General features: G+C 71.8%; 55 protein-coding genes (2 of these 55 running past the window's edge). 25 read left to right on the top strand and 30 right to left on the bottom strand.

Annotation, left to right across the window (positions count from 1 at the left end; all coding sequences use genetic code 11):
* The 3 genes from IEZ20_RS31110 to IEZ20_RS31120 form a co-directional block, all read right to left on the bottom strand.
* Nucleotides 1-849: the 5' portion of a cytochrome P450 gene (locus IEZ20_RS31110; protein ID WP_189304831.1), read on the bottom strand. Its footprint begins 420 nt before the window's first position; 849 of the gene's 1,269 nt are visible here — the first part of the coding sequence; it begins with the start codon at nucleotides 847-849; its stop codon lies beyond the left edge, outside the window.
* Between the two features lie 62 nt (nucleotides 850-911).
* A complete protein-coding gene (locus IEZ20_RS31115; RefSeq protein WP_189304833.1) occupies nucleotides 912-2,315 on the bottom strand; it encodes an NAD(P)/FAD-dependent oxidoreductase in 1,404 nt (467 codons plus the stop codon).
* Nucleotides 2,312-2,530, bottom strand: a complete 219-nt coding sequence (locus IEZ20_RS31120) for a ferredoxin (protein ID WP_189304836.1) — start codon at nucleotides 2,528-2,530, stop codon at nucleotides 2,312-2,314. The genes IEZ20_RS31115 and IEZ20_RS31120 overlap by 4 nt, the downstream gene beginning before the upstream one ends.
* Before the next feature lie 94 nt (nucleotides 2,531-2,624).
* On the opposite strand from IEZ20_RS31120, the gene IEZ20_RS31125 reads away from it, so the two are divergent.
* A complete protein-coding gene (locus IEZ20_RS31125) occupies nucleotides 2,625-2,984 on the top strand; it encodes a hypothetical protein (RefSeq protein WP_189304838.1) in 360 nt (119 codons plus the stop codon).
* 380 nt (nucleotides 2,985-3,364) lie between these two features.
* Here IEZ20_RS31125 and IEZ20_RS31130 read toward each other — a convergent pair whose 3' ends face one another.
* Nucleotides 3,365-4,024 carry a TetR/AcrR family transcriptional regulator gene (locus tag IEZ20_RS31130; RefSeq protein ID WP_229896354.1) on the bottom strand — a complete coding sequence of 220 codons (660 nt, stop codon included), beginning with the start codon at nucleotides 4,022-4,024 and terminating at the stop codon, nucleotides 3,365-3,367.
* Nucleotides 4,025-4,278: 254 nt separating this feature from the next.
* Between IEZ20_RS31130 and IEZ20_RS31135 the strand changes: the two genes are divergently transcribed.
* Both IEZ20_RS31135 and IEZ20_RS31140 read left to right on the top strand, forming a co-directional pair.
* Nucleotides 4,279-7,500, top strand: coding sequence for a bifunctional cytochrome P450/NADPH--P450 reductase (locus IEZ20_RS31135; RefSeq protein WP_189304842.1), 3,222 nt, complete (start codon nucleotides 4,279-4,281; stop codon nucleotides 7,498-7,500).
* 160 nt (nucleotides 7,501-7,660) lie between these two features.
* Nucleotides 7,661-8,707, top strand: a complete 1,047-nt coding sequence (locus IEZ20_RS31140) for a zinc-binding dehydrogenase (RefSeq protein WP_189304844.1) — start codon at nucleotides 7,661-7,663, stop codon at nucleotides 8,705-8,707.
* 174 nt (nucleotides 8,708-8,881) lie between these two features.
* Here the strand turns inward: IEZ20_RS31140 and IEZ20_RS31145 are convergent, their stop codons facing one another.
* Nucleotides 8,882-9,520: a TetR/AcrR family transcriptional regulator gene (locus tag IEZ20_RS31145; RefSeq protein ID WP_189304846.1), complete on the bottom strand. Its 639-nt coding sequence runs from the start codon at nucleotides 9,518-9,520 to the stop codon at nucleotides 8,882-8,884.
* Nucleotides 9,521-9,658: 138 nt separating this feature from the next.
* Here IEZ20_RS31145 and IEZ20_RS31150 point away from each other — a divergent pair, with 138 nt between their 5' ends.
* The 5 genes from IEZ20_RS31150 to IEZ20_RS31170 all read left to right on the top strand — a co-directional run bounded on the left by IEZ20_RS31150 (nucleotide 9,659) and on the right by IEZ20_RS31170 (nucleotide 16,198).
* Entirely contained in the window at nucleotides 9,659-10,804 is a 1,146-nt protein-coding gene (locus IEZ20_RS31150; RefSeq protein WP_189304848.1) for a VOC family protein, read from the top strand.
* Nucleotides 10,801-11,778: a fumarylacetoacetate hydrolase family protein gene (locus IEZ20_RS31155; RefSeq protein WP_189304850.1), complete on the top strand. Its 978-nt coding sequence runs from the start codon at nucleotides 10,801-10,803 to the stop codon at nucleotides 11,776-11,778. The genes IEZ20_RS31150 and IEZ20_RS31155 overlap by 4 nt, the downstream gene beginning before the upstream one ends.
* A gap of 23 nt (nucleotides 11,779-11,801) precedes the next feature.
* Nucleotides 11,802-13,376, top strand: coding sequence for a bifunctional 3-(3-hydroxy-phenyl)propionate/3-hydroxycinnamic acid hydroxylase MhpA (gene mhpA / locus IEZ20_RS31160; protein ID WP_373304002.1), 1,575 nt, complete (start codon nucleotides 11,802-11,804; stop codon nucleotides 13,374-13,376).
* A gap of 16 nt (nucleotides 13,377-13,392) precedes the next feature.
* On the top strand, nucleotides 13,393-15,426 hold the full coding sequence (locus IEZ20_RS31165; RefSeq protein WP_189304854.1) for an acetoacetate--CoA ligase: 2,034 nt from the start codon (nucleotides 13,393-13,395) through the stop codon (nucleotides 15,424-15,426).
* A gap of 70 nt (nucleotides 15,427-15,496) precedes the next feature.
* Nucleotides 15,497-16,198, top strand: a complete 702-nt coding sequence (locus IEZ20_RS31170; protein ID WP_189304856.1) for a hypothetical protein — start codon at nucleotides 15,497-15,499, stop codon at nucleotides 16,196-16,198.
* 46 nt (nucleotides 16,199-16,244) lie between these two features.
* On the opposite strand, the gene IEZ20_RS31175 is transcribed toward IEZ20_RS31170, so the two are convergent.
* The 4 genes from IEZ20_RS31175 to IEZ20_RS31190 all read right to left on the bottom strand — a co-directional run bounded on the left by IEZ20_RS31175 (nucleotide 16,245) and on the right by IEZ20_RS31190 (nucleotide 18,952).
* On the bottom strand, nucleotides 16,245-17,072 hold the full coding sequence (locus IEZ20_RS31175) for an alpha/beta fold hydrolase (RefSeq protein WP_189304858.1): 828 nt from the start codon (nucleotides 17,070-17,072) through the stop codon (nucleotides 16,245-16,247).
* A gap of 185 nt (nucleotides 17,073-17,257) precedes the next feature.
* Nucleotides 17,258-17,983, bottom strand: a complete 726-nt coding sequence (locus IEZ20_RS31180; RefSeq protein ID WP_189304860.1) for a peptidylprolyl isomerase — start codon at nucleotides 17,981-17,983, stop codon at nucleotides 17,258-17,260.
* 238 nt (nucleotides 17,984-18,221) lie between these two features.
* A complete protein-coding gene (locus IEZ20_RS31185; RefSeq protein ID WP_189304862.1) occupies nucleotides 18,222-18,470 on the bottom strand; it encodes a hypothetical protein in 249 nt (82 codons plus the stop codon).
* A gap of 95 nt (nucleotides 18,471-18,565) precedes the next feature.
* A complete protein-coding gene (locus tag IEZ20_RS31190) occupies nucleotides 18,566-18,952 on the bottom strand; it encodes a holo-ACP synthase (protein ID WP_229896366.1) in 387 nt (128 codons plus the stop codon).
* 462 nt (nucleotides 18,953-19,414) lie between these two features.
* Between IEZ20_RS31190 and IEZ20_RS31195 the strand changes: the two genes are divergently transcribed.
* On the top strand, nucleotides 19,415-21,196 hold the full coding sequence (locus IEZ20_RS31195) for an AfsR/SARP family transcriptional regulator (RefSeq protein ID WP_189304867.1): 1,782 nt from the start codon (nucleotides 19,415-19,417) through the stop codon (nucleotides 21,194-21,196).
* 58 nt (nucleotides 21,197-21,254) lie between these two features.
* Here IEZ20_RS31195 and asnB read toward each other — a convergent pair whose 3' ends face one another.
* Nucleotides 21,255-23,138, bottom strand: a complete 1,884-nt coding sequence (gene asnB / locus IEZ20_RS31200) for an asparagine synthase (glutamine-hydrolyzing) (RefSeq protein WP_189304869.1) — start codon at nucleotides 23,136-23,138, stop codon at nucleotides 21,255-21,257.
* 96 nt (nucleotides 23,139-23,234) lie between these two features.
* A complete protein-coding gene (locus IEZ20_RS31205) occupies nucleotides 23,235-23,657 on the bottom strand; it encodes a DUF6069 family protein (RefSeq protein WP_189304871.1) in 423 nt (140 codons plus the stop codon).
* Nucleotides 23,658-23,783: 126 nt separating this feature from the next.
* Here IEZ20_RS31205 and IEZ20_RS31210 point away from each other — a divergent pair, with 126 nt between their 5' ends.
* Together IEZ20_RS31210 and IEZ20_RS31215 are read left to right on the top strand one after the other, a co-directional pair.
* Nucleotides 23,784-24,287 (top strand): MarR family winged helix-turn-helix transcriptional regulator, encoded by a 504-nt coding sequence (locus IEZ20_RS31210; protein ID WP_229896355.1) that lies wholly within the window; start codon nucleotides 23,784-23,786, stop codon nucleotides 24,285-24,287.
* 102 nt (nucleotides 24,288-24,389) lie between these two features.
* Nucleotides 24,390-25,391, top strand: coding sequence for a beta-ketoacyl-ACP synthase 3 (locus IEZ20_RS31215; RefSeq protein WP_189304873.1), 1,002 nt, complete (start codon nucleotides 24,390-24,392; stop codon nucleotides 25,389-25,391).
* A 76-nt stretch (nucleotides 25,392-25,467) separates the two neighbouring features.
* On the opposite strand, the gene IEZ20_RS31220 is transcribed toward IEZ20_RS31215, so the two are convergent.
* The 5 genes from IEZ20_RS31220 to IEZ20_RS31240 form a co-directional block, all read right to left on the bottom strand.
* The gene (locus IEZ20_RS31220) at nucleotides 25,468-25,788 is read right to left on the bottom strand and encodes an antibiotic biosynthesis monooxygenase family protein (protein ID WP_189304876.1); all 321 of its coding nucleotides are present in this window, start codon (nucleotides 25,786-25,788) and stop codon (nucleotides 25,468-25,470) included.
* The gene (locus tag IEZ20_RS31225) at nucleotides 25,785-26,096 is read right to left on the bottom strand and encodes an antibiotic biosynthesis monooxygenase family protein (RefSeq protein WP_189304878.1); all 312 of its coding nucleotides are present in this window, start codon (nucleotides 26,094-26,096) and stop codon (nucleotides 25,785-25,787) included. The genes IEZ20_RS31220 and IEZ20_RS31225 overlap by 4 nt, the downstream gene beginning before the upstream one ends.
* Before the next feature lies 1 nt (nucleotide 26,097).
* Entirely contained in the window at nucleotides 26,098-26,847 is a 750-nt protein-coding gene (locus IEZ20_RS31230; protein WP_189304880.1) for an SDR family NAD(P)-dependent oxidoreductase, read from the bottom strand.
* A gap of 65 nt (nucleotides 26,848-26,912) precedes the next feature.
* On the bottom strand, nucleotides 26,913-27,962 hold the full coding sequence (locus IEZ20_RS31235; RefSeq protein ID WP_189305004.1) for a methyltransferase: 1,050 nt from the start codon (nucleotides 27,960-27,962) through the stop codon (nucleotides 26,913-26,915).
* Between the two features lie 76 nt (nucleotides 27,963-28,038).
* Nucleotides 28,039-28,485 (bottom strand): anthrone oxygenase family protein, encoded by a 447-nt coding sequence (locus tag IEZ20_RS31240; protein WP_229896356.1) that lies wholly within the window; start codon nucleotides 28,483-28,485, stop codon nucleotides 28,039-28,041.
* A 247-nt stretch (nucleotides 28,486-28,732) separates the two neighbouring features.
* On the opposite strand from IEZ20_RS31240, the gene IEZ20_RS31245 reads away from it, so the two are divergent.
* Both IEZ20_RS31245 and IEZ20_RS31250 read left to right on the top strand, forming a co-directional pair.
* Complete coding sequence (locus IEZ20_RS31245; RefSeq protein ID WP_229896357.1) at nucleotides 28,733-29,167, top strand: anthrone oxygenase family protein; 435 nt, start codon at nucleotides 28,733-28,735, stop codon at nucleotides 29,165-29,167.
* 16 nt (nucleotides 29,168-29,183) lie between these two features.
* On the top strand, nucleotides 29,184-29,924 hold the full coding sequence (locus tag IEZ20_RS31250; protein ID WP_189304886.1) for a SchA/CurD-like domain-containing protein: 741 nt from the start codon (nucleotides 29,184-29,186) through the stop codon (nucleotides 29,922-29,924).
* A 100-nt stretch (nucleotides 29,925-30,024) separates the two neighbouring features.
* Here the strand turns inward: IEZ20_RS31250 and IEZ20_RS31255 are convergent, their stop codons facing one another.
* The 11 genes from IEZ20_RS31255 to IEZ20_RS31305 form a co-directional block, all read right to left on the bottom strand.
* A complete protein-coding gene (locus tag IEZ20_RS31255; protein WP_189304888.1) occupies nucleotides 30,025-30,459 on the bottom strand; it encodes an SCP2 sterol-binding domain-containing protein in 435 nt (144 codons plus the stop codon).
* Nucleotides 30,456-30,800: an antibiotic biosynthesis monooxygenase family protein gene (locus IEZ20_RS31260; protein ID WP_189304890.1), complete on the bottom strand. Its 345-nt coding sequence runs from the start codon at nucleotides 30,798-30,800 to the stop codon at nucleotides 30,456-30,458. The genes IEZ20_RS31255 and IEZ20_RS31260 overlap by 4 nt, the downstream gene beginning before the upstream one ends.
* Nucleotides 30,797-31,267 (bottom strand): SRPBCC family protein, encoded by a 471-nt coding sequence (locus tag IEZ20_RS31265; RefSeq protein WP_189305005.1) that lies wholly within the window; start codon nucleotides 31,265-31,267, stop codon nucleotides 30,797-30,799. The genes IEZ20_RS31260 and IEZ20_RS31265 overlap by 4 nt, the downstream gene beginning before the upstream one ends.
* On the bottom strand, nucleotides 31,264-31,518 hold the full coding sequence (locus IEZ20_RS31270) for an acyl carrier protein (RefSeq protein ID WP_189304893.1): 255 nt from the start codon (nucleotides 31,516-31,518) through the stop codon (nucleotides 31,264-31,266). The genes IEZ20_RS31265 and IEZ20_RS31270 overlap by 4 nt, the downstream gene beginning before the upstream one ends.
* Nucleotides 31,519-31,572: 54 nt before the next feature.
* Nucleotides 31,573-32,784 (bottom strand): ketosynthase chain-length factor, encoded by a 1,212-nt coding sequence (locus IEZ20_RS31275; RefSeq protein ID WP_189304895.1) that lies wholly within the window; start codon nucleotides 32,782-32,784, stop codon nucleotides 31,573-31,575.
* Nucleotides 32,781-34,046 (bottom strand): beta-ketoacyl-[acyl-carrier-protein] synthase family protein, encoded by a 1,266-nt coding sequence (locus IEZ20_RS31280; RefSeq protein ID WP_189304898.1) that lies wholly within the window; start codon nucleotides 34,044-34,046, stop codon nucleotides 32,781-32,783. The genes IEZ20_RS31275 and IEZ20_RS31280 overlap by 4 nt, the downstream gene beginning before the upstream one ends.
* A complete protein-coding gene (locus tag IEZ20_RS31285) occupies nucleotides 34,043-34,468 on the bottom strand; it encodes a cupin domain-containing protein (protein ID WP_189304899.1) in 426 nt (141 codons plus the stop codon). The genes IEZ20_RS31280 and IEZ20_RS31285 overlap by 4 nt, the downstream gene beginning before the upstream one ends.
* 59 nt (nucleotides 34,469-34,527) lie before the next feature.
* On the bottom strand, nucleotides 34,528-34,848 hold the full coding sequence (locus IEZ20_RS31290; protein WP_189304901.1) for a TcmI family type II polyketide cyclase: 321 nt from the start codon (nucleotides 34,846-34,848) through the stop codon (nucleotides 34,528-34,530).
* Nucleotides 34,849-34,933: 85 nt separating this feature from the next.
* Nucleotides 34,934-36,445, bottom strand: a complete 1,512-nt coding sequence (locus IEZ20_RS31295; RefSeq protein ID WP_189304903.1) for a peptide MFS transporter — start codon at nucleotides 36,443-36,445, stop codon at nucleotides 34,934-34,936.
* Nucleotides 36,446-36,455: 10 nt separating this feature from the next.
* Nucleotides 36,456-37,196 (bottom strand): 3-oxoacyl-ACP reductase FabG, encoded by a 741-nt coding sequence (fabG, locus tag IEZ20_RS31300; protein ID WP_189304904.1) that lies wholly within the window; start codon nucleotides 37,194-37,196, stop codon nucleotides 36,456-36,458.
* Between the two features lie 26 nt (nucleotides 37,197-37,222).
* Nucleotides 37,223-38,326 carry an acyltransferase domain-containing protein gene (locus tag IEZ20_RS31305; RefSeq protein WP_189304906.1) on the bottom strand — a complete coding sequence of 368 codons (1,104 nt, stop codon included), beginning with the start codon at nucleotides 38,324-38,326 and terminating at the stop codon, nucleotides 37,223-37,225.
* Nucleotides 38,327-38,467: 141 nt separating this feature from the next.
* Between IEZ20_RS31305 and IEZ20_RS31310 the strand changes: the two genes are divergently transcribed.
* Both IEZ20_RS31310 and IEZ20_RS31315 read left to right on the top strand, forming a co-directional pair.
* Nucleotides 38,468-40,024 (top strand): acyl-CoA carboxylase subunit beta, encoded by a 1,557-nt coding sequence (locus IEZ20_RS31310; protein WP_373304003.1) that lies wholly within the window; start codon nucleotides 38,468-38,470, stop codon nucleotides 40,022-40,024.
* On the top strand, nucleotides 40,021-40,233 hold the full coding sequence (locus IEZ20_RS31315) for an acyl-CoA carboxylase epsilon subunit (RefSeq protein ID WP_189304910.1): 213 nt from the start codon (nucleotides 40,021-40,023) through the stop codon (nucleotides 40,231-40,233). Before IEZ20_RS31310 ends, IEZ20_RS31315 begins: the two co-directional genes overlap by 4 nt.
* A gap of 145 nt (nucleotides 40,234-40,378) precedes the next feature.
* Here the strand turns inward: IEZ20_RS31315 and IEZ20_RS31320 are convergent, their stop codons facing one another.
* From IEZ20_RS31320 to IEZ20_RS31330, 3 genes are all read right to left on the bottom strand, one after another.
* Entirely contained in the window at nucleotides 40,379-41,338 is a 960-nt protein-coding gene (locus tag IEZ20_RS31320; RefSeq protein ID WP_189304912.1) for an LLM class F420-dependent oxidoreductase, read from the bottom strand.
* 15 nt (nucleotides 41,339-41,353) lie between these two features.
* Entirely contained in the window at nucleotides 41,354-41,782 is a 429-nt protein-coding gene (locus tag IEZ20_RS31325; protein WP_189304914.1) for an SCP2 sterol-binding domain-containing protein, read from the bottom strand.
* 77 nt (nucleotides 41,783-41,859) lie between these two features.
* Nucleotides 41,860-43,509: an FAD-dependent oxidoreductase gene (locus tag IEZ20_RS31330; protein WP_189304917.1), complete on the bottom strand. Its 1,650-nt coding sequence runs from the start codon at nucleotides 43,507-43,509 to the stop codon at nucleotides 41,860-41,862.
* 193 nt (nucleotides 43,510-43,702) lie between these two features.
* Between IEZ20_RS31330 and IEZ20_RS31335 the strand changes: the two genes are divergently transcribed.
* From IEZ20_RS31335 to IEZ20_RS31380, 10 genes are all read left to right on the top strand, one after another.
* Nucleotides 43,703-44,896, top strand: coding sequence for an acyltransferase family protein (locus IEZ20_RS31335; RefSeq protein ID WP_189304919.1), 1,194 nt, complete (start codon nucleotides 43,703-43,705; stop codon nucleotides 44,894-44,896).
* A 97-nt stretch (nucleotides 44,897-44,993) separates the two neighbouring features.
* Complete coding sequence (locus IEZ20_RS31340) at nucleotides 44,994-46,601, top strand: MDR family MFS transporter (protein ID WP_189304921.1); 1,608 nt, start codon at nucleotides 44,994-44,996, stop codon at nucleotides 46,599-46,601.
* A 741-nt stretch (nucleotides 46,602-47,342) separates the two neighbouring features.
* On the top strand, nucleotides 47,343-48,317 hold the full coding sequence (locus tag IEZ20_RS31345; protein WP_229896358.1) for a ParB/RepB/Spo0J family partition protein: 975 nt from the start codon (nucleotides 47,343-47,345) through the stop codon (nucleotides 48,315-48,317).
* Nucleotides 48,318-48,409: 92 nt separating this feature from the next.
* Nucleotides 48,410-49,342 carry a phytanoyl-CoA dioxygenase family protein gene (locus IEZ20_RS31350; protein ID WP_189304927.1) on the top strand — a complete coding sequence of 311 codons (933 nt, stop codon included), beginning with the start codon at nucleotides 48,410-48,412 and terminating at the stop codon, nucleotides 49,340-49,342.
* 47 nt (nucleotides 49,343-49,389) lie between these two features.
* Nucleotides 49,390-49,863, top strand: coding sequence for a GNAT family N-acetyltransferase (locus IEZ20_RS31355; protein ID WP_189304929.1), 474 nt, complete (start codon nucleotides 49,390-49,392; stop codon nucleotides 49,861-49,863).
* Nucleotides 49,864-49,922: 59 nt separating this feature from the next.
* Nucleotides 49,923-50,849, top strand: coding sequence for a TauD/TfdA dioxygenase family protein (locus IEZ20_RS31360; protein ID WP_189304931.1), 927 nt, complete (start codon nucleotides 49,923-49,925; stop codon nucleotides 50,847-50,849).
* Between the two features lie 127 nt (nucleotides 50,850-50,976).
* Nucleotides 50,977-52,173 carry an acetylornithine deacetylase gene (argE, locus tag IEZ20_RS31365; protein WP_189304933.1) on the top strand — a complete coding sequence of 399 codons (1,197 nt, stop codon included), beginning with the start codon at nucleotides 50,977-50,979 and terminating at the stop codon, nucleotides 52,171-52,173.
* Nucleotides 52,174-52,268: 95 nt separating this feature from the next.
* Nucleotides 52,269-53,531: an MFS transporter gene (locus tag IEZ20_RS31370; RefSeq protein WP_229896359.1), complete on the top strand. Its 1,263-nt coding sequence runs from the start codon at nucleotides 52,269-52,271 to the stop codon at nucleotides 53,529-53,531.
* Nucleotides 53,532-53,641: 110 nt separating this feature from the next.
* Nucleotides 53,642-55,069 carry a hypothetical protein gene (locus tag IEZ20_RS31375; protein WP_189304935.1) on the top strand — a complete coding sequence of 476 codons (1,428 nt, stop codon included), beginning with the start codon at nucleotides 53,642-53,644 and terminating at the stop codon, nucleotides 55,067-55,069.
* A gap of 26 nt (nucleotides 55,070-55,095) precedes the next feature.
* Nucleotides 55,096-55,328, top strand: the beginning of a protein-coding gene (locus tag IEZ20_RS31380; RefSeq protein ID WP_189304937.1) for a hypothetical protein. It continues 1,003 nt past the right edge of the window; only the first 233 of its 1,236 coding nucleotides appear in the window; it begins with the start codon at nucleotides 55,096-55,098; its stop codon lies off the right edge, out of view.

Consider the following 55,328-nt stretch of genomic DNA (forward strand, 5'->3'; position numbering starts at 1 on the left):
CAGCTTCTCCAGCGCGTCGGGGTGGCGCAGCAGGGTGAGGACGCTGTGGGCGATGAGGTTGACCGTGGTCTCGTGTCCCGCGAAGATCAGGAGCAGGGCGTTGCTGGCGAGCACGTCCTTGGACATCCGTCCCTCCGGGCCGTTGTCGTTCGCCAACGCGGAGAGCATGCCCGGGCCGGGCTGCTGGGCGTACCGGTCGAGCAACTCGTCCGCGAACTGTGCGAACTCCTGCACGGCCTGCCGCCCTCCGGCCTGTCGGCTGCGGATCTCTTCCGAGGCTGCCTCGGGGCCGAAGTCCAGGGCGTCCAGAGCCGTCTCGACCCAGTGGTGGAAGCGTGGCTCGTCCTCCATCGGCACGCCCAGGACCTTGCAGATCACCGTCACCGGCAGGGGGTACGCGAAGTCGTCGACGGCGTCGATCCGGGTCCTGCCCCTCATGTCGTCCAGGAGGCCGCCGACGATGCGGCGGATATCGGGCTCCAGGTCCGAGATCAGGTGGGGCGCATGGGGCGGGCCGACGAAGTGCGGCATCATCATCCGGCGGTCCCGATCGTGCTCGGGCGGATCGCAGGTGATGATGTTCGGCGCGGTCAGCACCTCCCTGATCGGCTCGGCCGCCGGCTCCGCCGAGCCCTCCGCGCGAGCCGCGGCCGGGGCGGGGCACTTTCGTGGATCCGAACTGACCCGGGGGTCGTGCAGCAGCGTGACGATCTCCCGGTAGGTGCTGACGACATAGGTGCCGTCCGGCTGGCGCGCCACGGGGGTCTTGCGCAGTTCCTCGTAGAAGGGGTACGGGTTGGCGCGGTTGGCGTAGCGGAGGGCCTGTTGCCAGGGGGTTTCCTCGACCACGAGGCTCCCCTCCTTCCTCCTGTGGGTGCTGTCCGCTTGCACGCTCGTCCCGGCGGGCCGGGTCAGTGGCGCCGGGGCCGGAACTCGGCAGTCCGCTCGCTCGGGGCATGGCCGGTCAGGACGACGTCGGGAATCGCCGTCGGGACCCTCGGGTCCGGGAACTCCGCCGGCACCGGCTTGGTGTCGGCCGGCTGGTCCCAGCCCGACGGCGGAGGCGGGAACGGACCGGACCGCTCGATCAGCTTCCCGTAGTACTCCAGCCACTTGCCGTGATCGAAGGTCACGGCGGCGACGATGCGGCCCCGGTGACCGTAGGCGGCGGCGAAGCTCCGGTCCGCCACGGACCCTTGGGTGAAGACGATCTCGTCACCGAAGGGAGGCACGCCGACGGACTTGATGTTGACGCCGAACTGACCTGACCAGAAGCCGGGCAGCAGCAGGTGCGGGCGGTAGTTGGGCTCGAGGTTCACCATGTTGTGGGCGGCGACCTCGGCACCGAGAACAGCGTTGTCCCAGTGCTCCATCGCGAGGAACTGGTACTCGTACAGCACATGTGGCGCACGCGCCACGTCCCCTGCCACGAAGATGCTGTCGGTGACCACGCCGTTGATGTCGAAGGCACGGCCCCCGGCGTCACACCCGACGCCCCAGACACCCGCGGCCAGCCCGGAGCCCTCCAGCCATTCCACGTTGCGGATCGATCCGAGGGAGGCCACCACCACGTCGGCGTCGACGACCGTCCCGTCGGACAGGTGCGCACGCCGCACGTGCCCGCCGGAGTCCCCCTCCAGTGACGACACGCCCAGCCCGCAGCGCAGGTCCACGCCGTGATCGCGCTGCATCTGTGCGGCGATCTCCCCGATCACCCCGCCCAGCGCGCCGACCAACGGCGCCGGACCCCGCTCGACGACGGTCACCGGGATGTCGAGCTCCCGGCACACAGAGGCCACTTCCGAGCCGATGAAGCCGGCGCCGATGACCACGACCCGCGACGGCGACTCTGCCAGCTCCTTCTGCAACTCCGCGGCGTCGTCACGCGAGCGAATCGTGTGGACGCCCTCCAGTGCGGCCTCGGCCGGGTTCGGCCACTGCCGCGCGCGGGTGCCCGTGGCGATCAGCAACCGGTCGTACGGCACCTGCTCACCGTCGGCCAGACGCACCCGCTTGGTGATCCGGTCCAGCCCGACGGCGGCCACCCCGAGCCGCCAGTCCGCGTTCACTTCCCGCGTCCGCGGCAGCTTGGTGTGGTCGGCCGGCACCCAGCCCTTGAGGACCTGCTTGGACAGCGGCGGACGGTCGTAGGGCTCGTACGGCTCGTCCCCGATGATGGTCAGGGAACCGGTGAAGCCCTCCTCGCGCAGTGTCTCCGCCGCCCGGAGCCCGGCCAGGGAGGCACCCACGATGACGATCCGGGCGCCGGCCCGGAACTCGCGCACCAGCTCCGCGACCGTTGCCGGCAGGCTCATGACGCCTCGCCCCGCTCCGTGCCGTCCAGGCGGTCGATCATGATCGCCTGAACGGGACACGCCGCAGCCGCTCGCTCCACCTGCAGGCGCCGCGCGTCATCGGGGTTCGGCTCATAGGTGAGGGCCTCCTGGCCGCTCAACCGGAAGACTTCGTGCGCCAGGTACACGCACTGTGCGTATCCCTGGCAACGATTCAGGTCCACGACGATCCGCATGCACAGACTCCTTCGGGCAGGCGCGCTTCTCATGGGCAGGAGGCGCCCGCGACGTGCGGCCCCGTGATGGACCGCACGTCGTCGCGCTCCGTGGATGCCTCAATCAGTGGCCACCACCGCCACCGCCGCCGTGACCGCCACCGCCACCGCCACCGTGGCCTCCGCCACCGCCGCCGTGGTCTCCACCGCCACCGCCGTGGTCTCCACCGCCGCCGTGGTCTCCACCGCCGCCGTGGTCTCCACCGCCGCCGTAGCCGCCATGGTCTCCGCCATAGCCGTAGCCGTCGTCATCGTCATCGTCGCCCCACCAGCCGTGACCGCCGTGGTCGCTGCTGTAGGAGCTGTCGTTGCCGTGCTCCGTGGCGAAGGCGCTGCCGGCCGTGCCGATGGCCGCTGCACCGGTCAGCAGCAGGCCCGAAGCGGACAACGCGACGAGACGCCGAGTGCGCTGTGATCGCATGGGAATACCTTCCGTCTCCATCGTCTTCCGCGGGTCCCGTCAGGAGAGGCGCGAGGTGGATGGCCGTCGCCGGGCTCGACAAGCAGTGTGCGGCGCGGTCTTCATGTGTCACCGCAGTGAGAGGGAAGGAACGCCCTCCTCACCGGTCTCTCCAGGGCCCATCTGCGCGTGATTCGCTTGATCGGGTGCTGCGACCGGGAGGCCGGGAGCCTGTGAGCGAGAGGCACAGGGCGTGTCGTTCACTGCGGCCTTCGCTCATAAAGGCTAGTCCCGCTTGCGCTGCACGGCATGTCGAGCGAAGGGCGGCGGAAACGACCGGCGTTCCGAAGGCCGCTTTGGCCGGTGCCTGGGCGCAGTGCCTCGGAAGGCGTGGCTCACAGGCCGGCGTCCCGGCCGTCACGATCGCGGGTGAGCCGGCTTTCCAGACCCGTGATCAGCGTGTCCATCACGAGGCGGAACATGTGGTCCCGGTCAGGGCCTTCAGAGGCCAGGTCCGCAGAGTCGGGATCCACGTCCCCGTCACCGTCACCGTCTTCACGATCGTCGAAGCCGGGGGGCTTGAGGGTCGACCACTGGTGCAGCGAGCCGTTCAGCTCGGCGGCGAGGACACCGATGACGACGGCGACCATCAGCGCCGCGATCTCCGAGACCTCCGACCGCGCAAACCCGGCAGCGGCCACGATGGCGGTGAGCGCGGTCCAGAACGGGTCGTCGGGCTGGATGAAGTCCCGCTGGTGGCTGAACGAGTAGGCCATCAGTTCGGGGTGACGGTGCGCCAGGGTCCGGAAGTCCGTTGCGAGCAGGCGGATGCGCTCCTGCCAGGGGGCGTCCTCCAGCGTCACGGTGCGGAACCGGGCGCCGACCATTCTGGTGACGCCGCGCAGCACCGCTTCCTTGTTCGGCACGTGGTGGTACAGCGACATCGGGTTCGCGTCGAGCGCGGTGGCGAGCTTGCGCATGGTGAGCGCCTCGACACCGTCCGCGTCGATCAGCCGCAGGGCCGCGGCGTAGATCCCGGCCTCGGTGAGAGGCACGTCCCGCTTCCTCGTTCCCCGCGGGGGACGCCTCGCCTTCTTTTCCATACCCCGTACGGTACCAGTTCCGTACGGAGTATGGAAACAAACCGCAGGTCACAGCCCCACCGGGCTCCCGGGGTTGCGTGCCGCTTTCCATACCTCGTATGGTTTTGGATCCATACGGCGTATGGTTTCTGTACGGCGCCCGGTATCGGTCTGCGCAGCGCGCCCTTCCCGATCCCCTCCACCCCCTCCGCGCAGAGGAGCAAGACATGACCACGCACTCCGCCCACGACCTTCGCCCCATCCGGTCCCCGCGTGGGATCCCCCTGCTCGGCCACACGCCGCAGATCCCCGGCACCAACCCGGTGGAGTACTTCGGTGAGCTGTCCCAGCAGTTCCCCGAGGGCATCTACGGCATGGACATCGCCGGCATCGAGCAGGTCTTCGTCTACGACCCGGACCTGGTGGCCGAGGTATGCGACGAGACGCGGTTCTTCAAGCAGATCGACAAGACGCCGCTGCAGCACGTCCGGGACTTCACGGGGGCGGGCCTGTTCACGGCCCACCAGTACGAAGAGGAATGGGGCATGGCACACCGTGTCCTGCTGCCGGCGTTCAGCCAGCGGGCCATGAAGGCGTACTTCGGGCAGATGCTGGAGATCGCCCAGAACCTGGCGGGCAAGTGGGAGCGCAGGGAGGGGCAGTCGGTCAACATCACCGACGACTACACCCGCCTGACGCTCGACACCATCGCCCTGTCGGGGTTCGGCCACCGGTTCACGTCCTTCGACGAGGAGGAGCTGCACCCCTTCCTCAACGCGCTGCTGGAGGCACTGATCGAGTCGCTGCGACGCTCGCAGGAGCTGCCGATGACGACCAGGCTGCGCAAGGCGGACGACCGGAAGTACCGCGACAACATCCGGCTGATGCAGGACCTGGTCGAGAACGTGATCAAGGAGCGCCGCGAGGGGAAGGGCACCGGTGAGGAGGACCTGCTGGGTCTGATGCTTCAGGCCACCGACCCGGACACCGGCAAGCTACTGGCCGACGACAACGTCCGCGACCAGGTGCTGACGTTCCTGATCGCCGGTCACGAGACCACCAGCGGTCTGCTGTCGTTCGCCACGTACTCGCTGATGCGCAACCCGCACGTCCTGGCCCAGGCGTACGCCGAGGTGGACCGCCTGCTGCCCGGCGACACCGTCCCGGACTACGACACGATCATGCAGCTGGACGTCATCCCGCGGATCCTGGACGAAACCCTGCGCCTGTGGGCTCCGATCCCGGCGTTCGGCAAGGCCCCGCTGGAGGACACCGTCATCGGTGGCCGCTACCTCCTCAAGAAGGGCACGCGGGTCAACATCCTCGAGGGTCCCCTGCACACCCACCCCAAGGCGTGGGACCGTCCCGACGAGTTCGACATCGACCGGTGGCTGCCGGAGAACCGGGCCCAGCACCACCCGCATGCCTACAAGCCGTTCGGCAACGGTGTGCGTGCCTGCATCGGCCGGCAGTTCGCGCTCACCGAGGCCCGCCTGGCCCTGGCGCTGGTGCTGCAGAAGTTCAAGCTCTCGGACACCGGCGACTACAAGATGGACGTGCGGGAGGCGTTGACCCGCAAGCCCGGCAACTTCGAGCTGATCGTCCGTCGCCGTCAGGAGCACGAGCGGACCGTCTTCGGCGCCGCGGACCTGCGGACCGGCGACACGCAGGCGCAGGCAGCGGTCAGCGGTGTCGGTGTGAACCTGACCGTCGCCTACGGCTCCAGCCTGGGCTCCTGCGAGGACCTGGCCCGCACCATCGCCGACCGCGGCGAGCGCTCCGGCTTCGGCACCACCCTCATCAGCCTGGACGAGCTGGGCGACAACCCGCCCACCGAGGGCCTGCTCGTCGTCGTGGCCTCCAGCTACAACGGCAAGGCGCCCGACAACGCCCAGCGCTTCGACGACCTGCTGGCCGCCGGTCTGCCCGAGGGCTCGCTGGCGAACGTGCGGTTCGCGCTGCTGGGCGCCGGCAACACCCAGTGGGTGGCCACCTACCAGGCATTCCCCAAGCGGATCGAGGCGGGTCTGCTGGCGGCCGGCGCCACCCCCGTCGTCGAGCGCGGCACCGCGGACGCCGCCGGTGACTTCGACGGCATGGCCACGCGGTGGATGGACAACCTGTGGGCCACCCTGGCGGAGGAGTACGCCGCCGACACCTCCCGGGCGAGCGGGCCCCGCTACCGGGTACAGCTGCTCACCGAGTCCGACGTGCGTCCCGCGATCGTCTCCGAGCAGGCGTACCCGCTCACGGTGGTGGCCAACGAGGAGTTGGTGGCCGACGCGACCGGTCTGTGGGACTTCCGGATCGAGCCGCCGCGCCCGTCCGCGAAGTCCCTCACCTTCGAGCTGCCCGAGGGCGTCACCTACGACACCGGCAACCACCTGGCCGTCTTCGCCAAGAACGAACTCGCCCTGGTGGAGCGCGCCCTGAGGCGGCTCGGCGTCGACTACGACCAGGTGCTCCGGCTCGACCAGCCGGCCGGTGGCCGCACCCACCTGCCGGTCGGCACCCCGGTCACCGCCGGCATCCTGCTCACCGAGTTCCTGGAACTGCAGGACGTGGCCACCCGCTCCCAGATCCAGACGCTCGCCGAGTACACCGAGTGCCCGTGGACCCGGCCGCAGCTCCAGGCGTACACCGCCGAAACGGAGGAGGCCGAGGAGCGCTACCAGAAGGAGATCCTCGGCAAGCGCATCTCGGTGCTGGGCCTGCTGGAACGCTTCCCGGCCGTCGAACTGCCGCTGGCGGTCTTCCTGGAGATGACGGGCCCCATCCGTCCCCGCTTCTACTCCATCTCCTCCGCCCCGTCGGCCCACCCGCGCCATGTGCGCCTGACCGTCGGCCTGCTGGAGGGGCCGGCCCTGTCCGGCGACGGCCGGTACCGCGGCACCTGCTCCTCCTACATCGCGGGCCTGGAGCCCGGGGACGTCGTCTACGGCTACGTCCGCGTGCCCTCCCCGACGTTCGCCCCGCCCGCCGACCCCTCCACGCCGCTGATCCTCATCGGCCCCGGCACCGGCATCGCGCCGCTGCGCGGCTTCCTGGAGGAGCGGGCGGCACAGCACGCGAACGGCACCCAGGTGGGCGTGTCGCAGGTGTTCGTGGGCTGCCGCCACCCGGAGCACGACTACTTCTACCGCCAGGAGATGCAGGACTGGGAGCAGGCCGGGATCGCCCGGATCCACACCGCCTTCTCCGCGGTGACCGGCCACCCGGCCCGGTTCGTGCAGAACGCCCTCGCCCATGCCGCCGACACGGTGTGGCAGGCCATCGAGGACGGCGCGTACGTCTACGTCTGCGGTGACGGCCGCCGTATGGCCCCCGCCGTCCGCGAGGCACTCGCCGCCATCCACCGCCGGAAGACCGGCGGCGACGACGAGGCCGCCCAGCAGTGGCTCGCCCGGCTGGAGGCCGACGAGCGCTACCAGCAGGACGTCTTCGCCTGACCGTCGCACGCCGTCAAGGCGCGCCGACCCCCGACCGCCGGGAGGCGTGCGGACGTCCTGCCTCCCCCGCACGCCTCCCGGCCCCACCAGCCATCCAGACACCCCGTGGCACCCATGGCCCGGATCACCGGGCCGTGCCGCTCACAGAAAGCACCTCCTCATGGACACCATGCTCGCCGGACGCTTCCACCTGGACAGCAAGAAGTTCGCCGTGGAAGAGGTCCCGATCCCCGTACCCGGCCCGGGCGAGGTCCTCATCGAGGTCAAGGCCGCCGGCGTCTGCCTCTCCGACGTCCACCTCCTCGACGGCTCCCTCGTCCCGCTGTTCGCCACCTCCGACACGGTCACCGTCGGCCACGAGGTCTCCGGCGTGATCCACACGCTCGGCTCCGGCCTGAAGCGCGGCCTGGCCGTCGGCACCCGCGTCACCCTGGAGGCCGGCAAGACCTGCGGCACGTGCGCCGGATGCGTGCGCCACCGCCCCTGCACCCGGATGCTCACCGCCGGCATCGACTACGACGGCGGCTGGGCCGAGTACGTCATCGCCCGCGAGGACACCCTCATCCCCATCCCCGACAACCTCCCCTTCGACCAGGCCGCGATCATCCCCGACGCGGTCTCCACCCCCTACGCCGCCGTCGTCGCCACCGCGGGCGTCCGTGCCGCCCAGTCCGTCGGCGTCTGGGGCGTGGGCGGAGTCGGCGCGCACAACGTACGCCTCGCCCGCCTGGTCGGCGCCGCCCCGATCATCGCCGTCGACCCGCTGCCCGGCGCCCGCGAGCGCGCCCTCGCCTTCGGCGCGGACCACGCCCTGGACCCGGCCGCCCCGGACTTCGCCGACCAGGTCCGTGCGGCCACCGACGGTCGCGGCCTGGACTTCGCCTTCGACTGCGCCGGCGTACCCGCCGTCCGTGAGCAGGCCGCCTCCGTGCTCGGGCCCGGTGGTTCCCTCATCCTGGTGGGCATCACACCCAGGCCGCTCACCATCACCGAGGGGCTGACCTTCAACTACCTGCAGAAGCAGGTGCGCGGCCACTACGGCGGCTTCCCCGAGTCCGTCTCGGAGCTGGTGCGGCTGACCGCGGCCGGCCGCCTCGACCTCGCCCCGTCCATCACGGACCACATTCCGCTCGTCGAGGCCGCCGACGCCGTCCACCGACTGGAGAACAAGATCGGCGACCCGATCCGCCTCATCCTCGTCCCCTGACGCCGGTCCGCGGGACGACAAGCCACCCCGGGCAGGGGTGTGCGGGCGCCGGTGCGTGAGGGAGCACCGGCGCCCACGGCTTCCGGGCAACCGTGGAGAGAGGACCCGGACGCGAGTCTCGGCAGCATCGCTTGGCGGCATGGGGCCGCGCTTCAGGTGCGGAAGGTCCTCGGGTCATCGGGCGGGATCGGGCAGCGGGCGACGGGTGACCTCGTGGGCGTCGTCCGCGGCGAGGCCGAGCATGCGCAGGACCATCTCGGCCAGGTCGGAGGCGGCTTCGTCGCCGTCGAGGTCCGGGCGGTCCAGCCGGAGAGCCACCAGGGACAGCAGGGTGCCGCCCAGGGCGGACAGGGCCGTGGTCGGGTCGGTGCCGGTGAAGCGGCCCGAGGCGATGCCGCGCTGCAGATCACGAAGCGCTCGTGGGGACAGGCCGCGATCGGAGTGGATGTGGGCCAGGCCGCGGTCACGCAGGATCCGTGTGAGTTCGGGGTGTGAGTCCGCCATCCGTGCGGTGAGGCGGAAGCCCGCGGCGACGAGCTCGGCGGGGTCGTCGATCCCTTCCACGCGCTCGTCGATGACCTGGCCGAACTCCTCCAGCGCGTCCGTCACCGCGGCGTCGAACAGTTCCGCCTTGGACTCGAAGTGGTTGTAGAAGGAGCCGAAACCGACGTCCGCGCGCTCGGCGATGGCCTGGATGCTGGCGCTGGTGTCCCCGGTCTCCGCGAGGATCTGCCGCGCCGCACGGATGAGTGCCTGACGGGTCTCGGCGCGGCGCCGTTCGAAACGGTTGCGGGGCGGGGCTGACGTCGGCATACGACCGAGTGTAACAACTGGGCCGATGACACCCGCATGACTGATGATTTCCTCAATTCTTTGGCCCTCCTCTATTGACGATGAGCAACGGCAAAGTTGATGATTTCCTCATTACGGCAGTGTTGCTTGGAGGACACCATGTCCCACACCCCCGTCGACAGGGCCGCTCCGCAGACGCCGCACCAGGATCTCCACAGCGAGCTGGGCGCCCTGCGCGGTGAACACCCCGGACGAGCGAGAAACCCCGTCATCAAGGTGGCCGACCTGGCCTGGCTGGAGTTCGAGAAGCCGGACCTGGACCGGGCCGAGGTGTTCGCCCGGGACTTCGGGTTCGCGATCGCCGCCCGCACCGAGCGGGAGCTGTGGCTGCGCGGCACGTTCGCGGGCTCACCCTGCATGGTCATCCGCCGTGGGCGGGCGTCCCGTTTCGTCGGCCCGGCGTTCCGCGCGGCGGAGCGCGCCGATCTCGGCGGGCTCGCCCGTGCGACGGGCAGCGCCGTCCGGGACGCCGACGTACCCGGCGGTGGACAGGCGGTCACCCTGCTCGATCCCTCGGGCTTCCCGGTCCGGGTCGTGCACTGCGCCGAGCAGCTGCCCGCTCTTCCCGAGCAGCAGCCGCTGATCCTCAACACCGGTGCCGGAGGCCGCCGTACGAACGCCACCCAGCGCCCGCCCCGCGAGCCGTCGCGTATACAGCGGCTCGGGCACGTGGTGCTGGAGACACGGGTGTTCACGAGGGCTCTGGACTGGTACCTGGACACCCTCGGGATGATCGTCAGCGACTTCCTGTTCCTGGACGGGCAGCGCCGGCGCGGGCCGACCATGGCGTTCATCCGCTGCGACCAGGGCAGCGTCCCCGTGGACCACCACACCCTCGCCCTGCACCTGGGGCCCGGTACCGGGTACGTCCACTCGGCCTACCAAGTCACCGACCTTGACGCGATCGCGGTCGGCGGGGAGTACCTGGCCGAGCGCGGCTACCGGCGCAGCTGGGGCATCGGCCGGCACATCCAGGGCAGCCAGCTCTTCGACTACTGGCGCGACCCCGACCGCTTCATGCTGGAGCACTTCGCCGACGGCGACCTCTTCTCCTGCGACCTCGAACCCGGCTGGGCGCCGATGTCGGCGAGCGGCCTTGCCCAGTGGGGCCCGCCCGTCACCCGCGACTTCCTGGGCGCCGACCCCTCCCCCGCCAAGCTCCGCGAGGTCCTGTCGGCCCTGCGCGGCGACAACGAACTCGACCCCGCACGCCTGCTGGGCCTGATGAAAGCGATGAGCTCATGAGCACCAACGTCCTGCGCACCACCGAAGGCTGGTGGGTCGTCCTCCCCCAAGCTCCCGACTCCGCTCGAGCGGGGGGGACCCCCACCGAGCGCGCCGTCCGCATCGAGACCCAGGCGGTCACCACCGCCGAGCTGCTCGCCGACCGGGACGCGGTCCACGAGGCCGCCGCCTCCGGCGAGAGCGGCACATCCGTCGCCGACCTGGTGGCGCTGCCCCCGGTCACCACCCCCTGCCGGGTGGTCGCCCAGATGGTCAACTACCGCAGCCACGCCAGGGATTCGGGCTTCACCGGCGACATCCCGCCCACCTTCTTCCGCAAGGCGTCCGGCTCGGTCAGCGGCCCCCGTGACACGATCGTCCGCCCGGCGCATGTGAGGTTCCTCGACTACGAGGTCGAACTCGGCCTCGTCATGGGCGCGGCCCTGCCCGTGGGCACCGTCGTCGAGGAGCAGGACCTGCCCCGCTACGTCGCCGGCCTGGTCCTCACCAACGACGTCAGCGCCCGCGACGTACAGCTGACCAAGACCCAGTTCTACGAGAGCAAGTCCTACCCGACCTTCACGCCGACGGGCCCGTACCTGGCCCTGCTGGAGCCCGAGGACTTCGCCCACCTGCCGAACCTGCGGCTGCGGCTGAACGTCAACGGCGTACCGCGCCAGGACCGCACCCTCGCCGACATGATCGTACGGCCCGCGCAGGCGCTCACCCTGCTCGCCCGCTTCCAGGCCCTCGATCCGGGCGACCTGCTCCTGACCGGCACACCCGGCGGCACCGCCCTGAAGGCCCCGCCCAAGCCGGTCGAGAAGATCGCCGCCCTGCTGCCGCCCGCGCTGAAGTGGAAGGCGTTCTTCAACGGCCAGGCCAAAAACCCTCTCTACCTGCGCGACGGTGACCTCGTCACCGCCACGATCGCCACCCCCGACGGGCGCATCGACCTGGGCGAGCAGCGGACCGCTGTGGCGGACGCGACGTGAGCGCCCCAGCCAGGAGGCCGGTGGTGATCATCGGTGCGGGACCCGTCGGGGTCACGGCCGCGCTCCTGCTCGCCCGGCACGGAGTGCCCAGCCTGCTCCTCGAACGCCACCGGGACGTCTACCCCCTGCCGCGTGCCGTCGTCGTGGACGACGAGGTCCGCCGGATCCTGCAGAGCGCCGGTGTCCACGAGGAGTTCGCCGCCCTCGCCCGGCCGGCGCCCGGGTTGCGGCTGCTGGACGCCCGGCACCGCGTGATCGCCGAGTTCCCGCGGTCCCTGCACGGCCACCACGGCTTCCCGCAGACCAGCATGTTCGACCAGCCGGAGCTGGAACGGCTGCTGCGCGACGCCCTGGCCCGTCGCCCCGAGTGCGAGCTGCGGGGCGGAGTGGAGGTCGTGTCCGTCAGCCAGGACACCGACGGAACGGCTCCGGTCCGGGTCACCTTCCGCCGCGACGGCAGCGACGAGGACGAGCACGTGTGGGCCGATGCCGTCCTCGGCTGCGACGGCGCGGGCGGCATCACCCGCGGTGCCATCGGCGCCGGGTGGGAGGACCTGCACTTCGAGGAGAGCTGGCGGGTCATCGACGTGCGCACCAGCCTCCCGGTGCGCAGCTGGGAAGGCGCCGAGCAGATCTGCTGTCCCACCCGCCCGGCCACCTTCATGCGGGTGGGCGAGGACCGCTACCGCTGGGAGTTCCGGCTGGGCGAGGGCGAGCCTTCGGACGGCCCGGAAGGGCCGGAGCAGCTGCGCGAGCTGGTCGCGCCCTGGGTGGACCTGCCGTCCGCCGCCCAGGGGGGTGCCGACTTCGAGGTGATCCGGGAGGCGCGGTACACCTTCCGGGCCCGGCTCGCCGACCGGTGGCGCCGGGGACGTGTCTTCCTGCTGGGTGACGCGGCCCACCTCACCCCGCCCTTCATCGGGCAGGGCCTGTGCGCGGGTCTGCGCGACGCCCGCAACCTCACCTGGAAACTCGCCCGCGTCCTGCAGCAGGGTGCGGACGACCGACTCCTGGACACCTACCAGCAGGAGCGCAAGCCGCACGCCCGCCACATGATCCGTCTCGCGGTCGCCGTCGGCTGGGCCATGACCGGGGGACAGGACCGCGGTGCGGCCGTCCGCCGGGCCGTGGTGGGCGCGGCCTGCCGCATCCCCGGCGTGACCGCGGCGGTGAGCCGCGACCTCAGTCCCGCACTGACCGCCAATCCGCTGGTACGACGCCGCCCCCGGCTGACCGGCCGTTCACTGGCCGGCACCTTCTGCCCGCAACCCTGGGTGCTGCACGACGGCAGCCGCGAACGCCTCGACGACATCCTCGGCGACTCCTTCGCCGTCCTGACCGCCGTGCCGCCCACGGCACGGATGACGGGCGTGGCCACGGCCCTGGGCGCATCCGTGATCCGTGTCGACGACCTGGACGACGACGGCACCCTGGCCGCGTGGCTGGCACGCGGCCGGGCGGACGCCGCCCTGCTGCGGCCCGACCGTGTCGTACTGGACACCGTCCCCACCGGCGACGGCGGCTTCACCGACGCCGTCGCCTGGGCTCCCCTCCTGCACTCGGCCCGCCGCCCCGCCGAAGTCCGGCCCGCACTCTGACGAGGAACACCCCACCATGACCACCCCGCACGCCACGCCCTGCCCGGAGCCCTTCCTGCGGCCCGACCCCCGAGCGGCCGCCGGCAGCCGCATCGCGGACTTCGCCCGCTGGGCCGCCCGGCACCAGGGCGCCGAAGGAGTCCAGGACCCCACCGACTACCAGGCCCTGCACCACTGGTCCGTCACCGACCTGGAAGGGTTCTGGGCGGCGGTGTGGGAGTACTTCGACATCGACGCCGCCACCCCGTACGAGCGGGTGCTGGCCGAGGAGACCATGCCCGGCGCCCGCTGGTTCCCCGGCGCCACCCTCAACTACGCCCACCACGCCCTGCGCAACCTGCACCCGGACACACCCGCGATCACCGCACTGGACGAGACCGGAGCCGCCTACGAGATCACCGGCCGACAGCTGCGCGCCCTGGTCGCCTCCGTCGCGGCCACCCTGCGCGACCTGGGCGTGGGACCGGGCGACCGGGTGGTGGGCTACCTGCCCAACACCCCTCACGCCGTCATCGCCTTCCTCGCCACGGCCGGCCTGGGCGCGGTGTGGTCGGTGTGCGGCCAGGACTACGCGCCGGGGGCCGCAGCCGACCGCTTCGCCCAGCTCGAACCCACCGTGCTCGTCACCGCGGACGGCTACCTCTTCAACGGCGCCCGCCACGACCGCCGCGCCGCCTCCCTCGACCTGGCCGCCGCCCTGCCCACGCTCAAGGCCACGGTTCTCGTGGACCACCTGGGCCTTGCGTGGCCCGCGACCCGGGCCGCGGGACCGACGGTTCCCTGGGCGGACGCGGCCGGCCGCACCGAGTACCTCACCCCCGTCCCGGTGCCCTTCGACCACCCGCTGTGGATCGTTTTCTCCTCCGGCACCACGGGCCTGCCCAAGGGCATCGTCCACGGGCACGGAGGCGTCCTGCTGGAGCACCTGAAGATCCTCGGCCTGCACAGCGACCTGGGCGTCGGGGACCGACTGCTGTGGTACACCACCACCCACTGGATGATGTGGAACCTGGTCGTCTCCACCCTGCTGACCGGCGCCACCGCCTGCACCTACGACGGCAGTCCCGCGCCGGTCGCCCGTCCGGACATCCTCTGGGAGCTGGCGGCCCGCCACAAGGTCACCGTGTTCGGCACCAGCCCGCAGTACCTGCTGGCCATGGCCAAACTGGGCTTCGAACCCTCCGTGCACGACCTGTCGGCCCTCCGCAGCATCGGCTGCACCGGTTCCGCCGTGCCCGCCTCCGCATACCCCTGGGTCCGCGACCACGTCGGTGCGGGCGTCCAGCTGGCCTCCACCAGCGGCGGCACCGACGTCGTCTCCGGCTTCGCCGGCAGCGCCCCCACCACCCCGGTGTGGGCGGGTGAGCTGTCCGCCCCCAACCTCGGCGTGGCGCTCGCGGCGTACGACGGCACGGGACGGCCGGTCGTCGACCAGGTCGGCGAACTGGTCGTCACCCGGCCCATGCCGTCGATGCCGCTGCACTTCTGGAACGACCCCGACGGCAGCCGCTACCGCGACGCCTACTTCACCGCCTACCCGGGCGTGTGGCGGCACGGCGACTGGATCACGATCACGGGTCATGGCTCGGTGATCGTCCACGGCCGCTCCGACGCCACCCTGAACCGCAACGGGGTGCGCCTGGGCAGCGCCGACATCCACGACATCGTCGAACGCCTTCCCGAGATCGCCGAGGCCCTCGTCATCGGCGCGGAGGAACCCGACGGCGGCTACTGGATGCCGCTCTTCGTGGTCCTCGCCGACGGGGCCGGTCTGGACGAGTCCCTGTGCGAGAAGATCCGCGACGCGATCCGCACCGGCGCCTCACCCCGCCATGTCCCCGACGAGATCCTCGCCGTACCGGCCGTCCCGCACACGAAGACCGGCAAGAAGCTGGAGGTCCCGGTCAAGCGCCTCCTCCAGGGCGCCCCCGCCGACCAGGTCCTCAACCCCTCCGCGGTCGACGACCCCGGCCTGATCGCCTACTTCGCCCGCCTGGGAGCCGAACGCCGCCGGGCCCGTCGCCCGCACACCCCCGAGGGCGTCTCGTGACCCTCTCCGCCCCACTGGCCTCGCACTCGCCCTGTGAGCGAGCCCACGGCGGGGCTGGCAGACTGGATCCGTGGTTCCGCAGACGGTCGCGGCGGATCGGATCGCGTCCTCATCGCTGACCGGCGCCAGTGTGGTGTCAGTCTGCGCGCTGCTCTTCACCGTCGCGTCGTTCTGGTGGCTCAACGCACGGCAGGGACGCCTGCAGACGTGGGAACCTCATTCCTTCGCGGCCGTCGTCCACGGTTCCACGGCACGCCTACGACTGCCTCTCGTCCTGCACAACACCGGTCCCAAGCCGATCGTCGTGCAGGACCTCATCCTGACCTTCCCCGATGAGCCCGCCTCTCATCTGCCCCTCCTGTGGAGGTCCTCGCCGTCCCGGCTCCAGCCGGGGCCGGACGAGGAGGCGACGCTGCCCGCCGGATTCGTCGTACCCGGCAGAGAAGCGCAACAGCTCTTCATCGAGTTCGAGGCACCGTTTTCCGGAATCCTCCCGGAGGCCCGTGACTACAAGGCCCAGATACAGGTGCGGGTCGGCCATCGCACGGGGTGGCGCCCCCTGCTGACGTTCACCTTGAGGGCCGCCAACATCATCGATCCGGACCGCTACACCGTCTACAAGAACGCACCGGTCGAGCTGACCAAGGAGGACCGGAGGAGAGCGGACGCCGCGCTTCTCGAACTGCTGCAAGAGCACGGGGACGGCTCCCCTCCGGGCGGCGGGAGACAGGGGGACCCGCCCGATGACGGCGACGCCGGCACAAGCGGCTGATGCCCGAGTCCGGCGAGCGAGGCCTCGCGGCCGGCGGGGCCGGCTTCTACTTGCCGAGGAATTCCAGCAGGTCCCGGTTGAACCTCTCCTTGTCGCCCGGCACCATCGCGATGCCGTGGGAGCCGCCCTCGTACACCTTCAGCTCGGCGTCCGGGATGATCCGGGCGGACTTGCGGCCGGTGGCGTCGACGGGCACGACCTGGTCGTCGTCGCCGTGCACCACCAGGGTGGGGATGTCGAACTTCCTCAGGTCGTCGGTGAAGTCGGTGTGACCGAAGGCGTCCACGCACCGCACGCCGCCTTCGACGGTCTGCGCCATCGCCATGTACCAGAAGGCGTCCTTGTTGCCCTGGGTGACTTTGTTGCCGGGGCGGTTGGCGGAGAAGAAGCCCTCCGCGGTGTCCTTCCAGAACTGGGAGCGCTCGGTGAGGAGGCCGTCCTTGAGTGCGTCGAACACCTCGTCCGGGACGCCCTCGGGGTTCTCGTCGGACTTGGTCATCACCGGCGGGATGGCGGACAGCAGCACCGCCGAGCGCAGGCGCCCGGTGCCGTGCCGGCCGATGTAGCGTGCGAGCTCGCCGCCCCCCATGGAGTGCGCGACCAGGGTGACGTCTCGCAGGTCGAGGTGGGTGAGCAGGTCGTCGAGGTCGTCGGCGAAGGTGTCGAAGTCGTAGCCGTCCCAGACGGGCGTGGAGCGTCCGTGGCCGCGGCGGTCGTGCGCGATTCCGCGGTATCCGGCGTCGGCGACGGCCTTGAGCTGGTCCTGCCAGGCGTCGCCGTTGAGCGGCCAGCCGTGGATGAACACCACGGGACGTCCCCGGCCCCAGTCCTTGTAGAAGATCTCGACACCGTCGCGGGTGGTGCAGATGGGCATGAGGCCTCCGTTGGCGCGGCTCCGGCCGTACGTGGGCAGACCGGGCGGAAGAGAGAGGTGTTCCGGCACCCGCTTGCCAGCGGAACGCATGCCCGCACCGGGCGCAAGCGTCGGCCGCCGGATGGCCTACATGACGGTGTGGTGCCGGCCCGCAGCCGGCTCCCTGGTGACCGCACCGCAGTTCGTCAGGGCCGGCAGGACGGCCGGACGCCGAGCAGTTCAGTCCTCAGCACAGGCGTGCCGTCGACAGGCGCGGGGTCCTGCGCGGTCGGCTCGATACCGCCGGCAGCGATCTTGTCGAGCGTCTTCAGGCCGGCGGCACCGACCGTGCCGAACACCGTGTAGTCCGGTCGCAGCGCGGAGTCGCCGTAGACGACGAAGAACTGCGAACCGTTCGTGTCCGGGCCGGCGTTGGCCATCGCCAGCAGACCGCGCCCGTAAAGGCGACGGACACCGGTCGGATCGCTCGGTGCCGGCGGCAGGTCCACCGGCAGCTCGTCCTTGTACGCGTACCCCGGCCCGCCCTCGCCGGTGCCGGTCGGGTCGCCGCACTGCAGGACCTTCAGCGTCGGATACGCCGTCAGCCGATGGCACACCGTACGGTCGTAGAACCGGTGCCGCGCCAGGTGCACGAAGCTCTGGACCGTGCAGGGCGCCTTCGCCCGGTCCAGACGCAGCGGGAGGGGGCCCTGGCTGGTCCGGACGGCCATACCGACCGTGCCGTGACCGGGGGTGTGCCGCGGGTCGGGCGGCAGGGGAACCGGCCGCGCCGCCGGCTCGTCCGGGGTCCGGGTGTACTGGCACGGACCGTGCGTGGCTCGCGGCGGGGCATCGTCGGCGGAGGCGGTGGTGCTGCCCCCGGACACGACCAACGCTGCTGCCGCCACCGCGGTCATGAGAGCTCGGTTCATCCCGCACACCCTCCAGAAGATCGCCGGACTTCGGAACGGTCGCAGCCTAGAGTGCGGCCCGGCGGGCGAGAACCCGCCCGCAAGCCACATCCGCCCCGGCCTCCGGCCCGCTGCCCCGGGCCCCGCCCACGCAGGGCCCCCACCGAACGCGCGCTTTTGCGGCAGCGAAGGCTGCGGCTGTTGCTCGCCGGCGTCGGCCACACGGCCGGGGGAACCCGCCGAGGTCGCGCGAAGCGCCTCAGAAACGCTCGATGAGCTGGTTCCAGGCGTGGCGTTCGGCAGGGGTGAGGAGTGCGTCGGCGCCTGTGCGCGCCGCTTCCCGGCCGGGAGCGGGGAAGTCCGGCCCCGTCTCGCACGGGTGCCGTCCGGTGCCCAGCACCGCCGCGAGGTCGGCGGGCGGCATCGCGCCGTGGTAGGCGCCGAGGGCGAGCAGGCCGTCGACGGCGGTGGTCCAGATGCTGCGCAGCAGGCGGCGGACCCGGTGCATGGAGGGCCTCCGGTGGCAGGGGCGGTGGACGGGGAACAGTCGGGCGGATCCGGCGGGGCGTCGCTCCGCCGGGCGGCAGCGGCCGCGACCTGGGCCTATGCCGCGGCGACGACCATCGCGGAGGCCATGTCGCCGTCGTGGGTGAGCGAGACGTGCCACGCCCGCACACCCCGCTCGCGCGCGGCCCGCAGGACGGTGCCGCTGACGTGCACGACCGGCTCGCCGGCCGGGCCGGTGCGGATCTCGGCGTCGTGCCAGCGCAGTCCGCCCGGGCTGCCGAGGGCCTTGGCGATGGCCTCCTTGGCCGCGAAGCGTGCCACCAGGGACGCGGGAGGGCGCGGGGCTCCGCTCGGCAGGAGGCGTTCCGCGGAGGTGAACAGCCGCTCGCCGAGGGCCGGATGGCGTTCCAGGGCGCGGGTGAACCGGCTGACCACAGCGATGTCGATGCCGACCCCGACGACCCGCGGCGGGCGGCGGGGCACGGCGGGCGCAGCGGGAACCAGCCGGGCCAGGCACCGTCCGGCGAAGGGCAAGAACTCGCCAAGCAAACCTTTACGGACGGCGCCGCTGACAGGATCAGTTCGCATGGGGGGAGCATGCCTGCGCCGGCTCGACCCTCGCTCGAGAGACCGGATCGCCGGGAGAAGGCCGTCCCGCAAAGTTTCTACCGTATTTGGCATGTATATGCTAGAATCACATACTTGCTTTACCTTCATCTACACCTTTGAAGCTGCAACGGAGCCGCCCGGCGCCCAGACCATCGGCCGCGGAAAGAGGTGTGTGCCGGCCGCAGACATGTGCCTAGGTCGAGTTCAGCTCAAGCGTGCGTCGAGCTGGGCGCAGCACCCTCACGAACGCATTGCATCCAGCCTGCAAGTACGACACGGGGAGGGCTAGTGCTTCAGATAGAGCTGCTTGGAACTCTGCAGGTCAGAAACGGCGATGTGAACGTCACCCCCACCGCTCCGAAGGTCCGCCAGGTCCTCGCCCTGCTGGCACTTCGAGCCAACACCACCGTGCCCCCGCACCTGCTCATGGAAGAGCTCTGGGAGGAGCACCCCCCGTCCAGCGCGGCGACGACGCTGCAGACGTACATCTACCAGCTGCGCAAGCTCCCCGGTCTGTGCTCGCAGCGACAGGACGACACGGCCGGCACCGGCGCTCTGCTGACCACCCCCGGCGGCTATCGCCTGCTGCTGCCGTCCGAGTCGCTGGACGCACAGCGCTTCGGTGCACTCGCCACCCTCGGACGGCAGGCCATGGAGAGAGGAGAGGTCGCCGAAGCGGCCGACCTCCTCAAGCGGGCCCTCGCCGTCTGGCGGGGGCCCGCTCTGGATGACCTGTCCCCCGGCCCCGTCATCGGCATAGACGTGCTGCGGCTCCAGGAGCAGCGGTACGAGGCGCTCGAGGGACGGATCGACGCCGATCTGCAGATGGGCAGGCACCATCAGCTCATCAGCGAGCTGACCGCGCTCACGGCCGACAACCCGACCCGGGAGAGCCTGCACACCAAGCTCATGCTCTGCCTCTACCGCGCGGGTCGCCGTTCGGACGCGCTGGACGTCTTCCAGCGGATCAGGGAGACCCTCGTCCGGGAGCTGGGGCTCGAACCGTGCTCGGCACTGCAGCGGCTGCACCAGCGCGTGCTGGCCGGTGACGCGGCCCTCGACCTTCCCGGAGGGCGGATCCTGGTGTCCGGCGGCTCCCCCAGCACGCCTCCCGTCACCATGCCTCCGGCCCCGCGGCTGATCGGCAGGGAGGCCGAACTCCGGTGCGCCGAACGGCTGCTGTGCCAGAGCGGGCGGGCGGGGAACACCCCGGGCTGCGTCGCCGTGGCCGGGCCTCCCGGCGTGGGAGCGACGGCCTTCGCCGTCCACCTCGCCCACCGCCTCGGTGACGCGTTCCCCGACGGCAGGCTGTACACGTCGCTGAACGGTCCGGACGACGTCTCCTGCGTCCACGCGGCGCTCGCCGACCTGCTGGAGGCCGCCGGACTCGAGCGCGCCAAGCTGCCGTTCCGCGTCGACGACCAGGCCCGCCTGTTCAAGGAGTGGACCGCCGACCGCAAGGTGCTCGTCGTCGTGGACAACGTGGCGGCCGCCGCGCAGATCACCCCCCTGCTGCCCGCCGACAGCGGGTCCGCCCTGGTCGTGGTGGGCCATCGGCGGCTGCACGGCAACCAGTTGACCGGGCGGGTCCACCTGCGCCCGATCGACCGCCGGCACTCCCTGGAACTCCTGCGGGCCGCCCGCGCCGAGCACCCGCTCGGCGACGAGGCCGAGTTCGACGTCCTGCTGGACCTGCTCGGCGACCTGCCCGGGCCCCTGACCGACGCGGCGGGCCTGCTGATGCGCAGACCGCACTGGTCCGCCAAACAGCTGGCCGACTGGCTGTGCCGGGACCGGGGCCCGGTCATGCCGTGGCCGCACGCCTACCCCTTCCACCCGGTGAGCCGCCGCTGCGAGCAGCTGCTGCCCGAGCTCCGGGACGCGCTGGCCGTCATCGCGGGAGAGCCCGGGGAGAGCCTGACCGTCGAGCACGCGGCCATGGTGCTCGACAGGAACGCCGACGACACCGAGGAACTCCTTGAGGAACTCACGGAGTTCTTCCTCCTGGAGGTCGAGGTGGCCACCGACGCCTCCTCCACCCGGCCCTTCCAGTACCGGCTGCCGCCGCTGGTGCGGGCCGCGCTGCGCCCCGGGCTGGTGCGCACCCTGGCGGCCTGAGCACTGCCGCACGGTTCAGAGGGGGCCCTCTGAACCGTGCGGCGCGGCCGTCACGCGGTCACAGGTCGAGACCGTCGCCGAGTCCGCGCAGCCAGGTGTTGATCTGCAGCACCATCTCCACGTTCATGCGGTGCAGCCAGTCCTGGCCGGCGGCTTCGCCCTCCCGTACGACCCGGTGGCTCGCCTCCAGGTCCAGCAGGGCCCGGACCGGCGCCTCCCGGTCGGCCAGCACCTCGGCGAACTCCTGGTGCAGGGCCTTGGTGTAGGTCGCGTCCTGGCTGACCGGGAAGGGTGCCTTGGGGCGCTCCAGGACCCGCTCGGGCAGCAGGTCGCGGGCCGCCGCGCGCAGCAGGCTCTTCTCCCGTCCGTCGAAGGTCTTCATCTCCCACGGGATGTTGTACGCGTACTGCACGAGCCGGTGGTCGCAGAACGGGACCCGCACCTCCAGGCCGGAGATCATGCTGAGCCGGTCGTTGCGGTCCAGCAGCCGGGGCAGCCAGTGCGTGAGGTGCAGGTGGCACACCTCACGGGCACGACGGCTCTCGTCGCTCTCCCCCGGCAGCCGGGGGATCTCCGCCATGGCCTGCGCGTAGCGCTCCGCGTAGTAGCCGTGCATGTCCAGCCGGGCCTTGAACGCCGGGGACAGCAGGCCCTGGCCCAGTCCCTGCCGGGTGCCCGGGTGCCACTGCTCGAAGGCGACCCACGGGAACTGCTCCTCGTCGGCCAGTGAGGGGATGTGCACCCAGTTGTAGCCGCCGAATATCTCGTCGGCGCTCTCCCCGGTGAGCGCGACCGTGGAACGCCGCCGGGCCGCGGCGAAGGCCTGGAAGGTCGAGGTGTCCATGTCGCCGAAGGGGGCGGGCACGTCCTGGGCGCGCAGGACGGCGCGGCGGGCTTCGGGGGCGATGAGGTCCGCCGTGGTGAGCTCGATCTCCCTGTGGTCGGCGCCGATGTGCTCGGCGACGGCGCGGGCGTACGGCGCGTCCGGGGCGCTGCGGACCAGGTCGGGCTGGAAGTTGTCGCTGTAGCCGCCGTACGTCACCGTGGTGGTGCGCACCGGTGAGCCGCTGCCCGCCAGGACGCGGGCGGCGAGCGCCGCGACGGCGCTGGAGTCCAGTCCGCCGGAGAGCATCACGCTCAGCGGGACGTCGGAGACCAGTTCGCGCGCGACGCTGTCCTCCAGGAGTTCCCGCACCCGGCCGACGGTGGTGTCCAGGTCGTCCTCGTGCGGGCGGGCCTCCAGGCTCCAGTAGCGGCGCAGCGAGAGCCCGTCGGGCCCGTAGGTGAGGGTGTGTGCGGGCGGCAGGTCCGCGAGGTCGCGGTAGACGTTCTCGCCGGGCGCCCTGGCCATCGAGAACAGCACCCGCAGCCCGTCGAGGTCGACGGTGCCGCGCACGTCCGGGTGGGCCAGGACCGTCTTCGGTTCGGAGCCGAAGACGAGGCCGCCGGCGGTGCGGGCGTAGCACAGCGGCTTGATGCCGAAGCGGTCGCGGGCGAGGAGCAGCGTCCGGCTCCGGGCGTCCCAGACCGCGAACGCGAACATGCCGTGCAGGCGCTCGGCACAGCGTTCGCCCCACTCCAGGTAGCTGTGCAGCACCACTTCCGTGTCGCTGCGGGTGCGGAAGCGGTGGCCGCGGCCGGCCAGCTCCGTGCGCAGTTCCCGGAAGTTGTACACCTCGCCGGAGTAGGCGAGCGCGACCGTGTGCCGCTCCCGGGCCCCGCCGGAGTCCGTACCGTCACCGGGCTCGCCGGTCATCGGCTGACGGCCGCCGGTCAGGTCGATGATGGCCAGCCGGGTCTGGACGAGGGTGGTGTGCGCGTCCGCCCACACCCCCTGGTCGTCAGGCCCCCGGCAGGCCATCGTTCCCGCCAGGGTCTCGGCGAGTCCGGGCGCCCTGCCCGGCCGGCCGTCCGCGACGGTCCAGCCCGCGATGCCGCACATGGGAGTTCTCCCTCCGTGGCGTGTGAGGTCACTGCTCCCAAGCTCCCGCCCGGCACTCGAATCCGCTTGGAGCGGCGGTGGACCAGGGCCGGGCTCTCAGGACGTACGGGCGCCGAGGCGGAAGGCGGGGATCACCACCGCGCCCACGCCCAGGTGCAGCAGGACCAGGGAGACCCGGTTGCCCGCCGACAGGCCCTGGGCGAACAGCGGCGCGAAGAGCGACAGGACCAGCACGCCCACGGCCACACGGGTCCAGAGGGTGCGTGCCCGGGCGGAGCGCCGTTCGAGCAGGGCGAGCAGGCCCCAGCCCAGCAGGGCCACCACGCCGGCGGCGACGGCCGCCGTGGGAAGGGTGAGTTCGCTGGTCTCGCTGGAGCCCGGGCCGTCCGGGGTCCGCAGTTCGACGCCGAAGACGGAGTCGGCGAGGACCCACACGAGGATCGCGACGACGACCGCGGCGAGCGTCGCCAGGGCGCGCACCCGGACCGTGCCCCGGCCGGCCTCGGAAGATGTGGACATGGCAGTACTCCCCTGTTCGCCAGAGAGGATCCCAATAACATGTCGATGACAAACATATGCTATCAGCATTCAATTGACCTGCGCCAGGGGATGCCTCGTGGACTTATGTGCGGTTAGCCTTCAACCGTGACGAAAAACGACACCCTTCCCACCGGCACGCACATCGATCCGGCCGTACTCGACGCCGTCGAACGGGCGATGGTGCGCATCCGACGCCGGCAGTCCCGCGGCAGCCTGGCCCGCCCCACCGTCCAGGGCATGCCCCAGCCGGTGGAACTGCCGACGCTCTCCGTCATCGACGCCGTCGACGCGGGCGGCGGCGAGCACGGCGGGGACGTCACCGTGGGCGTCGTCGCCGACCGCCTCGCCATCGATCCCTCCCGGGCCAGCCGGATCGTCGCCGACGCGGTGAAGTCCGGTTACGTACGGCGGGTCGCCTCCCAGGAGGACGGCCGGCGCAGCTGCCTGGAGCTGACGGCGGCCGGCCGCGAGGCGGTCGAGGCCGCCCACCGCACCCGGCAGCGCTTCTACGCCGAGGTGCTCGGCGACTGGGACCCCGAGGAACAGGCCGAACTCGCCCGGCTGCTGGGCAAGTTCGTGGACTCCCTCGACAAGGCCCGGCGCTCCTGAGCGTCGCCCCACCGCTGTCCACCGCCCTTCGAGCCTGCTTCGAGCCCGCCCGGCGACGGTTTTTCCGCCCGGGGCCCACTCGTACGCAGTGAGAGGACAGCCATGACAGCGATCCGTGACACAGGGGTGCTGCGCCACAGCCGACTCCTCGGAGTCGGCGCCTACCGCCCGGAACAGTCCGTGCCGAACGAGATCGTCGCCGAGCGGACCGGTCTCGACCCCGGCTGGATCGAGCGCCGGTCCGGCATCCGGTCGCGCCGCTACGCCTCCGCCGCCGAGACACTGCCCGTGATGGCGGTGTCCGCGGCCGACAAGGCACTCGCCGCTGCGGGCGTCGCCCCGGACGAGCTCGACGTGGTCATCGTCGCCACCATCACCTCCATGGAGCAGATGCCCGCGGCCGCCGTCGAGGTCGCCCACCGCCTCGGCGCCACACGGGCCGCCGCGTTCGACATCTCCGCCGCCTGCGCCGGGTTCTGCCACGCCCTGGCACTCGCCGGCGACCTCGTCCGGCTGGGCAGGGCGGAGCACGTCCTCGTCATCGGCGCCGAGCGGATGACGGACATCCTCGACCACTCCGACCGCGACACCGCCTTCCTCTTCGCCGACGGCGCCGGCGCGGTCGTGGTCGGCCCGTCCCGCGAACCCGGCATCGGCCCCGTGGTCTGGAACGCGGACGGCTCGCGCAACGCGGCCCTGAAGATGAGCGCCCCCTGGCACGACGGAACCGGTGAACGGCCCGAGGAGCGGCCCGTCATCACCATGTCGGGCTGGAAGGTGTACCGCTGGGCCACGACGGAACTCGTGCCCGCCGCTCAGCGCATGCTCGACCTGGCCGGCGTCACCGTGGACCAGCTCGACGCGTTCATCCCGCACCAGGCCAACATGCTGATCACCGACCACGTCGTCGACCAGCTCGGACTGCCGGAACACACCGCCGTCGCCCGGGACATCGTCCACAGCGGCAACAGCTCCGCGGCCTCCATCCCACTCGCCATGGACGAGCTGCTGTCCAGCGGCAAGGCGCCGAGCGGGGGCCTGGCCCTGCTCGTCGGCTTCGGGGCGGGACTGGTCTACGCGGGGCAGGTCGTGCGCCTGCCCTGAACGCCCCGCGCGCACACGGCGGTGCCCGGGAGGACTCTCGCGTCCTCCCGGGCACCGCCGTCTCGTCCCGCGTCCGTCAGTGCCGTGCGGCGACCTCCAGCAGAGCGAAGGGCAGCGACCGCTCCCGGTCCTGGTAGGGACGCAGCGGGGAGGTCGTGCCCCGGTGCGCGGAGCCCGACTCCCACCGGCGGAAGGCGTCCAGGCTCTCCCATTCGCTCAGCACGGCCCACCCGCCGGGCTCGGTCAGGTTGCGCAGCAGCTCGTTGCCCAGCAGACCGGGGGTCGCCGCCAGGTCCTCGCTGATGCGGTGATAGGCGTCCTCGATCCCCGGCTCGTCCGTCTCCCGGGCCCGCAGGTACAGCATCACGCGCACCCGGCCCGCGCGGCCGGCCGTCATACGCCCCTCACCAGGTGCATCATCGCCAGCGAGCCGCCGGCCCGGAACGGGTGGAGCTTCTCGCGGTGCGCGATGTGCTCCGGGCTCTTCTCGAAGGCGAGGAAGGAGTCCCGGTCCGTCCAGTCGCTGACCACGAAGTAGACCGACTCCTCCTGAGCGCTGCGGGCCAGCGTGTGGCCGAGGTTGCCGCTCTGCGCGGTGACCTCCTTGCTGCCCTCCTCCCAGGCCCTCTCGAACTCCGCCTCGGTGCCCGGCCTCACCCGCACGGTGAGCAGCACCCGGAAGGTGCCCGCCTGCGCCGACGCCATCTCAGACGCCCCCGTCGACGTGCAGGGTCTCGCCGTTGACGTACGACGACAGGTCGCTCGCCAGGAAGAGCACCGCACCGGCGATCTCCTCCGGCCGGCCGAACCTGCCCAGCGCCATCATGCGCAGGTAGCGCTCGTTGTAGTGGGCCCGCTGCTCCTCGGACAGTTCGTCGGGCTCGGAGGTGTCGATGACGCCGGGGGCGACCACGTTGAACCGGATCCCCTTGCCGCCGAGTTCCTTGCACAGGCTGCGGGTCAGGCCGACGAGGCCCGCCTTGGACGCGGTGTAGTGGCTGCGCAGCGGGATGCCGGCCATCGCCCCGCGGGAGCCCACGTTGATCACCGACGATCCGGAGCGCAGCAGCGGCAGCGCCTTGCCGATCACCATGAACGGGCCGGTGAGGTTGGTCGCGATGACCCGCTCCCACTCCTCGACGGGCAGTTCGGCGAAGGGGATGTGGCTGATCACGCCCGCGTTGTTGACCAGCACGTCGAGGCTGTCGAAGCGGTCGCGCACCGCCCGCAGGAGCTGCTCGACCCCCTCCCGCCGCCCCACGTCGGCCTTCACCACGGCGTGGTCGCCGCCGATCTCCTTCAGTTCGCGGGTGAGACGTTCCACCGCCTCGCCCTCCTGCCGGTAGCAGGTCACCACCTGGGCGCCGGCCCGGGCCAGCGAGAGCACGACGGCCCGCCCGATGCCCCTGGTGCCGCCGGTGACCAGCGCCTTCTTTCCCGCCAGTTGCAGATCCACGTCTTCCTCCGTCACTCGTCGGGGATGTCCGTCACTCGTCGTGGCCTTCGCGTGCGCCGGCCGGTTCAGCCGGTGCCGGCCGGGCGGCACTCGAGCACCGCCCAGCGGCCGGGTACGGGGTCGTTCACGAGCTCCAGCCCGGCCGCCGCCAGCAGGGCGCGCCACTGCTCCTCGTCGCGCTCGCGGCCGCCGAAGCGGAGCATCATGTCCAGGTCGAGCAGCTTGCCGCGGTCCCACCGGCCGGCCGGCCCCACCAGGAACTCGCAGATCAGCAGCCGTCCGCCGGGCCGGTCCGCCAGTGCCTCGCGGATCCGGCCGAGGATGCGTACGGCGTGTTCGTCGTCCCAGTCGTGCAGGACGGCCTTGAGGACGTAGGCGTCCGCGCCGGGCGGCAGCGCCTCGAAGAAGTCCCCGGCCACCACCTCCGCGCGGTCGGCGACGCCCGCCGCGTCGAGCAGCTTGCCGGCCTCCTCCGCCACGGCGGGCCGGTCGACGAGCGTGCCGGTGCTGCCGGGGTGGCGCTTGAGGACCTCGGCCAGGAAGTAGCCGTGGCCGCCGCCCACGTCGGTGATGCGGGGGAAGCGCCCGAAGTCGAAGCCGTCCAGCAGCATCGCGGTCGTGGCCCGGCTCATGCCGGTCATCGCCCGGTCGAACAGGGCGCCCGTCCGCGGGTTCTGCTCCAGGTGCGCGAAGAAGCCGTGCCCGAAGACGTCCTCGAAGGCGGGCTCGCCGGTGCGCACGGTGTGGATCAGCCGGCCGTACGAGCGCCACATCACGTCGTCGCCGTTGTAGAGCACCATGTCCCGCTGGCTGCCGGGGACGTCGGAGCGCAGCGCCTGGCTGAGTTCCGTCAGGCCGTACCGCCCGTCGGGTGCCTCCTCGAACAGGCCGAAGGCCGCGGCCACGCGGAGCACCCGGCCGAGGCTGTCGGTGTGGGCGTCGGTGCGCGCGGCGAGCGTGGGGACGTCGAGCGGGCCGTCCGCCAGTTCGTCGGCGATGCCGAGCTCGGCGACCACGTGCAGTACGCGGGAGATCCGCGTGCCGTCGGTGAGCAGCAGCAGCCGCACATGGGGTGGCAGCGCCCCTGCCATCGGCGGGCCGACCACGCCGGTCATTGCGTCCACAGGGTTCTCCTGGTTCTTCCGGGGACGGGGGTGGATGAGGAGACCGTCAGAACGGTCTGACGGGGCATCACATCAAGGTGGCGGCCGCGCCGACGTTGACGACCAGCGCCGACACGGCCAGCGCGCCGCGCACGCGGTTCCAGCGGATCCAGCGCTCGCGCGGGTCGCGCGCGGCGAAGTCGGCCGGCAGCCGCCGGGCGTCGAGGGTCGACAGCCAGCGGTTGATGGGGACGTTCTTGGTGAGCGACACCGTCATGGCGCTCGCGAGGAGCACCGCCGCCAGCGCCGCGAGCACCCGGACGACCGCGTCACCGCCGGGCAGGGCGACCAGGGCCACGTCGCACAGCAGGCAACTGAGCAGCGACACCGGCATGAACGGGTCGAAACGGGTCACGAGGCCCTGGTGGACCGGCACGTACATGCTGGTGGGGAGGGTCGTGAAGAGCGGTGCGGCGAGCACCGAGACCGACAGGCCACCCGCCGCCAGGCCGCCGGCGAACAAGGCCAGGGGCATCAGAACGTGCGTGGGCTGCAACGTGGTCACCTCCGACATGGCCGCCGCCCGGCGCGGCGAACTGGTGTCACGACTCTCGGAGCCGCCGGTCGAAGAGGACTCGACGGCGGCTCGACGCCCGGCGGTGCCCGGCCCCGGCGCCGGTTCGTTGAGTGCCGCTCCACGGCGCATCGAGCCGGGCGGGCCAGGGTGACGGTCGACAACCCACTGCCGTTCGGAGTCGTGATGCTTCGTGTTTGCTGAACAAGTGCTCACCGGGACGGTGCTCGTCGGAACGGGCACCGTCACCGGGATCTTCGTGGCGGTGGCGGTGAGCGTCGCCCCGGCGATGGCGGCCATGGAGCGCGCCGACTACCTGCGCGCCCATGCGCTGCTGGGCAAGGGCTACCACCCGCTGATGCCGATCCTGGTCAACGTCGTCACCCTCAGCGGGTTCGCCCTGGCGTGGCTCGCCGGGCCGCCGGCCCGGTGGCTGTTCCCCCTGGCGTCGGCGCTGCTCATCGGGGTGCAGGCGGTCTCGCACCTCGGGAACGTCCCGATCAACCGGTCGCTGGGCGCGCTCGCCGCCGACGGGCCCTGGCAGGATCCGCGGCCGCTGTGGCGCGCCTGGCACCGGCTGCGCACCGCCCTCGCGCTCCTCGCACTGCTCACCGACACCGTCGCGGTGCTCGCCGCCCGCTGAAGAGGAAGGAAGCCGCATGCCACTGGACGCGATCACCTACCGCGTCAAAGCCGGTCACGAGGACCGGCTCATCGAGGTGTTCTCCCCGCGCAACTTCACCCGGGTCGACTCGCCCGTCATCAGGGACGCAGGCGGCCGGACGGTCGGGATGCTGCTCGGCACGGGGCTGTTCGTGCAGGGCGAGACCCTGGTGAGAGTCATCCACCACGACGGTGTCCCCGCGGCGCAGATCGCCCGCCACATGTCCGTGCAGGAGGGTGTGCGCGCGGCGGAGCGGGCGATCCAGCCCTGGCTGACCGAGCCGCGCGACACCGAGACCGAGCAGGGCTTCCGGGACCACTTCCACCGCAGCCTGATGCTCGTGCTGGAGCAGGACAGTCCCGACGAGCGGCCGGCGGCCGGCACGGTGGCGTTGCGCTATCCGCTGCGCCCCGGGGCGGGCGCCGAACTCGCCGACGCCCGGGACGTCCGCGGCCGCGGCACACCGCTGCGGGTGTCCCCCGACCACCCGACGATCGTGCGCACCGCCCTGTTCCTGCAGCAGGACACCTTGGTGCGGGTGGTCCAGTACGACGGCCACCCCTACGACGTCGTCGGCTACCTGTCGGACCGGTGCCACGGCGAGAAGGCCGAGGCCTGGCTGGCGGACTACCTGCTCGACCCGAGCCGGCCCGTGGACCCGGACGCCTACCTGGTCCGCGCGCACGAGCAGGCGATGACGTCCATCGCGCACATGTCGGTCCTCGGCGTGGAGTGAGACCCGGGCCGCCCTCGACGACGCGGCCCCCAGCGCACGGGCGATGACGAAGCCGCCGCCGGGTCCGGGACCCGGCGGCGGCTTCCGCCGTGGCGGACGGTCAGGTCTCGGGGTGGTCGAACCACTCTCCCAGCTTGGTGCCCATCAGGGGGCTGCCGCTCAGCCTGAGCTTCCCGGTCAGGAACGCCTTGGCGCCGGGCAGCTTGCCGACCCCCATGGCGATCATGTCGGGCAGCTTGATGCCGATGGTGATGTCGGGTGCCTCGTGCTGTCCCGCACCGCAGCCGCAGGTGCCGTCCTCGACGTGCACGTAGTACGGCTTCCGGCCGGTGGAGGTGGCGATGTCGAACTGGAAGGTGCCCTTCTCGCCGCCGGCCTTCTCGGGGTTGAACTCCGAGACCAGCAGGTCGAACAGGAGCCGAAGAGTGGCGTCCACCCCTCCGGGGCGCTGGGCCACGGCCGCTTCCAGCTCCCTGGCCGGCGTCGACTCCACGAGTTCGATCAGGTCGGTCACGTCCTGCTGCTGTGTGGTCATGCCGTTCTCCCTGGTTGCTCGGCCGCGGCCGTCGCGGCGGGTGACAGGTGGTGCAGGGGCTCCAGCAGACGCATCTCGCCGGCGGTCCGCATCGGCCACAGCCGCTTCAGGTACGCCTGCTGCTCCGGGCTCTGCTCGAACGCCCGGAACGCCGGCTCGTCCGTCCAGTCCGTCAGCACGGTGTACACGCCCGGCTGGTCGACCTGGCGCAGGAGCTGCTGGCCGTGGTTGTGCGGGAAGCGGCGCACGGTCTGCGCGTGGCCGCGCCACAGCTCCTCGAACTCGGCCTCGCGGCCCGCGCTGATCTCGATGCGCAGGGCGACCCGCAGTCCCGCCGTCACCGCTCCTCCCGTCCCCGGTCGGCGGCGGCCTTCTCGACGAGTTCCTTGATCCGGGCCATCTCCCTGCGCGTGTTGCGGTTGAGCCGCTCCGTCATCTCCGCGTCCCCGAAGGGCAGTCCCGGCCGCACGGCGAACTCCTGCTGCCAGCGCATCTCGACGCCGGACCCGGTCTGCCGGTACTGCCAGAACAGGTTCATGTGGGTGAAGGGACCGGTCTCGATCCGGCGGGCCCGGACCGTGCGGGTGACCGGGTCGGGGGTGCGTTCGGAGACCCAGCTCCACACGTCGCCGTTGTCGTCGGGACGCAGCGTGAGCCGGAACCGGACGGTGTCGCCCTCCCGCGCCAGGATCTCGGCCGCCGAGTACTCCGAGAACAGTTCCGGCCAGGACTCGACGTCGTTGGTCATCTCCCACACCAGGTCCAGGGGAGCGTCGATGACGACCGAGTTGTCGGTGGTGGCCATCAGGCGACCGCCAGACGCGCGTTGACGTAGTCCAGCACGGCCTGCGGCGAGTCCATCTCCTCGATGGCCTCGTCGGGGATCTTCAGCCCGTACTGCCGCTGGATCTGGCTGGCGATCTCCAGCACCGCGAGCGAGTCGTAGCCGATCTCCGTGAAGGCGACGGTGAGCCGGCCCTCCACCAGCTCCTCGGCCTCCCCCTCACCGACCGCGGTGGTCATGATCTGCTTCAGGTCGTCGAAGGTCATGCTGCTCATGGGTTCGCTTCCTCCTGGGCATGGGGTGCTGTGAAGGGTGCGTACGGGTGGTTCTCACGCGGAGCGCAGGACGACGGCGGCGTTGAACCCGCCGTAGCCGCGCGCCAGGACGAGCGCGGTGCGCAGGGCGGCGCGCCGGGGCCGGTCCGTCACCACGTCGAGGCGGTGCGCGGGGTCGGCGGCCGTGTTGACGGCCGGCGGGATGATCTGGTCCCGCAGCGCCAGCACCGCGGCGGCCACGTCGAGCGGTGCGCCGCCGGCGTACAGGCGGCCCGTCATGGTCTTGGGGACGCTCACGGGTACGCTGCCGGGACCGAACACGGTGTTGATGGCCTCCGCCTCCTGGCGGTCGAGCTCCGGAACCCCGTGGCCGTCGGCGAGGACGACGTCGACGTCGGCGGGCCGCAGCCCCGCGTCGGCGAGGGCCAGTTCGATCGCCCTGCGCAGGCCCGGCGGGCGGCCGGAGCCGGGGCGCGGGTCGAAGGTCGCGGCGTACCCGGCGATGAGCGCGTAGACCTGGGGGGCGGACCGGGCGCGGGCCTGGTCGAGGCTCTCCACCACCAGGATCGCCCCGCCCTCGCCGGGCACGTAGCCGCTCGCCTCGCGGTCGAAGGGCACGAACGCGCGGTCCGGACGGTGCCGTTCGCTGAGCCGGCCGTTGGAGAGCTGGCAGACCAGTCCGTACGGCGACAGGGAGGCGTCGGTGCCGCCGGACAGCACCACCCGCGTGCCCCGGGCGAGGACGCGCCGGGCCTGCGCGAGCACGTCCAGGCCGCCCGCCTGCTCGGAGCAGAGCACGCCGCAGGGACCGCGCATGCCGTGCCGGATGGACAGCTGGCCGGTGGTGGCCGCGTAGAACCAGGCGATGGACATGTAGGCGCCCACGGCCTGCGGGCCTTCGCTGTAGAGCTTCTGCAGCTCGCGCTGGCCGAACTCGACGCCGCCGGAGGAGTTGGCGGTGATCACCGCCAGGTCCAGGTCGGCGAACGCGTCGGTGTCCAGCGAGGCGTCGGCCAGCGCCTCGTCGGCGGCCGCGAAGGCGTACTGCGTCATCGCGTCCGTCTCGCTGATGAGCCGGGCGGACGCGTGCTCGGCCGGGTCGAAGCCGGTGACCTCGCCGGCGACCCGGGTCGGGTAGCGGCTCGCGTCGAACCGGCTGATGGTGTCGAGGCCGGACTTGCCGTCCAGGGTCGCCTGCCACCACGACTCGCGGTCCGGGCCGTTGGGCGCGACGACGCCGACACCGGTGATGACGGACGCGGTCATCCGATCCTCCTCGGGGACGTGAGCACCACCGCGCTCTGGAATCCGCCGAACCCGCTGCCGACGCTCAGGACGACGTCCAGCTCGGCCTCACGCGCCGTCCGCGGTACGTAGTCGAGGTCGCACTCGGGGTCGCGTTCCTCGTAGTTGGCGGTGGGCGGCACCGTGCCGCGGTCGATGGCGAGGGCGCTCGCGGCGATCTCGATCGATCCGATGGAGCCCAGCGAGTGGCCCACCATGGACTTGATGGAGCTGACCGGGATCCGGTAGGCGTGCTCGCCGAGGCTGCGCTTGTAGGCGGCGGTCTCGTGCCGGTCGTTCTGCCGGGTGCCCGAGCCGTGGGCGTTGCAGTAGTCGATCTCCTCCGGGTTGATCCGGGCCTCGTCGAGCGCGGCGGTGATCGCCTCGCCCATCTCCCGTCCGTCCGGCCGCAGTCCGGTCATGTGGTAGCCGTTGGCGCGCGCGGCGTACCCGGCGACCTCGCAGTAGACGCGGGCTCCGCGCCGGCGGGCGTGCTCCAGTTCCTCGATGACGAACACCGCCGAACCCTCGCCGAGGACGAGGCCGTTGCGTCGTCGGTCGAACGGCCTGCAGGCGTGTTCCGGGTCGTCGTTGCTGGTGGAGGAGGCACGCAGGGTGTCGAAGCACGACACGGTGATCGGATAGATCGGGGCGTCGGTGGCCCCGGCGACCATCACGTCCGCCGAGCCCTCGCGGATCAGGTCGACGGCGTAGCCGACCGCGTCGATGCCCGCGCAGCACCCGGAACTGACGACGGTCGCCGGGCCCTCGGCGCAGACGGCCCAGGCGACCTCCTTCGCGAGCGAGCTGGACATGACGTAGGAGTAGAGGTGCGGCTTCATGTACGACGGGTCGACCAGCCACTGACGGCCGTTGTCGCTGACCGTCCGGTACTCCTGCTCCATGGAGATGGCGTTGCCGACGCCGTTGCCGATGCTCACCCCGATCCGGTGGGCGTTGCGGTCGTCCGGTTCGAACCCGCTGTCCGCCAGTGCCTCGCGCGCGGCGACCAGGGCGAACTGGCCGGCCCGGTCGGTGCGCCGGATCTCCTGGTAGGACAGCCCCTCCCGCTCCGGGTCGAAGTCGCACTCGGCGCCGATCCGGCTGCGGAACGGCGAGGGGTCGAAGAGGGTGATGCCCCGGGTCGCCGTGCGCCCCTCGACGATCATCTCCCAGAACGGTTCCCGGCCGGTCGGGCCCGGGGCGACGACCCCGATCCCGGTGATGACCGCACGGCCGGTCATCGCACGTCCCCCACTTCGGGGAGCGAGCCCTCTCCGGGCAGCGGCTCGCAGTCGACGTGGCCCAGTTCCGGCCTCGGTGCGAGCGGCCCGAGGAAGAAGGTGACGAAGGCCTGCTCGGTCCCGTGGTTCTCGATGCGGTGCCGGACACCGATGGGCACCATGAAGGACTCGCCGGCCCGGAGTTCCAGTTCCCTGCCGTCGACCCGGAGCAGCAGCCGGCCCCGGACGACGTGGAAGAACTCCTCGGAGTAGGGGTGGTAGTGCTCGGAGACGTACTCGCCGGGCTCCAGCGTGCCGACGCCCATGAAACCCGAGGTGGCTCCGCAGGTCTTGGGGCTGAGCAGGACGCGCAGGTCGCCTCCGCGCCTGCGGTTGGCCGGCACGTCGTTCACGGCGATCTTGACGGGGTCGAAGGTCTGCATAGGTGCTCCATGTGGGGACAGGGGCAGCGGCGGAATGCGGGGAACCGGCGGGGACGCCGTCACGGCGTCCAGGTGTAGAAGGGCTCGGCCATGGAGTCCTTCGGCTCGCGCCAGTTCGGGTCGTAGGGCGTCATGAACTCGGCGAGACGGGTGTTGATGTCGGCGTAGAGCGGGTGGCTGCGGGCCTTGTAGAGCCGTTCGCCGATCGGCTCGTCCGCCTCCACGAGGTGGAAGTACAGGCCGTGGAACCGGAACAGCGTGCGGCGCTGCACGCCGATCATGTGCGGCAGCTCGCTGGCGTCCGACTCGGCGAACAGTGCGGCCACCTTGTCGGCGTCGTCGTGGTTCATCCGCGCGACGATGAGGGTGCGGTGGGCCATGGAGATCTCCCTTCGGAGCGGGGCACGGAACGAGGGGGCCGGCCACCGCGCTGAGAGCGGTCGCTCAGCTGTCCGGAAACGATCCTCACTCGGTGGCCTTGAGGGCTCGTCCAGCGGAGCTCGCGCGTCCGGAGACGGTCGCGGCCAGCGTCAGGGCGGTCAGTACGGCGACGGCGGAGAACCCGGCCAGATAGGCCCAGAGCGGTACGACGCCCACCAGCCGGGAGAGCTGGCCACCCAGCCCGGCGCCCAGCGCCGCCCCGAGGTAGAACAGGCCCATCATGCGGCTGCCGTGTCCGTCGGGCGTCGACTCGGCGGTGATGCTCAGCCCGACGGGACCGAAGACGAGTTCGGCACAGCTCACGCCGAGGAAGGCGAGCAGCAGCCAACCGGCCGACACCCGTGTGTCACCGGTCTCGGCCGTGCGGGCCCCCCAGGCCAGGACGGCGAACCCGCCGGCCGCCCACAGCAGGCCGGCCGAGAACTGCCGCACGGTGCCCGTCGCGCCGCGCGGCCCCAGCCGCAGCCACAGCCAGGCGGCAAGCGGGGCCAGCAGCAGGACGAACAGCGGGTGGGCGGCCTGGAACCAGCTGGCCGGCACCTCGAATCCGGCCATGTCCCGGTCCGTGTAGGAGCGGGCGAACAGGCTGAACACGGAGCCCAGTTGCCCGAACATGGCCCAGAACAGAACGGCCGGCACGAAGACGCGGCGGTAGCCGCGGATGCGGGCCCGCGCCGGTTCGTCCAGGTCGCCGCCGCGCAGCAGCCGCCGGAAGTACCACACCGGCAGGACCAGTGAGGCCAGCCCGCACAGCGCCAGCACCGGCCGGAGCGGCACACCGCCGGCGGCCGTCACGGCCGCGCCCAGCAGGACGGCCGCTCCCAGGGCCGCCCAGGCCGCGCGGACCAGCCGGCGCAGCGCGGCGGGCGGCAGCGGACGGGCCGGGCCCGTGCGGCCGCGCAGGGCGGGCGCTCCGCGCAGGTACTGCGCGACGCCGAGGAGCATGCCGACGGCGGCCGCGCCGAACCCCAGGTGCCAGTCGACCCGTTCGCCGAGCGCGCCGGTGACCAGCGGTCCGGCCAGCGCGCTCACCTGGACGCTCATGTAGAAGAGGGAGAACGCGGCCTGCCGCCGGCCGCTGTCGCCGCCCGGGGTCATCTGGTCGAACACCACGGGCAGGTTCGGCTTGAACAGGCCGGTGCCGCTCGCCACGAGGAACAGCCCCGGGGAGAAGAAGCCCGGCACGGGTACGGCCATGCAGGCGTGCCCGGCGGCGATGGTCAGGGCCCCGCAGAGCATCGCGCGGTGCGTGCCGAGGACCCGGTCGCCGAGCCAGCCGCCGGGCATGGCCGCCAGGAACGACAGGGACACGTACAGTCCGAACAGCGCCCCGGCGGTGCCCGCGGACAGTCCGAGGCCGCCGTCGGCGGCCGGGGCCGTGGCGTAGAGGAAGAGCAGCGCCTGCATGCCGTAGTAGCTGAAGCGTTCCCACATGTCCGTCAGGAACAGGGTGCTGAACCAGCGTTGGCGCAGGAGGGTCCACACGGGTGGGTCCGGTGTGGGTTCCGGGAGCAGGAGCTGTTCGGAGGAGGTCATGAGCCCGCCCTCACAGGGCTATCCCGCCGTCGATCTGGACCACCTGGCCGGTGATGTAGTCGGCGGCGTCGGAGAGCAGGAAGGCGACCAGTTCCGCCACGGACCCGGCGGTGCCGAACCGGCCCATCGCGATGGTGGCCAGTGCGGCCGTGCGGGCCTTGTCCGCCATCCCGTCCAGCATGTCGGTGTCGATGAATCCCGGCGCCACCGCGTTGACCCGTACGCCGTAGGGCGCGACCTCCTTGGCGAGCGCCCGGGTCAGGCCGTTCATCCCGGCCTTGGCCGCCGCGTAGTTGGTCTGCCCCGCGTGGCCGTAGACGCCGATGACCGAGGAGACGTTCACGATCGCGCCCGAGCGGCGGGTGAGCATGCCGCGCAGCACCGCGCGGCACACGTGGTAGGTCCCGTCCAGACTGGTGCCGACGACCTGCCGCCAGTCCTGCGGCCCCATCAGCGCCATCGGGCGGTCCCGGAGCACGCCGGCGCAGTTCACCACGGCGTCCGGCGGGCCGAGCTTCTCCTCCGACTCGCCGACGAACCGCCGTACCGCCTCCAGGTCGGTCACGTCACAGACGACGTGGTGGACCGCCGCGCCGGTCTCCCCGACCAGCCGGACCGTCTCCAGCGCGGCCTCGTCCGCCGACCGCGAGCAGAAGCCGACGGCGTAACCCGCGCGGGCCAGCCGGACGGCGACCGCCCGGCCGATGCCGCGCGATCCACCGGTCACCAGCGCAGTGCGCCCTGTGTCCATCTCGTGCCCCTCACCGTGTGGGATCGTCAGGTGTGTCGAGTGCCTCGGCCGGACCGGCCGGTTCGGGGGAGCCCGCCGTCCTCGCCGTGGCGGGTGCGAGCATCGCCGGGCGGGCTCAAGGCGGCCTCGAAGGCCCGGCGCGCCGTCAGGTGCCCGCCGTCGGCCAGAGCCGCCCGCGCCGCCTCGACGCAGCGCCGGTCCGCGTCGGGCCCGGCCGCCCGGGGCGGCAGCGTCGGCACCACGGCGCTGCGGCCCGCGCGCACCGCCGGATGCGCCCGGGCGAGCACGGTCAGGGTCTGTGCCGGGCCCGTCTCCACCAGGAGGCGGTCGCCGTCCCTCAGCACCCGGTCGAGCGTGCGCCAGAACATCACGGGCCGGGTCGGCTGCACGGCCCAGAAGTGCGGGTCGACGGCCTCGTGCGCGCGGAGGGGGCCCGCGGTGTAGGCGGAGTACAGCGGGGCGCGGGGGACGGCCGGGCGCAGCCGGGCCACGAGGTCCACGGTGTCGGCCACCAGCGGGGCGAGGGCGGGGCTGTGGTACGGCGTGTGCGTGCCCAGCCTCCGGAAGGTCCTGCCGTCCGCCCGCAGGGCGTGCTCGGCCGCGCGCAGCAGGTGCTCCGGGCCGGACAGCACGGTGTGGCGCGGCCCGTTCACCGCGCCCACCACCAGGTCGCCGCCCAGGTAGCCGGACAGTTCCCGCGGCCCGGCCGCCACCGCCAGCATCCCGCCGGCCGGTGTGGAGCGCTGCATCCGGACCCGCTCCCACAGCAGCCGTACCGCGGCGTCCAGGCCGAAGACGCCGGTGAGCACCGCGGCGGCGAGCTCCCCCATGCTGTGTCCCAGATACGCCGCCGGACGCACGCCCCAGCTCTGCACCAGCCGCCCCATGGCGTAGTCCACGGCGAACAGCAGCGGCGCGGCGCGGCTGTCGGCGTCCAGGGGGACCCGGGGTTCGTCGGCGAGCCAGTCCGCGCGGATCGCCTCGCCCTCGGGGCCGAGCCGGTCCAGCACCGCTTCGACGGCTTCGGTGAAGACCGGCTGGCGGCGCCAGAGGCCGAGGGCCATGCGGGGGTGCTGCGCTCCGGTCCCCGGCAGCATCAGGACCACGGAGCGGCACTGCGACGGTGTCATGGCGGAAGGCTGGACCGGCCCGTTCGGGGCGGACTCGATCCGTACGTCAACGCCCGGTCGAGCCCGGCTTGAGCGGTTCTGCCGACCCTGTGCGGCATGACCCACGTCGGAGATTCCCTGGATTCCCTGCCGGCGGCGCCCATGGACGGCCATCTGCGCGACCGCGTCGCCGAACTCACCGAGCTGCTCGGGAGCGTGCGCAACGGACCGAGTGAACGGGCGACACAGGCCCAGCACGCGAAGGGCAAACTGACCGTGCGGGAGCGGATCGACCTCCTGCTCGACCCGGGCAGCTTCACCGAGATCGAGGAGCTGCGGCGGCACCGTGCCACCGGCTTCGGGCTGGAGGAGCGGCGTCCGCACACCGACGGTGTCGTCACCGGCTGGGGCCGGGTGCACGGGCGGACCGTCTTCGTGTACGCGCACGACTTCCGGATCTTCGGCGGGGCACTCGGCGAGGCCCACGCCACGAAGATCCACAAGCTGATCGACCTGGCGGAGGGGGCCGGCGCGCCGGTCGTCGGCCTCTGCGACGGGGCGGGCGCGCGCATCCAGGAGGGTGTCACGGCGCTCGCCGGCTACGGCGGCATCTTCACCCGGATCGTCCGCAACTCGGGGGTGATCCCGCAGATCAGCGTGATCCTCGGTCCGTGCGCCGGTGGCGCCGCCTACGCCCCGGCGCTGACCGACTTCGTCTTCATGGTGCGCGGCACCGGGCAGATGTTCCTGACCGGCCCGGACGTGGTGCAGGCGGTCACGGGCGAGGTGGTCACGCACGAGGCCCTCGGCGGCGCGGACGCCCACGCGTCGCTCTCCGGGGTGGCGCACGGGGTGTACGACGACGAGGAGACGTGCCTGGAGGACGTACGGCACCTGCTGTCCCTGCTGCCCTCCAACAACCGTGAGCTGCCACCCGCCGAGCCGTGCGACGACCCCGCCGACCGCGGGACGGAGGCGCTGCTCGACCTCGTCCCGGTCGACCCCGGCCGCTCGTACGACATGCGCGCGGTCATCACCGAGCTCGTGGACGACGGGGACTTCTTCGAGATCCAGGAGACCTGGGCGGCGAACATCGTGTGCGCGCTGGCCCGGCTGGACGGACGCACCGTGGGGATCGTGGCCAACCAGCCCGCGTCGTTCGCGGGGGTGCTGGACATCCGGGCCTCCGAGAAGGCGTCGCGCTTCGTGCAGACCTGCGACGCGTTCAACATCCCGCTGGTCACCCTGGTCGACGTGCCCGGTTTCCTGCCCGGCGTGGACCAGGAGCACGGCGGTGTCATCCGGCACGGCGCCAAGCTGCTGTACGCCTACTGCAACGCCACGGTGCCCCGGGTGCAGGTGATCCTGCGGAAGGCGTACGGGGGCGCGTACATCGTGATGGACTCGCGCTCCATCGGCACGGACGTCTCCCTGGCCTGGCCCGGGAACGAGATCGCGGTCATGGGTGCCGAGGGCGCGGCCAACGTGGTGTTCCGCCGCGAGATCGCGGCCGCGGAGGATCCCGACGCCGCCCGCGCCCGGCTCGTCAAGGAGTACCGGGCCGAGCTGATGCACCCGTACTACGCGGCGGAGCGCGGCCTGGTGGACAGTGTGATCGATCCGGCCGAGACCCGCGCCCGGGTCATCGCCGCCCTGGCGATGCTCCGGGCCAAGCACGCCGCGCTGCCCAGCCGCAAGCACGGCAACCCGCCGCAGTGAGCGGCACAGCGCCGGGCGCCGGTGCGGTACGCGTCCTGCGCGGCCGTCCGGCCCCCGAGGAACTCGCCGCCGTACTGACGGCCCTCGTCGCCGCGCTGGCCGGTTCGGGGGCCCCGCCCGGCGCACCGGCCGACACCCCCGAACCGGCCCCCTGGGCCCACTCGTCCTTCCCCTCCCCCACGGGCAGAACGACCTGGCGCACCCCCTGACGCACGACGGGTCCTGCCCGGCACCGGCCGCCGGGCAGCGCCCGCGCACGGTGCTCCGCGCGGGCCGGGGCACGACGTCGTCCCGCCCGCCGGAGGGTGGCGGGCGGGACGGCGAAGGCAGGGCGGAGCGGGCTGTGCGGGAGGGTCAGCGCACCTGGGCGACGACCTCCCCCCACAGTTCCAGCGCGCCGGGCCGGTGCAGGTCGGACGGTTCGACCACCGCGTGGTCGATGCCGAGTCCGGCGAGGGCGCCGTAGCGGTCCACGGCCTGCGCGGGCGTCATGGTGCCGCTGCCGCCGGTGCGCGAGAGGGTGACGCCGCCCAGGGTGGTCTTCTCCAGCTCCGTCCAGGGGCGCCCGTACTCCTCGCAGCGTTCGCGCAGCACGGCGAGCTTGCGGCGGAGCATGCCGAAGGGGTCCCGGCCGCCGCCCCGGCGCATCGGGTGGTCGGGCGGCAGGGTCCTCATCTTCTCGGCGAGCATCTCCGGGGTGGGCGGCTCGTAGAAGTTGCAGGCGTCCGCGTACTGCGCGATCAGCCGGAACGTCCGCTTCTCCCCCTGTCCGCCGACCAGGATCGGCGGATGCGGCCTGCTGAGGGGGGCCGGCGCGTTCAGGGGCCGCTCCAGCTGGTAGTGCTCGCCCTTGAACGGGCTCTCGTCCCCGGCCCACATCCGGTGGGCGATCCGCAGCGCCTCCTCCAGCCGTTCGAAGCGTTCGCGCAGCGGGCGGACCGGGATGCCGTACGCCCGTTGCTCCTCCTCGTACCAGGAGGCCCCGATCCCGAGCGCGGCCCGCCCGCCCGACAGGACGTCCAGCGTCGTGACCGTCTTGACGAGCACCGCCGGGTGACGGTGGGTCACCCCCGAGACCATGGTGCCCAGGCGCAGCGTCGTGGTCTGCCCGGCGATGTACGCCAGCGTCGTGTACGCCTCCAGGCAGTCCCCCTCGGGCGGCCCGTTCAGCGGTGTCTGGAAGAAGTGGTCCATCACCCAGAGGCTGCTGAAGCCCGCCTGTTCGGCGTCCCGGCCGATCCGGCCCAGCGTGCGGCCGTACTCCCGGCTTCCGCCCGGCCAGTCGAACGCGCTGACCATCAGGCCCAGTTTCATCGGCTGCTCCTCCCCTCAGTCCCGGCGGAACCACTGGCCGAGCTTCAGCCCGAACATGGCGTTGCCCTTGAGCTTCATCCTCCCGGTGACGAACGCGCGCTGGCCGCTGAGCTGACCGGTGGCGAGCCGGGCCAGGTCGGCGAGGCGGATGCCGATGGTGATGTCGGCGCCGTCGTCGGTGCCGCGGCCCGCCACACAGGTGTCGTTCTCGACGCGGAGCCATCGCGACTTGACGCCCTCGTCGGTGGTGATCTCGTACTGGAAGACGCCCTTCTCGCCCTTCACCCGGTCCGGGTCGACCAGCGAGGCCATGTGGGCGAAGACGGTGTCGAGCGCCGTGTCGAGGCCACCGGGCCCGGCGGCGAGCGCGGCGTTCAGGCCCGAGTCGGGGGTGGCTCTGATCAGGGTGGCCAGCCGGGCGTATCCGGTGTCCACATCGGTCATCGCGATCTCCTTGGTTCGGCGTGTTCGGGTGTTGTGGGCGGGTCCCGGCGGTGTGCCGGCCCGCGGTGGCCGCGGGCTCAGCCGAGCTGGAGCAGGGAGTCCAGCGCACGCTCCAGTGCGGCCCGAGGGGCGGGCGGGAGGCCGGCCGAGCGCCAGGCCACGAACCCGTCGGGCCGGACCAGCACGGCTCCGGTGTCCTCCACTCCGTAGCGGGCCGGCCAACCACCCGACGGGTCCTGGACGTCGCCGCCGACACGGTGTGCGGTCAGCCGCAGCCCGCGCCGTGCGGCGGCGTCCTCGGCGGCCGTGACCCAGGCGGCCCCCTCCTCGCCGGCGAGCAGGACCCAGCCCTCGCCGAACAGGTCCAGGGCCGAGATCTCCCGGCCGTCCCGGACCAGCGGCAGGTGCGGGGCCCGGCTGCCGGGCTGGGCGCGCAGTTCGCGCGGGGCGTGGACGGGTTCCTGGTCGTGCGGGTCGGTGCCGAGCACGGCGGCGGAGCGGTAGCGGTAGCCGAAGACCACGCTCCAGTACGGGTGGACGACCGTGCCGTCGACCTCCACCGCGGTCTCCGACTCGCCGGGGTGCTCGCCGTCGCCGCGGCCGACCATCCGCGCCATGGCCTGTTCCAGCGTGAACAGCGACACCGGCCGGCGTTCCTCCTCGTAGGTGTCGAGCAGCCCCTCGCCCGCCTCGCCGCGGAGCACCGAGGCGAGTTTCCAGGCCAGGTTGTGGGCGTCGGCGATCCCGCTGCTGCCGCCGAAGGCCCCGCTCGGCGGCACCATCCGGGCGGCGTCCCCGGCCAGGAAGACCCGGCCGCTGCGGAAGCGTTCCGCGGTGTAGCCGCCGATCGGGAAGGACAGGATCTTGGCGCCGGTCTGCGGGATCTGCACCTTGAGCGTGACGTCGAGGCCGGGTACGCCGACGGCCTCACGGACCCAGCGCAGCACCTGTTCCTCGGTCACGTCACCGACGGGGGTGCCGTCGGCCGCGTAGTACGGCATGCCGAACACCCAGGCGCGGTCGCCGTCGTGCGGGAAGACGATCGTCTTGTCGACGGGGCGGCTGACGAAGGCCAGTCCCGGGCGACGGCCGCGCAGCACGGGTTCGAGGTCGGCCTCGAAGACCACGCTGAGGGTCTCCATGAGTACGCCGGGCCCGGTGAACCGCACGCCGAGCCGTGTCCGCACGCCGCTGCGCCAGCCGTCCGCGGCGATCAGGTAGGCCCCGGTGACGGCGGTCTCGTTGCCGCTCGACAGATCGCGCAGGACGGCGGTGACCCCGTCCGGGCCCTGTTCGAAGCCGGCGAGTTCGGTGCCGAAGCGGATGTCCGCGCCGAGTTCGGTGGCGCGCTTGCGCAGGAGGACCTCGAGCCGGTCCTGGTCGATGGCGCACCAGGAGCAGGGGCTGACCCCGCCGACGTCCCCCGGGGCGAGGCTGTCCAGTACGTACTCCTCGGCGGCCAGGGTCTCGGCCCGCACCAACTGGTCGGCGGACTCGGTGGCCACCACGCCCATCGAGAGGTTGGCGTGCAGGTCCTCTTCCAGGCCCACCTGACGCAGGAGTTCCACGGAGCGCGGGTTGATGCCGCGCGCCCGCGGGTGCAGCAGGGTGTCGGTGTGCCGCTCGACGACGAGCGTCGACACCCCGTGCCAGGCGAGGAACACGGCGGCCGTCAGCCCGGTCAGCCCGCCTCCGACCACCAGTACCCGTTTCTGCTCGTCACTCATCAGGGCTGTCCCTTCCGGTGAAGCCGCGGACGTGCGGCGCGGTGCCAGCTCGGACGTCGTCGGCTCAGACACTGGGGGCGCGGTCTCGAAACTCGCTCAAGCGCGGCTTTACGACCGTGGCTGGATCTGCCCTGGAGCGCCCTTCGAGCGGCGGCCCCGACCGTCGGGAACCACACGCCTCGAGGAGCTGCTGATGGACACTGACGCGACCGAACCCGCACCACCGCGCCTCGCACCGGCTCCGCCGGCCGGCCAGGGGCCGGGGCGCCCTCTCACCGCGCGCCTGGACGGGCTCACCGGGCTGCGCGGCGTCGCGGCGCTGGGGGTCGTCTTCGTGCACCTCAATCCGTTCCTGCCGATTCCCGGTACGTTCGACCTGTTCGGCTTCGGCGACGCGGGGGTCCCTCTCTTCTTCGTGCTCTCGGGCTTCGTGCTGACCTTCGCGTTCGAGCGGGAACGCACTCCCGGCCGCTTCTACTGGCGGCGCTTCACGCGGGTCGTTCCGCTCAGCGTGGTCATCACCCTGCTGGCGACGCTCTTCATGGCCGGGGCGCCCGACACCGAACCGGGCCGGCTGCTGGTGATGAGCGTGCTGACGCTGCTGATGGTCAACGCCTGGGTCCCGACGGCGATCCGCAACTCGCCGAACCCGCAGAGCTGGACGCTCTCCTGCGAGATCGCCTTCTACGCGATCCTGCCGTTCCTGGCCGGGCCGCTGCGCCGCCGCACACAGCGGCAGCTCGCGGTGCTCGCCGGGCTCGCCGTCGTGTTCGGTCTGGCCGTCGCCGGCTGGATGCGCTGGCAGCACCCCGACGCGGTCGGCCTCGACCGGATCGACTCCGATCTCGGCGTCCTGGTCACCATGTCCCCGCCGGCCACCTTCTACCAGTTCTTCCTCGGCCTGGTCGTCGGTGCGGCGGTACGGAACGGGTGGCGGCCCCGGGTGCCGCCCCGGGTCTGTCTGGCGCTGGTGGCGCTGGTCTGCGCGGTGAACATGGTCTGGGAGCTGAAGTCGCTCCTCGGCCCGGTGGTCACACCGGTGTTCGCGGTGCTCATCGCCGGTCTGGCGGTCGAGGAGCGGGACGGGGCCCGGTCGTGGTTCGCCCGGCGGCCGGTGGTCAGGCTGGGCGACTGGTCGTACGCGCTGTACATGATCCACTTCATGGTGATCCTCTCGATCTCGATGCCCGTCACCGGCAAGACCGGGTTCGAATGGCCCGACGCGCGCTGGATCCACCTCCCCTTCGCCGTCCTGGCCATCGCCGTCTCGCTGGTCTGTGCCCGGTTGCTGACGGTCAGGGTCCAGCAGCCCATCGAGCGACGGCTGCGGGCCCGCTGGTTCCCCGAGCGGGTCGCCCCGGAGAGCGCCGAGCACGCCTCCACCTGACTGACCGGAGCAGTCGAATGCTCTGGACAAATACATGCCGCGAGCATATAAATGACCGAGGGTCCGTCATCCCGTCCCCACCTCACAGGAGACACGCATGTCCGCGAACCGACCAGGGCCGCCACAGGCGGCCGACGAGGAGATCGCGCCGGTCAGCCGCCCCGTCAAAGTGGTCTTCTACGGCCTGCTGATCACCACGTTCATGGCGATGATGGACCAGGCCATCGTGGCCACCGCGGGGCCCACGATCGCCGGCAACCTCGGCGGACTGGACCTCTACGCCTGGGTGTTCGTCGCCTACATGCTGTCCTTCAGCATCGTCATGCCCGTCTACGGCAAGATGGGCGACCTCTTCGGCCGCAAGCCCGTCTTCACCTTCTCCATCGTGACGTTCCTCCTCGGCTCGGCGGCCTGCGGCCTGGCCCAGTCGATGGGACAGCTGATCGTCTTCCGGGTCGTCCAGGGCATCGGCGGCGGCGGTCTGGCGGTGCTCGCCATGGCGATCATCGGCGAACTGCTGGAGCCGCGCCAACGAGCCCGCTACCAGGGCCTGTTCACCGGCGTGTTCACCGTGGCCTCGGTGGCGGGCCCCGTCGTCGGCGGCCTGGTGACCGAGGCGTTCGGCTGGCGATGGGTGTTCTTCATCAACCTGCCCGTCGGTGTCGTCGCCCTGTCCATGGTCGTCACCCGTCTCCGCCTGCCCCGGCGCGAGGGCGACCGCCCCACGATCGACGTGCCGGGCATCCTGCTGCTGGGCGCGGCGCTGACCTGCCTGGTGCTGCTCACGACGTGGGGCGGCGCCCGCTACGACTGGACCTCCCCGCAGATCCTCGGACTCGGGGCCGGAGCGCTGGCGAGCGTGGTGGCCTGGCTGCTGGTCGAGGCCAGGGTCGGCGAGCCGATCATCCCGCTGCGGCTGTTCGGCGACTCGACCTTCACCATCTCCAACGTGGTGGCGCTGCTCAGCAGCCTGGCGCTGTTCGGCGCGATCAACTTCCTGCCGCTCTTCCTGCAGCTGGTCAGCGGTGTGACGGTCGCCTACTCGGCGATCCTCATGATCCCGGCCCTGCTCGGCATGATGGTCGCGTCGCTGGTCGCCGGCCAGGTCATCTTCAAGACCGGACGCTACAAGTGGTTCCCCGTGGCGAGCATGGGCTGCGGCACGGTCGCGCTGCTGCTGCTGTCCACCCTCACGGCGGACCTCAACGTGTGGGTGATCGGCGCCTACCTGGTGCTGCTCGGCGTCGCCGCCGGCCTCTCCCAGCAGACGGTCACGGTGGCGGCCCAGAACACCGCTCCCCCGCGGGACTTCGGCGTGGTCACCTCGACGGTGTCGCTGTCGCGGAACGTCGGCGCGCTGTTCGGCAACGCGGTCTTCGGGGCGATCCTGGCCGCGCGCCTGACCGTCGAACTGCCGAAGCACCTTCCGGACGGCGAACTGGGCCTCAGCGGCGCCGACATCGCCAACCTCTCACCGGACGACCTCGACAAGCTGCCCCACTCCGTGTTCGACGGCCTGGCCGAGGCCTACTCGGCGTCCCTGACCACCGTGTTCCTCTACTCGGTGCCCGTCATGGTGGTCGGATTCGCCGTCTCGCTGCTCATGAAGAACCTCCCGCTGCAGAAGCGGGGCGGTTTCGGCCACGGGGCCCGGGGCGGCGGCGGCCGGCCGCCGGCCATGGCCGCCGAGAAGGGGCAGGGCTGACCCCACCGTCCCGGCCCGCCGCCCCGGCCCGCCGCCGGGGCCGCGCAAGCCACCGCCGCGCCCGGTCGTCCCCCGTACGGGCGCGGCGGGAGGAACGGTCCGGCGCACCGGGTCGCGGCCCGGTGCGCCGACCGTGCTCGTCGGCGTGCGGACGCGAGCGGGGGCGTCTCCTCGCCCGTCGAACCGGTATCGCGGGGTGTCCGGCGGTGTCTCGCCCACCCCCCGCCTTTCTTCTCCTCACGGACTTCTTACCGACCGGGTGAAGCAACTCACGCCCGTCACTCTCCGTTTCGGCCCGCGTCAGTCAACTCCACTGCTATTGACGCAAGTTCACTCTGAGTTCCCGGAAACGGGCCGCGGTCGGCTACGCCGAGTTCCGTAGGCGGCCACATTTGTCCAGGTCACAGCTGTGACACAGCTGACCCGTATCCCTGGTGTTCACCACCGGTTCCCTCGACAGGATCGCTATCGAACCTTGATCATGACGTCATCTCGGCTGCAGCCGGGAGGATTTCGCGGCGTGCGGAGCCCATGAAGCTCCGCACAGGAGTGACGGCCCCAGAACGCGACCCGACGAACGAAAACGCTGTCACTCCCATGGCCGGACGAGTATGGGAAAAATGGGGAATCATGCAGCAAGCGGACGCCAAGAGGCCCGGGAGCACGTCTGCCGCCTCCGCCCACGCGGAGGCAGACACACGCACGGCTGTCGGAGCGGACGGAGCGTCTGTTCCGGTCCGCGTGTTGTTGCCCGGTGAGTCCCCGCGGCTCGACGGGGTGGACGAGGAGTACGCCGCCCGGCTGGCCGCGCTGGAGACCCCGCTGCCCCCGATCCTGGTCCGGCGCTCCGACATGACCGTGATCGACGGCCGGCACCGCCTCCTGGCCGCGCTGCTGCGCGGCGACGAGAGCATCGAGGTCGAGTTCTTCGACGGCTCCGACGCCGACGCCTTCCTCCGGGCGGTCGAGGTCAACGTGACGCACGGCCGGCCCCTGTCGCTCGCCGACCGGCGTGCCGCCGCCGCCCGCATCATCGCCTCGCACCCGCATCTGTCCACCCGGGCCATCGCCCGGGCCTCGGGACTGAGCGCGAAGGCCGTGGCGGCCATCCGGCGCTGTTCAACCGGTGCCGAGCCGCAGTTGGACAAGCGCGTCGGCCAGGACGGCCGGGCGCGGCCGGTGAACGTGATGGAGGGCCGCTGGCGGGCGGCCAAGGTGATGGCCGAGAACCCGAACGCGTCCCTGCGCGAGATCGCGCGCCTCGCGGGCATCTCCCCGGCCACGGCCAGCGACGTCCGAAAACGCATCCTGGCCGGTGAACCGCCCGTCGCCCCGCCCGCGCAGGCGGCCGCACCCCGTGCCGCCGCGCCGGAGGCCACCCGGCTCGCGGCCGTGGAGAGCCCGCCCGGCGCCCCGGAGACGGCACCGGCACAGCCCGGCCCCGTCCGGGACTTCGCCGAGCACACCCGCCCGGAGTCGCTACTGGGGAAGCTGAGCAAGGACCCCGCCCTGCGGCTGCGCGAGGAGGGGCGCGGTCTGCTGCGCCTTCTGCAGTACAACGCGCTGGCCGAATGGTCGGGGCTGAGTGCCGCCGTACCCCGGCATTGCGAACCGCTGGTGGGCCGGCTCGCACGGCAGTATGCCGCGCAATGGCTGGAATTCGCCCAGGATTTGGAAAAGCGTGGCGTCACGTCCGCGACGCGCCGGACCGGTTGATGCCCCGCACCGGTGAACGCTTCCCCGACAGCGAGATCATTGCTACCGTCATGGCGAATTTTCGGCGTGAAGATCGGACCCTGGAAGAAGCAATGATCAACCCTGAATTCTCTCTCACCGACGAGGACGTAGCGGACTTCCGGGAGCACGGCTTCCTGAAGCTCAACAAAATCTTCTCCGACGATCTCGTCGAGCACATGAAGAAGCTCAGCACCTCGCAGATCGCTCCGCCCGCCGACAACTACGGCTCCGGCTTCAGCAAGCTGAAGTACGACATCGGCAACGACGACGCGACGATCCTCTCGGCCATGGGCGACCCCGAGTTCGGGGCCGCCATGGCGAAGCTCACCGGGGAGCGGCTGTTCTTCACCCAGGGCCTCGGATTCGAGCTGGAGAAGAACAAGAGCACCGGCTTCCCGTGGCACGTCGGCACCCAGAGCTTCGGCTTCCAGCGCCGTGAGGACTCGGGCTACACCATCTGGACGCCCCTGACCCCGGTCGACGCCGACGGCCAGCGCGGCGGCATGAAGTACGTCTCCAAGAAGCTGCTGTCCGGCGAGTTCGTGTACCAGCACATCAACCTGCTGCCGGGCTACATGCAGGCCCGGATCGCCGAGGGCGAGGAGCTCACCTACGACGACTTCAGCGTGCTGAAGAACAGCCTGCTGAACTCGCCGGAGATGAAGGGCCTGCTGGACCACTTCGCCGTGGAGGACTCCTTCGAGCCGGGCGACGCGCTCATCTTCGACAAGTACGTCCTGCACCGCAGCGTCCAGCTCGGCGAGGGCCCGATGCCCTCCCGGCTCGCCTACGCGCTGCGCTTCTCCTCCGTCGACGCCCAGTACGACAAGGAGCGCGTCGAGGCCCTGGCGTTCCCCCGTGTCACGTTCGACTACAACGTCGGCAGCGACTTCAACGAGAAGGTCGCGTCCGAGGACGGCGAGCAGGTCTACGCCAGCTCGTACTTCGAGGGCAGCCGCGAAGCCCGGACGCTGGGCCTCGGCCACGCCGCGCAGGACGCCTGACCCGAAGGCCGGCCGGCTCCCCGCGGGGAACCAGAAACGGGACACACATGGCGAGTAACGCGAAGGGCACCCGGCCGCAGACGCGCCCGGCCGTGGCGGCCGACAGCTCGGACCTGGCGGAGATCGCCCGCGAGGCCTACGGCAGGTACCTCGGCCTGGTGGACGAACCGCCGGCGCCCCTGCTGCTCGACTACGACCAGGTGGCCGCCTCCGGTCGCACCCACGTCGCCGTCGCCGACGGCCGGATCCTCGGCATGGTGACGGTGGAACCGGACGACCCCTATCTGATCCTGCGCAACCTGGCGGTCAGGCCGTCCTGCCAGGGGCAGGGCATCGGGAAGCGGCTGGTCGCCCTGGTGGAGTCGATGGCGCGGTCGGCCGGTCTGAAGGGCGTACGGCTGTGGACCCGGGCCGAAATGACCGACAACATCGCCTTCTACCAGGCTCTCCAGTACGAGCTGACTCACTCCGAGAAAAACGAGCGATCGCACCGCGTCTTCTTCAGCCGGGATTTCCGCTGAGCGCGTAGCAGGCACACACAGCCTCCGATCGATGAATGCTGGACTGAAAAGGAAATAGAGTGGCTGCTGATTCTGCGGTCGTCGCGGACCGCCTCGCAGAGACCTTCGCCGCCGAGGTGAAAGACCTCACGCTCACCCCTGAGGTGATCGACGAGCTGGGTCGCGCGATCTTCGAGACGTACCTGGACCACAAGGTTCTGGTCTTCCGTGCCCAGGACATATCGGCCGGTACGTTCGCCAAATTCGGCACCATCTTCGGCCGCCCCGAGGAGCACCACGTCCTCAAGCTGCGGCACCCCGACGAGCCGACCCTGACGTACCTGTCGAACCAGAACGAGCCGGGCCGCAACAAGGAGATGAAGACCTCCGGCCAGGGCTGGCACTCCGACTACTCCTACAAGCTCGTTCCGGGCAGCGCGACGATGCTGCACGGTCTGGAGATCCCGGACTCCGGCGGCGACACCCTGTTCGCCGACGCCGAGGCCGCCTTCGCCGCGCTGCCCGAGGAGCGCAAGGCCTACCTGCGGACCCTGCGCGTGCGCCACCAGTACCGCTGGTCGCCGGACCGTGAGGACCCGTGGGCCCGCTGGAAGTACATCGGCCCCGAGGAGCGCAAGCAGACCCCGGAGATCACCCACCCGCTCGTGCGCCGGCACCCGGACACCGGCCGGGAGACGCTGTTCATCCAGCCGCGCGTCATCGGCAGCGTCATCGGCATCGAGGGCCTGCCGGAGGACGAGAGCACCGCGCTGATCGAGGAGCTGATCGCGCACATCACGAGCGACCGCTTCGTCTACCGCCACAAGTGGAGCCCGCTCGACGTCGTGGTCTGGGACAACCGCTGCGTCCTGCACTCGGCGACGACGAAGGACCTGGACGAGCGGCACGTGCGCCGGCTCCTCCGCCTGACCACGGCCGGTCAGCCGGTGACGCCGTCGCTCCCGGAGGTCGGGCACAGCAGGCTGTCCGCCACCTCGGCTCCCTGAGCCCACGCCCGGCCGCCGGAAACGGAAGCGGCCGGGCCCCTCATCCGCGAGCGCCCGGAAACCACCCCCGGCCGGGCGCTCGCGCTCCCTCGGCCGACCGCCCACCCCGAACCGTCAGCGAGCCATCATGTCCTCTGCCATCCCCGTACGCTGCTCCGACAGCGAGCTGTACGCCCACATGCTCGGCATCCTCGAGCGCCTGGTGGGCTTCGACACCACCAGCCACAAGTCGAACCTCGAACTGATCGACTACGTCCGGGAGTTGCTGGTCGGCAACGGCATCCACAGCGAACTGCACTGGAACGAGGCACGGACCAAGGCCAACCTGGTGGCGACCGCGGGTCCCGGCGGGGGCGGCGAGCGCGGTGTCGTCTGGTCGGGGCACACGGACGTGGTCCCGGTGGACGGCCAGTCGTGGTCGGCGGACCCCTTCACCCTGCGGCTGACCGAGGACGCGGCGATCGGCCGCGGCACCGCGGACATGAAGGGCTTCATCGCCTGCTGCCTCGCGATCCTCTCGCAGGCGGACCACGCGCGCCTCACCACGCCGGTCACCCTCATGCTCACGTACGAGGAGGAGATCGGCTGTGTCGGCGCCCGCAGTCTGGTCGAGGAGATGCGCACCTGGCGCGGGCACGTGACCGGCTGCATCGTCGGCGAACCGACCGGGCTGGACGTCGTGGTGGGCCACAAGGGCAAGCAGAACCACCGCATCACCTTCACCGGTGAGCCCAAGCACGCGGCGCTCGCCCCGCAGCTGCCGAACCCGATCGTGGCCGCCGCCGCGCTGGCCGGTCACGCCCAGGCCCGCAACGAGGAGTTCCGGACCGAGGGCCCCCGCGACGACCGGTTCGACATCGGTCACTCCTGGATCAACATCGGCCGGATCGACGGCGGCGTGAAGCCCAACATCGTGCCCGAGAGCTGCGTGGTCGAGCTGGAGATCCGCAACATCCCCGAGCACGGCTGCGACGGCATCGCCGCGGACCTGCACGGCCACGCCACCGGCGCCCTGCTCGACGGCATGCGGGCCCTGTCGGACATCGCGGAGGTCACCGTGGAACAGCTGTCCGACACCCCGTCCTTCGCGATCGAGCCGGACCACGAGTTCGTCACCTTCGTCCGCAAGGCCTTCGGCACGGCCGAGGAGCCCGTGTACGTCCCGTTCGGCACGGAGGCGGGCCTCATCTGGGAGCACGCGGGCATCCCCACCGTCGTCTGCGGCCCCGGCTTCATCACCGAGGCGCACACGGCGGACGAGTTCGTCGCCCTGGACCAGCTGCGCGCCTGCCTGGACCGCCTGAAGTCGCTGCCCCTCGCCTGAGGGCACGGGCGCCCAGGCGCGGTGCGCGGGCGCCCGGCCAACGCTTCGACCAGCACGAACGAACGCGGGACAGCCCCGGTTCAGAAGGAGAGCACGTGACGAGCGACGCATCGCTGACCACGGAGCCCGGGGTCAGCGCCGCTCCCCGGCGCCCCGGGCTCGGCCGGCAGTTCGCCAAAATGTGGGGCGCCTCGGCCGCCTCGGCCATCGGCGAGGGGGTGTCCCTGGCCGCCGCGCCCCTGCTGGCGAGCACCCTGACGGACGATCCCCGGCTCATCGCGGGCGTGAGCGTGGCCCTGACCCTGCCGTACGCCCTGTTCGGGATCCCGGCGGGGGTCCTGGTCGACCGGGCCGACCGGCGCCGGACGATGACGTACATCGACCTGTTCCGGGGCTGTCTGGTCACCCTGTTCGTCCTGTCGGTCGCCCTGGGCCTGGGCAACCTGTGGGCGCTGTACCTGTGCTTCTTCCTGATCGGCACCTGCGAGACCTTCTTCCGCAACGCCGCCCAGATCCTGGTGCCGTCCGTCGTCCCCGAGGAGCACCTCGTCGTGGCGAACGGGCGCATCATGAGTTCGGAGACGGTGGGCAGCCAGTTCGTCGGGCCGCTCATCGGGTCCTCGCTGTTCGTGCTCGCCCCCGCGGTCCCGTTCGCGGTGAACGCGGCCACCTTCTTCACCTCCGCGACCCTGCTGAGCCGGCTGAGGACGCTTCCGGACGAGGCGGACGGTGCCCCGGCCGCGAAGGAACGCCCGCGGCTGCTCGCCGACATGGCGACCGGGCTGCGCTGGCTGTTCCGGCACCGGCTGCTGCGCAGCCTGTCCCTGACCGCCGGCGCCATCAACATCGTGTACACCGGCGCGCTGGCCGTCCTCGTCGTCCACGCCCACCAGAAGCTCGGGCTCTCCGACGTCGGGTACGGCGTGCTGGTGGCCTGCCAGGCCGTCGGCGCGATCACCGCCGCCCGGCTGTCGTCCCCGCTGGTGGAGCGGATCGGCAAGGGCTGGGCACTGGTCTGTGTCGTCACCGCGATCGGGTGCAGCAACCTGGTCATCTGGCTGGTGCCCTCGGCGTGGGCCGTCGGGCTGGCGCTCGCCCTCGGCGCCTGCGCCACCGTCACCTGGAACGTCGTGACCGTGGTCCTGCGCCAGACACTGGTCCCGAAGGACCTCCAGGGCCGGGTCAACAGCATCTACCGGCTCTTCGCCTGGGGCGCCCTGCCCATCGGGGCGGCGCTCGCCGGTGTCGTCTCCAAGAGCCACGGGACGCCCGCGGTGTACGCCCTCGGCGTCGGCGTCATGGCGCTCGTCGCGCTCCTCCTGGCCTTCGGCGTCCGCAGGCAGCTCGAAGCCGTCTAGCCCCGGCACCCGCCCCGCGCCCCGGCGCAGGGCACTCCAGCCGCTCCCGGCGGCAGCGCCGTACCGGACCGGCCCTGAACACATCCGCACCGACCGAAAGAGAACCACCCATGACCCAGCTCCCGCACGCCCCCCGGTCGGGTCTCGGCACGCAGTACCTGGAGCTGCTGGCCCGGCAGGGCGTCGACCCCGTCGAGCTGACCCGCCAGGTGGTGGCCGACGAACTCGTCACGGTCGCCTACCAGGGCCGCTTCCTCGCCTCGCCGGTCTTCCTGTCCGCCGCCGAGCGCCGCTCCGTCGCCGCCGACCTGTACCAGACCCACCAGCTGCTCACCCAGCTCCCGGACCGGCTCTTCGGCGGCGACACCGGCGCCCTGGCCCGGGAGGTCGGCATGACCGACACCCAGGCCGACGTGGTGCAGCGCGCCGCGAAGGCGGGCCCGCCCCTGATGGCGCTCGCCCGTTCCGACCTCTACCGGGGCGCCGACGGCTTCAAGCTGCTGGAGCTGAACATCACCAGCGCTCTCGGCGGCTTCGAGAACACCGGCATCAACCGGGCCATGCTCCAGCACCCGGTGCTGGCCTCCTTCGTGGCCGAGCACGGCCTCGGCTACGTCGACACCTTCCAGGGCATCGTCGACACCCTGTACGCCGAGTGCGCCGCGCACATGGACGGCGGCCGCCGCCCGGTGGTGGCCCTCGTGGACTGGCCGGAGAGCTTCAAGACGTACGAGCCCCGGCTGAAGGTCATGGCGGCGCTCTTCGACTCCGTCGGCATCGACGCCGTGCCCTGCCACGTGGGCCAGGTCACCGAGCGCGACGGCCGGCTGGAGGCGCACGGGCGGGCCATCGACGTGGTGTACCGCTTCTTCCTCGTGGAGGAGATCGCCACCCCCGCCGACCTCGCGCTGGTCGAGCCGCTGCTGCGCGCCTTCGAGGAGGGCCGGGTGGGCATGTTCAGCCGCCTGGACGCCGAGCTGTACGGCAACAAGGGCGCGCTCGCCATGCTCTCCGACGACCGCAACCGCTCGGCGTTCTCGGCGGCCGAACGCGCCTGCATCGACCGGTTCCTGCCGTGGACCCGGCACGTCCGGGAGACGGCGACGGACGCCGCGGGCGAGCGGATCGACCTCCTCGCCTACGCCCGGGCCCACCAGGAGGACCTGATCCTCAAGCCCACCCTGCTGCACGGCGGCAGCGGCATCGTGCCCGGCTGGACGGTCGGCCCCGAGGAGTGGCGCGACCGGCTCGCGGAGGCGCTCGACGGGCCGTACGTGGTGCAGGAGCGCATCCGGCCGGTGCCCGAGGTGTTCCCGGCCGACGAGGGCCAGGGCACCCAGGAACTCTTCCTGAACTGGGGCGTGTTCCTCACCGATCCGCAGGTCACCGGCGGCGACGGCTACAACGGCTGCCTGGTCCGCGGCAGCACCGACCCGGAGGTCGGCGTGGTGAGCATGTCGGGCGGGGCCCGGGTCGCCTGCTCCTTCTACGAGACCGACGACACGACCGACGGCGACGCGACCGACGCGCCGGCCTGACCCACGAGAGCCCCGGAAGACACATCATGAAGATCGCAGTGGTCGACGGCTTCTCGACCGGACGCGCCCTCGTCTCCGCCCTCCGCGACCGCGGCACCGCCCTGGTCCATGTGCAGAGCTCCCCCACCCCGCCCCCCTACTACACCCGCAGCTTCCGCCCCGAGGACTTCGAGGCGCTGCTCGACGGGACGGCCGAGCCGGCGCGGCTGGCCGAGCAGCTCGCCGCGCTGGGCGTGGACCGGGTCGTGGCCGGCACCGA

It is taken from the genome of Streptomyces cinerochromogenes (assembly GCF_014648635.1).
Classification (GTDB): Bacteria; Actinomycetota; Actinomycetes; order Streptomycetales; family Streptomycetaceae; genus Streptomyces; species Streptomyces cinerochromogenes.

Bases quoted from the DNA above. Each gene is read 5' to 3' on its own strand.
- IEZ20_RS31115 (WP_189304833.1), bottom strand. From the start codon at position 2,315: ATGAGCCTGCCGGCAACGGTCGCGGAGCTGGTGCGCGAGTTCCGGGCC.
- IEZ20_RS31120 (WP_189304836.1), bottom strand. From the start codon at position 2,530: ATGCGGATCGTCGTGGACCTGAATCGTTGCCAGGGATACGCACAGTGC.
- IEZ20_RS31125 (WP_189304838.1), top strand. From the start codon at position 2,625: ATGCCTCAATCAGTGGCCACCACCGCCACCGCCGCCGTGACCGCCACC.
- IEZ20_RS31135 (WP_189304842.1), top strand. From the start codon at position 4,279: ATGACCACGCACTCCGCCCACGACCTTCGCCCCATCCGGTCCCCGCGT.
- IEZ20_RS31140 (WP_189304844.1), top strand. From the start codon at position 7,661: ATGGACACCATGCTCGCCGGACGCTTCCACCTGGACAGCAAGAAGTTC.
- IEZ20_RS31145 (WP_189304846.1), bottom strand. From the start codon at position 9,520: ATGCCGACGTCAGCCCCGCCCCGCAACCGTTTCGAACGGCGCCGCGCC.
- IEZ20_RS31150 (WP_189304848.1), top strand. From the start codon at position 9,659: ATGTCCCACACCCCCGTCGACAGGGCCGCTCCGCAGACGCCGCACCAG.
- IEZ20_RS31155 (WP_189304850.1), top strand. From the start codon at position 10,801: ATGAGCACCAACGTCCTGCGCACCACCGAAGGCTGGTGGGTCGTCCTC.
- IEZ20_RS31165 (WP_189304854.1), top strand. From the start codon at position 13,393: ATGACCACCCCGCACGCCACGCCCTGCCCGGAGCCCTTCCTGCGGCCC.
- IEZ20_RS31175 (WP_189304858.1), bottom strand. From the start codon at position 17,072: ATGCCCATCTGCACCACCCGCGACGGTGTCGAGATCTTCTACAAGGAC.
- IEZ20_RS31180 (WP_189304860.1), bottom strand. From the start codon at position 17,983: ATGAACCGAGCTCTCATGACCGCGGTGGCGGCAGCAGCGTTGGTCGTG.
- IEZ20_RS31185 (WP_189304862.1), bottom strand. From the start codon at position 18,470: ATGCACCGGGTCCGCCGCCTGCTGCGCAGCATCTGGACCACCGCCGTC.
- asnB (WP_189304869.1), bottom strand. From the start codon at position 23,138: ATGTGCGGCATCGCGGGCTGGACCGTCGCGGACGGCCGGCCGGGCAGG.
- IEZ20_RS31205 (WP_189304871.1), bottom strand. From the start codon at position 23,657: ATGTCCACATCTTCCGAGGCCGGCCGGGGCACGGTCCGGGTGCGCGCC.
- IEZ20_RS31215 (WP_189304873.1), top strand. From the start codon at position 24,390: ATGACAGCGATCCGTGACACAGGGGTGCTGCGCCACAGCCGACTCCTC.
- IEZ20_RS31220 (WP_189304876.1), bottom strand. From the start codon at position 25,788: ATGACGGCCGGCCGCGCGGGCCGGGTGCGCGTGATGCTGTACCTGCGG.
- IEZ20_RS31225 (WP_189304878.1), bottom strand. From the start codon at position 26,096: ATGGCGTCGGCGCAGGCGGGCACCTTCCGGGTGCTGCTCACCGTGCGG.
- IEZ20_RS31235 (WP_189305004.1), bottom strand. From the start codon at position 27,962: ATGACCGGCGTGGTCGGCCCGCCGATGGCAGGGGCGCTGCCACCCCAT.
- IEZ20_RS31240 (WP_229896356.1), bottom strand. From the start codon at position 28,485: ATGCCCCTGGCCTTGTTCGCCGGCGGCCTGGCGGCGGGTGGCCTGTCG.
- IEZ20_RS31250 (WP_189304886.1), top strand. From the start codon at position 29,184: ATGCCACTGGACGCGATCACCTACCGCGTCAAAGCCGGTCACGAGGAC.
- IEZ20_RS31255 (WP_189304888.1), bottom strand. From the start codon at position 30,459: ATGACCACACAGCAGCAGGACGTGACCGACCTGATCGAACTCGTGGAG.
- IEZ20_RS31270 (WP_189304893.1), bottom strand. From the start codon at position 31,518: ATGAGCAGCATGACCTTCGACGACCTGAAGCAGATCATGACCACCGCG.
- IEZ20_RS31275 (WP_189304895.1), bottom strand. From the start codon at position 32,784: ATGACCGCGTCCGTCATCACCGGTGTCGGCGTCGTCGCGCCCAACGGC.
- IEZ20_RS31280 (WP_189304898.1), bottom strand. From the start codon at position 34,046: ATGACCGGCCGTGCGGTCATCACCGGGATCGGGGTCGTCGCCCCGGGC.
- IEZ20_RS31285 (WP_189304899.1), bottom strand. From the start codon at position 34,468: ATGCAGACCTTCGACCCCGTCAAGATCGCCGTGAACGACGTGCCGGCC.
- IEZ20_RS31290 (WP_189304901.1), bottom strand. From the start codon at position 34,848: ATGGCCCACCGCACCCTCATCGTCGCGCGGATGAACCACGACGACGCC.
- IEZ20_RS31295 (WP_189304903.1), bottom strand. From the start codon at position 36,445: ATGACCTCCTCCGAACAGCTCCTGCTCCCGGAACCCACACCGGACCCA.
- fabG (WP_189304904.1), bottom strand. From the start codon at position 37,196: ATGGACACAGGGCGCACTGCGCTGGTGACCGGTGGATCGCGCGGCATC.
- IEZ20_RS31305 (WP_189304906.1), bottom strand. From the start codon at position 38,326: ATGACACCGTCGCAGTGCCGCTCCGTGGTCCTGATGCTGCCGGGGACC.
- IEZ20_RS31310 (WP_373304003.1), top strand. From the start codon at position 38,468: ATGGACGGCCATCTGCGCGACCGCGTCGCCGAACTCACCGAGCTGCTC.
- IEZ20_RS31320 (WP_189304912.1), bottom strand. From the start codon at position 41,338: ATGAAACTGGGCCTGATGGTCAGCGCGTTCGACTGGCCGGGCGGAAGC.
- IEZ20_RS31325 (WP_189304914.1), bottom strand. From the start codon at position 41,782: ATGACCGATGTGGACACCGGATACGCCCGGCTGGCCACCCTGATCAGA.
- IEZ20_RS31330 (WP_189304917.1), bottom strand. From the start codon at position 43,509: ATGAGTGACGAGCAGAAACGGGTACTGGTGGTCGGAGGCGGGCTGACC.
- IEZ20_RS31335 (WP_189304919.1), top strand. From the start codon at position 43,703: ATGGACACTGACGCGACCGAACCCGCACCACCGCGCCTCGCACCGGCT.
- IEZ20_RS31340 (WP_189304921.1), top strand. From the start codon at position 44,994: ATGTCCGCGAACCGACCAGGGCCGCCACAGGCGGCCGACGAGGAGATC.
- IEZ20_RS31350 (WP_189304927.1), top strand. From the start codon at position 48,410: ATGATCAACCCTGAATTCTCTCTCACCGACGAGGACGTAGCGGACTTC.
- IEZ20_RS31355 (WP_189304929.1), top strand. From the start codon at position 49,390: ATGGCGAGTAACGCGAAGGGCACCCGGCCGCAGACGCGCCCGGCCGTG.
- argE (WP_189304933.1), top strand. From the start codon at position 50,977: ATGTCCTCTGCCATCCCCGTACGCTGCTCCGACAGCGAGCTGTACGCC.
- IEZ20_RS31375 (WP_189304935.1), top strand. From the start codon at position 53,642: ATGACCCAGCTCCCGCACGCCCCCCGGTCGGGTCTCGGCACGCAGTAC.